This is a genomic window from Burkholderia sp. JKS000303 (genome assembly GCF_002563755.1).
Classification (GTDB): domain Bacteria; phylum Pseudomonadota; class Gammaproteobacteria; order Burkholderiales; family Burkholderiaceae; genus Burkholderia; species Burkholderia anthina_B.
The window spans coordinates 4,162,499-4,220,169 of sequence record NZ_PDBZ01000001.1; the positions used below are offsets into that span (position 1 = coordinate 4,162,499).

Sequence of the window (57,671 nt, forward strand, 5' to 3'; positions counted from 1 at the left end):
ACGCCGTCGATCGCGACGCGCGCTGCCCGGTCGAGGCGATCGAAGCGATGCGCGCCCGCCGCCTGCTGAGCGCCATGGTGCCGACCCATCTCGGCGGTGCCGGCGCGTCGCTCGCCGACGTCGCATCGGCATGCTCGATTCTCGGCCAGGCCTGTGCGTCGTCGGCGATGGTGTTCGCGATGCACCAGATCCAGGTCGCCTGCATCGTCGACCACGCGGCCGACCAGGGCTGGCACAAGCTGTTCCTGCAACAGCTCGTGCGGCACCAGTGGCTGCTCGCGTCGGCGACGTCGGAAGACGGCGTCGGCGGCAACCTGCGCGCGAGCCAGTGCGCAATCGAAAGCACCGGCGGTGAATTCCGCCTGCGCAAGTCCGCACCGACGATCTCGTACGGCGACTACGCGGACGGCATCCTCGCGACCGCGCGACGCGACGCCGATGCGCCCGCATCCGAGCAGGTGCTCGTCACGCTGCTGCGCGACGGCTATACGCTCACGCGCCGCGGCGAATGGGACACGCTCGGCATGCGCGGCACCTGCAGCAACGGCTTCGTGCTCGACGCGCAGGGCGCGACCGTGCAATGCCTGCCGGTGCCGTTCGCGCAGATCGCCGAACAGACCATGGTGCCGGTGTCACACATCCTGTGGGCCGCCGTATGGATCGGTGTCGCCGGCGACGCGTTCCATCGTGCGCACCAGTTCTTCCGCGCGCAGGCACGCCAGACCGACGGCGCGCCGTCGCCCGCATCGCGCCGCATCGCCGAATCGCTGGCGCTAATGCAGGCGATGCAGGCCCGCGTCGACAACGTGCTGCGTCTCTATGCCGGCGCATCGGCCCGCTCGTGGTCGGCCAGCATGGCCTGGGCCGCCGAAATCAACACGCTGAAGACCTATGTGTCGTCGACCGCGCTCGAGGTCGTGCAACAGGCGATGATGATCTGCGGGATGGCCGGCTACAAGCACGGCACGCCGTTCAGCGTCGGTCGTCACCTGCGCGACCTGCACGCGGCGCCGCTGATGATCAGCAACGACCGCATTGCCGTCAACACCTCGAACCTGCTGCTCGCACTGCGTCCCACGACGCTGGAGAAACACTCGTGAACGATCGCCTCTCCGTGCCCTCCGCTTCCGCCGCCGCGCCGTCCGATGCACCGCTCGACCGCGCGGGCGTCAACCCGCTGCGCGACGAACTGATCGACGCCGGCCTGCTCGTATCGACCGGCATCCAGGGCCTGTTCGGCCGCAGCGAACGCTTCGAGCGCGTCGTCGAAGCGCTCGACGCGTTCGTCACGCGCCTCGGCGCCGACCAGCAAGCCGAAGTCCTGCGCTTCCCGCCGGCGATGAGCCGCCCCGAGTTCGAGCGCAGCGAGTACATGAAGAGCTTCCCGCAACTCGCCGGCAGCGTGCATGCGTTCTGCGGCGACGAACAGCGCCACCAGCGGGTACTGCAGTGCCTCGATCGCGGCGAGGACTGGACCGAAAGCCAGAAACCGACCTACGTCGTGATGACGCCGGCCGCGTGCTATCCGGTCTACCCGGTCGTCGCGCGCGAGGGTGCGCTGCCCGAGGACGGCCGGCTCTTCGACCTGTTCTCGTACTGCTTCCGGCACGAACCGTCGCTCGACCCGACCCGCATGCAGCTGTTCCGGATGCGCGAATACGTGCGCGTCGGCACGCCCGAGCAGATCGTCGCGTTCCGCGAAACGTGGATGGAGCGCGGCACGCACATGATCGAGGCGCTGCGCCTGCCGAACACGATCGACCTCGCGAACGATCCGTTCTTCGGACGCGGCGGCAAGATCGTCGCGAGCAGCCAGCGCGAGCAGAACCTGAAGTTCGAGCTGCTGATCCCGATCGAGCACGACGGCCGCCAGACCGCGTGCCTGAGCTTCAACTACCACATGGATCACTTCGGGATGCTGTGGGACATCCGCACCGCGACGAACGACGTCGCGCACACCGGCTGCGTCGGCTTCGGTCTCGAACGGTTGACGCTCGCGCTGTTCCGCCACCACGGCTTCGACATCGACGCGTGGCCGGTCGAAGTGCGCGACGTGCTGTGGGGAACGCGATGAAATTCGTGTCCCGCGACGGCGAGGAAGCGTCGTTCGAGGACGTGCGCCACCGCGCACGCCACTACCGGCCGCACCCGCTGCACAGTCAGGAGATGGTCTGGAAACAGACCAACTGCTACGTCGACATGTGGCTCGAGGTGCTCCGGTGGTGGGGCCTCAATCCGTACGCGGCGCTGCCGTTTACGGTGGCGCTCGATTTCGAGGGCGACCAGTTCACGTTCTTCAAGTTTCCGCACGACGAACTGGAGCGGCTCTACGGGATCGTCGTGCAGGAACACTCGATCTACGAACCGCTCGACCAGCACATCGAGACGCAGGTCGCGCGCGGTCATCTGATGATCGTCGAGGTCGACGCGTGGTTCCTGCCCGACACGCGCGGCAGCGCGTACCGCACTCAGCATACGAAGACGACCATCGGCATCGACGCGATCGACCGCACCCGGCGCCAGATCGGCTACTTCCACAACAGCGGCTATTACGTCGCCGAGGACTTCGACTACAACGGGCTCGTCGGCGGCAGTTCGCCGATGCCGCTGCCGCCGTACGTCGAGTGCGCGAAACGGCGCTTCACGCCGCTCGACGAGCGCTCGCTGTGCGAAGCGTCGCTCGCGTCGCTGCAGCGGCACCTGCGTCGCCTGCCGATCGTCAATCCGATCGCCGCGTTCCGGCGGCAGCTGCAGTTCGATGCGAAATCGCTCGCCGATTCGCCGCTCGAACGCTTCCACGCGTACTCGTTCAATTCGGTGCGCCAGCTCGGCGCGAACTTCGAACTGTTCGGCCACTACGCGCGCTGGCTGCAGGCGAGCGGCTGCGTCGGCCCGTTCGCCGACATCCGTGCCGCGTGCGATCGCATTGCGTCCGAGGCGATGGTGCTGGAGTTCCGGCTTGCGCGCGCCTGCGCGCGCGGCAAGGAGGAGCGCGGCGATGCCACGCTCGACGCGATCGAAGCGGCTTACGCCGATCTCGTCGACGGCGCACGGCAGATCGCCCCGCCGCTGCAGCCGGCTGCGCCCGTTCGCGTCAACGCGGCACCCGTGCCGATGATGCGGTGACGCGCGCGCGCGCCGTGCCCGCGTGGTCGATGGTCGCAACGGCCGCGGGCGTCGCCCACGGCCCGCGCGATCTCCCTGCCGCCGCCGAGTGGATCGCGGCGCCCGTGCCGGGCACGGTCGCGCAGGCGCTCACGCTGGCCGGCCGGCCCGACGACGTGGCATCGCACGACGAACGCGACCACTGGTATCGGCTTGATCTGCGCGGACACGGGCCGCGCGTGCTGCGCTTTCACGGCCTCGCGACGCTGGCGGAAGCATGGCTCGACGACACGCCGATCCTGCGCTCGGACAGCATGTTCGTCACGCACGACGTGCCTGTGTCGCTCGACGGCACGCACCGGCTGCTGGTCTGCTTCCGCGCCCTCGCTCCGCACCTGCGCGACGCTCGCGCGCCGCGCCGCGCGCGCTGGCGCACGCGGCTGGCCGAACCGGCGGCGCTGCGCGCCGTGCGCACGTCGCTGCTCGGCCACATGCCGGGCTGGTTTCCGCGTTGCGTGCCGACCGGCCCGTGGCGTCCTGTCGAAGTGCTGGATCCGGCCCACGGCCCGGTGCTCGTCCATTGCGACCTGCATGCGCGCATCGACGGCGACACCGGCTGGCTCGACGCGGAACTCGCGTTCGCCGCGCCGCTGCCCGACGCGTTCGCGGCCCGGCTGTCGTGCGGCGAACATCACGCGACGCTCGAACGCCGCGGCGCCGACCGGCTGCATGCGACCGTCGCGGTGCCCAACGTGCGCCGCTGGTGGCCGCACACGCACGGCGAACCGGTGCTCTACGACGTCGCGCTGCACATCGGCGCCGAACGGCGGCCGCTCGGCGCGACGGGCTTCCGCACGATCGAGCAGGATGCCGGCGAAGACGGCAAGGGATTCGGATTGCGCGTGAATGGCGTGCCGATCTTCGCGCGCGGCGCATGCTGGAGCAGCGCGGCGCCGCTCGCACTGCATGCGGACGACGCGACCTACGGCCACCTGCTCGGGCTGGCGCGCGACGCGGGCTTCAACATGATTCGCGTCGGCGGCACGATGACCTACGAGGCCGATGCGTTCCATGCGTGGTGCGACCGTCTCGGGTTGCTGGTCTGGCAGGACTTCATGTTCGCGAACTTCGACTATGCGCTGGCCGATCACGCATTCGCCGACGCCGTCGATCACGAAGCCGAACAGTTCCTCACGCGTCACCGGGCATCGCCGTCGCTCGCAGTGCTGTGCGGCGGCAGCGAAATCGCGCAGCAGGCGGCGATGTCGGGCCTCGGCCCCAAGCAGCGCTTCGTCGAACTGACCGCCGAGCGCCTCGCCGGACACGCGGCGGCACGGCGGCCAGACGCAATTTATGTGGCTGACACACCCGACGGCGGCGTACTGCCGTTCATGCCGCGCGAGCGCGTGTCGCACTACTACGGCGTCGGTGCGTATCTGCGCCCGCTCGACGACGCGCGTCGCGCCGACGTGCGCTTCGCAAGCGAATGTCTCGCATTCGCGAACGTGCCGGACAACGCAATGCTCGACAGCCTCGGCTGGCCGGGCATTCACGAGCCGCGCTGGAAGGCGGCCGTGCCGCGCGACCCCGGCACGTCGTGGGATTTCGAGGACATTCGCGATCACTACCTGCAGACGCTGTACGACGTGTCGCCCGACCGCCTGCGGCGCGAGGACCCGTTGCGCTACTTCGAGCTGTCGCGCGCGGCGATCGCGGACGTGATGCGCGACACGTTCTCCGAATGGCGGCGTGCTGGCTCGCGCTGCGCCGGCGCGCTCGTCTGGCAGTTCCAGGACGTGATGGCGGGCGCGGGATGGGGCTTGATCGACGCGACGCATCGGCCGAAATCGGCCTGGTATGCGCTGCGCCAGGTGCTGCAACCGGTGCAGGTGGTGCTCGTCGACGAAGGACTGAACGGACTCGACGTGCACGTGCTCAACGAACGGCCGGCGCCGCTGTCGGCCACCGTCGAGCTGGTCGCGCTGCGCGACGGCCGCACGCCGGTCGCGCGTGCCGGCGGCCCGGTCCGGATCGCCGCGCACGATGCGGTGCGGCTCGGCTCGGCCGAATTGCTCGGCCGCTTCTTCGACTGGACCTACGCGTATCGCTTCGGGCCGTGCGAGCACGACACCGTCGTCGCGACGCTGCGCGCCGAGGACGACACGCTGCTGTCGCAGGCGTTCTACTTCCCGTCCCGCACGCATCCCGCCGTGTTCACACGGCGCGAGCTCGGGATCGAAGCGTGCGTCTCTCGCAGCGGCGATACGTGGCACGTGGATATCGACACGCGTCACGTCGCGCGCCATGTTCAGATCGATGCACCGGGGTTCGTCCCGCGCGACGACTGGTTCCATCTCGCGCCCGGCACGCCGGCACGCGTCGCGCTGGTGGCGCAGGAACATGCCGGTGCCCAGGGAGCGACCGGCGCACCGCCGATCGTCGAGATCCGCGCGCTCAACGCGGCACGCACCGTGCGCGCCGCACCGGCCGACTGACGCGGCCGTCCTGGCCTGTGCGGGTGGCGTGACCCTCACGCACGGCACCCGCGCAGACCCGCGGTCGCGCGGCATGCCCGTCAGTCGGACGAGCCCGTGCCGCGCGGCCGTTCGATTCCGTAGGCTTCCATCCAGCGATACAGCGTCGCGCGCGATACGCCAAGCTCGCGCGCGGAAGCCGCGACGCGCCCGCGGGTGCGCAGCAGGGCCGTCTCGATCGCTTCGCGCTCGATCGACTTGCGGATGTCCGCGACGGACGGCGACGCGGCGTCGAGACAGTATTCGAGTTCGAGATCCTGCGCGGTGATCAGGCGTCCTTCCGTCATCACGACCGCACGGCGCACGCGGTTGATCAGCTCGCGCACATTGCCGGGCCAGTCGTGCTTGTAGAGCGCGGTGATCGCATCCGTCGAGAAGCCGCGCACGCGATGGCGGGCGTCGCCGCGAAAGCGCTCGAGCATGTGATGCGCGAGCAGTTCGATGTCCTTGCCGCGTGCGCGCAGCGGCGGCTGGTCGATGCGCATCACGCAGAGCCGGTGAAACAGGTCCGCGCGGAACCGCCCTTCTTCCATCGCTTCGCGCAGATCGACGTGCGTCGCCGAGACGATCCGCACGTCGACCGGCACCGGATCGCTGCCGCCCAGCCGATGGATCGAGCGCTCCTGCAGAAAGCGCAGCAGGCTCGCCTGGCTCTCGTGCGGGAGATCGCCGATTTCATCGAGCAGCAGCGTGCCGCCGTTCGCGGCCTCGACGTAGCCGATCTTGCGTGCGTTCGCGCCGGTAAAGGCACCGCGCTCGTAGCCGAACAGTTCCGATTGCAGCAGGTGCGACGGGATCGCACCGCAGTTGACCGCGACGAACGGGCCGTTGCGTCGCTCCGAATGTCGGTGGATCGCGACGGCGGTCAGTTCCTTGCCGGTGCCGGTTTCGCCGAACACGAACACCGGTGCATCGGTGCGCGCGAAGCGGCGCACCGTATCGAACAGCCGCAGCATCGCGCTGCAGGTGCCGACGATGCCGTGTTCCTCGGATTCGAGCCGCTCCCGGTCGCGCGCGAACAGACATTCCATTCCGTACGCATGACCGACCGTATCGGCGATCCGCTGGTGCGACGCAGGCAATGTGATGTAGTCGAAGCAGTAGTCGCGCAACAGCGCGCGCACGTTCGGAGAAGCGGTCTGGCCAGCCTCGACGAGCGCGACCCAGACGACGTCGCGCATCGAGGCGCAGGTGGACGCGATACTGCCGATCGCATCGGCGTGGCCGCCACTCAGGTCGAGGATGCCGCAGGTGATTTCACCGGAGGTGTCGCGCAGCTCGCTGGCATGCGCGACGATCGACACCTTCCAGTCGCGTCTCGCCAGTTCCTTGCGAAGCATGACCGACGGTGTCTGCGTCCAGTAAATCAGGGGACGCTGCCCGCTAGTTCTCCCCTCGCCGGCGCTCTTATCGCGCGTTATTGGCATATTCATAACGAACCATCACTTTCTCCACTACGCGAACCGTTCGCGCGCGGTGTCGGCGGGGCATGGCCGCCAATCCGCGCTGCGTTTCTACAGCTTGGGTGAAGATCGAAATTACACACGGCAAAAGCCCCCGGAAATCGAGCCGGACGTCATCCGGTCCCGCATTCATCGAACTCGAAGGGAATGCGCGGCGACTGGCGCCACGGCATTCCGGCTTTGATGCGACGCGCCTTCAAGCCGGCACGTCGGCAAACGCGAATTCCGTCCGCATTTGCGTCGCGTCGTACACGACAGCCGCGCCCGATGCTGAACCGGATGGCCGCCAACCCGTACCCGGATTAGCCGCCTCATTTCTTCCGCTCCTGAACTTACACGTCGTTTCGAGTGGCTCTGTTACCAAAAAGTAAGCCCCGAATCATTCAATTACGCCGCCGCCGAAACTCGCGAAACCGTCCTTTGAAGACTGTCGTTTGATTATCTACGACGATTCCCGTCCGTCGGTGGTAAATCTAACCTTTCCTCACGATTGGCGTCTCTCATTGCCAACATACGTCGCCTAAATATACACAAAACGCCACTGGCCATACGGTTTGGCGGGCAATGGCTGCGGGCCGGTCGCCCGGAGATGGCGCCGGTCGCATCCTTCACTGCACTGCCTGTTACATCGTCGTAACGATCCGGCCGACAGCGACGGCTCAGGTACGCAGCGCGGCAGCGCCACGCCGGTCGTCCCGATGGTCTGCTTCGTCCGCTTCGCCCGCTTCATCCGCATCGACGCCAGGCTCGCCGTCCGCGTCGCCATCCACGGGCAGGCATTCCGCCGGCATCGCCATCTCGTTCTGCAATGCGGCATAACCTTCGGTCACGAAACGCGTGAGCTCGTCGCGAAAGCGCGCGGCGCCGAAGCGCACGGCGTTGCCGCGACACGCATGCGGATCGAAGGTGCCGCGCGGCAGCGCCTCGAAGCGTGCGAGTGCGTCGAGCAACGCGTCTGCCGTCTGCGTGCGGTAGAACAGCCCCGTCGCGCGCTCGCCCGGCCATGCGCGCACCGTCTCGCACACGCCGCCCTTCCCGTACGCGATCACCGGCGTCCCGCATGCCTGCGCTTCGAGCGGCGATATGCCGAAGTCCTCTTCCGCCGCGAACACGAACGCGCGCGCGCGTTGCAGGTGATCGTGCAGCACATCGAACGGTTGATAGCCGAGCAGGCTGACGTTCGGCCCGGCGAGCGCGCGAATCTTCTCCATGTCGGGCCCGTCGCCGATCACGACGAGACGGCGCTCGGGCGTGCGCGAAAACGCGTCGACGATCATGTCGATCCGCTTGTACGGCACGAGCCGCGACGCGGTCAGGTAGAACGGCTCCTTGTCGGTGCGCAGCGACAGGTGCTCGACGTCGACCGGCGGGTAGATCACCGTCGAGTCGCGCCGGTAGACCTTGCGGATGCGTCGCGCGATGAAGCGCGAGTTCGCGATCATGCCGTCGACGCCATTGGCCGAACGCGCATCCCAGTTGCGGATGTAGTGCAGTAGTGCACGCGCGAGCAGCGATTTCGGTCCGCGCGCAAGGCCCGCCTCGTCCAGATACTGATGCTGCAGATCCCACGCATAGCGCACGGGCGAGTGCACGTAGCTCGCATGGAACTGGTCGGGGCCGCTCAACACGCCCTTCGCGACCGCATACGAACTCGACAGCACGACGTCGTAGCCCGACAGGTCGAACTGCTCGATCGCCAGCGGAAAGAGCGGCAGATAGCTGCGGTAGTGCTTGCGCGCGAACGGCAGCTTCTGGATGAAGGAGGTGTGGACGTCGTGACCGCGCAGACACGCGCGATCCTCGAGAAAATCGACAAGACTGTAGACGTCAGCCTGCGGAAAGCAGTCGATCATCTGCGCGAGCACGCGTTCGGCGCCGCCCTGCACGACCAGCCAGTCGTGAACGATCGCAATCTTCAAGTACTGCCTCCCCGGATTTTCATTCACGTTCGCGTCGGGCAGGCCGTGCATCGCGCCGGCTGCTCCAACCCGCCCATTATGAAAAAGCGGTCGCGGCGCCGATGTGTGCTACCACACACTGTCCGGCTCTTGCCTGACGCACGTCGCGCGTGCGGCTGCGGCGCGCGCCTGACCGAAAGCCTGAGTGCGCTTTCGAACAGACCGGCGTGCCGCTTGTAAGCATGATGTCTTCAGCCGTGACGTCCGGAACCAACGCGTCCATGCGACACGGCCTGCTGAGGGCATCACGCGAGGACGGCATCATGGAATGGCATTGTTGTGAATTCGAACATCTGAGCTCGGTCGACCTGTATGCGATCCTGCGCGCGCGCAACGCGGTGCTGGTCGTCGAGGACGCCCACACGCATCTCGACATCGACGGAAAGGACGCCGACGCCCTGCACATCTTTGCGCGCGTACGCGACGGCAATACGGTGGAAATCGCGGCCTACGCGCGCCTCTTGCCGGGCGACGACATCGATCCGGAAGTCGTGATCGACAAGGTGCTCACGAGCGAGGCCTGTCGCGACGACGATACGCTCGAACGGTTGATCGAACGCGCGCTCACCGCCGCGCACGCCGCATGGCCCGACGTCGCCGTGCGCACGCATGTCCCGGCGCCGCGCCATGCGTTCTACAAACGTTTCGGATTCCGCAAGGCATACGGCCCGTATCTGGAACAGGGCACGCCGTTCATCGGCCTGATCCGGCCGGTGGACCGTAGCGCCGGAGCACTGCGCAACCTGCTGTCCCGGGTCGCGTCGGCGCCGCACGCGTCCGACACCGACACCCGCACCGACAGCCGCGTGCACAACCGACTTCCCACCGATACCGGAGTCAATCGATGACCCCCACCCTTCTCCCGGTTCCGGAGCCGGACCTGCCGCGCGTCCTGCCCGTGATCCTCGCCGGTGGTTCGGGCACGCGGCTCTGGCCGCTGTCGCGCGAGTGCCATCCGAAGCAGTTGATCGAACTGATCTCGAACGAATCGCCGCTGTCGGCAACGGCGCGCCGCCTGAACGGCATCAGCAACGCGTCGCTCGGCGATACGCTGCTGCTGGTGTGCGGCGAACAGCATCGCATCATGAGCGCCGCGCAGGTCGTCGGCCGCGCGGCGCCGCCGCGCATCCTGCTCGAACCCGCCGCGCGCAACACCGCGCCGGCGCTCACGCTCGCGGCGCTCGATACGACCGCGCTCGACGAAGATCCGGTGCTCGCAGTGATGCCGGCCGACCACATCATCAGCGATGTCGCGGCCTTCCAGGACGCGATCGGGCGGGCGGCACGCTACGCGCAGGAAGGCGCGATCGTCACGCTCGGCGTGCTGCCGCGTCGCGCGGAAACGGGCTACGGCTACATCCAGGTCGGCGCGCAGCGCACCGGCCGTCTCGGCGGACAAGGCGGCTACTCGATCGGCCGCTTCGTCGAAAAGCCTGACGTCGCGCTCGCCGAGCGCTACCTGCATTCGGGCGACTACTGGTGGAACAGCGGAATCTTCGTCACGCGCGCGTCGGTCTGGCTGAAGGCGATCCGTGCGCTCGCGCCGGCGATCCACACCGCGTGCGAGGCCGCGTGGCGCGCGGGTGTCGCCGAGGAATCGTTCTTCCGGGTCGATGCGGCGGCGTTCGACGCATGCCCGTCCGACTCGATCGACTACGCCGTGATGGAGCGCCTGACCGACCACCCCGAGCTCGGCATCGAGGGCATCGTGGTGCCGCTCGCGGCCGGCTGGTCGGACATCGGCACCTGGGACGCGATCTGGGAAATCATGCCGAAGGACGACCAGGGCAACGTCGCGCGCGGCCCGATCGTGTTCGAGGACACGCAGGACAGTTTCGTCCGCTCCGAAGGCCGGCTCGTCGCCTGCGTCGGCATGAAGGACGTCGTCGTAATCGAGACGGCCGATGCCGTGCTGGTCGCGAACAAGCACGACGTGCAGCGCGTGAAGAACATCGTCGAGCGCCTGAAGATCGACCGGCGCCCGCAGGCCAGCGAACATCGCAAGGTCCAGCGGCCGTGGGGGCATTACGATTCGATCGACCTCGGCGAGCGCTTCCAGGTAAAGCGGATCGTGGTCGAACCCGGCAAGCAGTTGTCGCTGCAGATGCACTATCACCGCGCCGAACACTGGATCGTCGTGAGCGGCACCGCGAAGGTGACGCGCGGCGACGAGACATTCCTGCTCAGCGAGAACGAATCGACGTACATCGCGGTTGGCGAAGTGCATCGACTCGAGAACCCGGGCAAGATTCCGCTCGAAATCATCGAGGTGCAATCGGGCAACTATCTCGGCGAGGACGACATCGTCCGCTTCGACGATCAGTACGGCCGCTCCGTCGTCCAGACGCTGCCGCCGAAACCGGCGACCGCGCGCGCCGCGCGTGAACCGCGCAACGAAGCCGCCGAACGCGAAACCGTCCGGTGAGCGCGCGCCGGGCACGCCCGCGTGCCCGGCATACCGCCGCGCGGCCCGTCACGCACCGGGTCAGTCGACCCCGCGTTGCGACCACTGCGGCCGCCTGAGCGATTCGCGTACACGCGGCAGCAGCGACGCATCCGCGCCGATCGCATCGGCCGCGATCGACAGCGGCTGGCGCGCCGGCGCACACGGTGCACCTTTCGCCTGGTCGGCCGCGCAACCTGGCGCGGGACCGACGCGCACCGGCAATCCGCCGATCTCCGACAGCTGATTGTGCTCGAGCCGGACGTCCGACACGTTTCCCCACAAGCGAATGCCGTCGAATCGCGCGTGCGACACGCGGTTGCCGATCACGGCCACGCGCGTGACCGAACCGGACCACGTGCTGACGTCGATCGCGGCCTGCTGCGTGAGCGGACGCGGATCGACCCGGCCCGTCGCGGTCTGGATGTCCGTAATCACGTTGTTCTCGACCCGGACGTCGGATGCGCCGAAAGTCCGGCTGCTGTCCTCCTGCGCGACGAGAATCCCGGCGCTCACCTGCACGTTGCGCACGATGTTCTTCGAAATGGTGACGTTCTCGCCGCCGACCACCGTGATGCCGCGTCCCCACGGGTTGCCCTCCAGCGAGTTGCCGGTGATCAGCACGTTGCCGCTCGGCACGCCGTCCTGGCGATAGCTCACCACGGCGATCATGTCGTCGCCGGTGCCGCGCACGACATTGCCGCGCACGAGCACGTTGCGCGAGCCGTGCGTGATGTGGATGCCATCGGCAAGCGTCGACATCACCTCGTTGCCGACGATCACGACGTCCGTTGCGCCGAACACGAAGATGCCGCCGCTGGCGCCGCCGTCGATCACGTTGTCGAGCACCTGCACGTCGCGCCCCGTCACCTCGATCTTCGTCGACTCGGGAGTCGTGAGGCGCGTCGTGCCGGTTCCCGTCAGCCGGAATCCGAGGATCGTCGTGCCGTCGCCGCGCATCTCGATCGTCTGGTCGTCCGCAACGGTGGCGTTCAGCCTCGCGCCATAGCCGGATACGATGACGCGAGGCTGTCGCACGATCAGCGAACGGCTGACCGTGTACCGCCCCGGTGCGAACACGAGCCGCTGGCCCGGCTGCAGCGCATCGAGTGCGCGCTGCAATGCGTCGGTCTGGTCGGCCACGTCGGATGCGGGATGAACGTATGCGTCGGGGAGGTTCGCGGAAGGTGCCGCCGGTGCGGGCGTTCCGGACACGGCCGCGGCAATTCCCGGCCAGGACACGCCGCCGGCCGCCAACATGCCGACCAGCACCGCACACGTAGCGGGCAGACATCGCAATCTGTGCATATCGAGTCGTTCCCCCGGATCTGAAGATGGCCGCCGCGCCCCGACACGATTCCCGTGTTGCGCAATTCGACGGCAGCCCCATCACGTCCGCCTGTCCTGGGCAGCTCACGGCCTCGTTGGAACAAGCGAAACGATGCACCTGATTAGAGCATCCGATCCTGCCGGCTTCAGTGCGCCAGCAGACCTGCATCGAACGCGGCGGGCTGTTGCGCCGGGTAAGGCAAGCGAATCCGCGAATGGTAGGTTCGCGAACAGAGCCTGCGCTGCATCGCTCATATCATGAGCCGCCATCTGACGCGATGCGGATGGCGATCGGGCCACGCGCCTGCATGCAGGGCAAATCGCTGCCGGCCGATATCACGCACGTTTCCTGGCGATCCCGCACGCATGCCCCCGCCGGCAGCCGGATCGCCCGAACCCAGCCAGCCCGAAGGTGCTCATGACCGACCTGACCATTGCCATCTGCAACTACAACCACGGTGCCTACCTGCGCACCGCGATCGATTCCGCACTTGGACAAACGGCCTCGGGCATCCACGTCCTGGTGGTCGATGACGGCTCGACCGACGATTCGCGCGACATCATCCGCTCGTACGGCGAGCGCGTCACGGCAATCTTCCAGACGAACGGCGGCCAGGTCGCCGCGTACAACCGCGCGATCGAGCAGGTCATGACGCCGTACGTGCTGCTGCTCGACGCGGACGACCTGCTTTACGCGGATGCGGCCGCCCGCGTACTCGCCGCATTCGCATCCGGCAATTTCGTGAAGGTGCATTTCCGGCTCGACGTGGTGGCGCCGGACGGCGTGCCGACCGGCGCCACCGTGCCGCAATCGGTCGTCGACACGGATTGCGGACGCCTGCTGCGCAAGGGCTGGCTGTATCCGTCGCCGCCGGCGTCCGGCAATGCGTACCGGACCGACGCGCTCAAGCGCATCTTTCCGGTGCCCGTCACGGCGGATAACCTGCATGGCGCCGATTTCTACGCGATCTACGGCATCGCCCTGCTGGGCGACGTGCACATGATCGATGCGACGCTGGGGGGTTACCGCGTGCATCGACCCGCCGCCACGACGGCCGACGACGCGAACCCGGGCGCGTCCGGCCTGGCACTGGCCAATTCGGAAGACGCGGCCACGGGCGCGCTGAAGGCGCGACGTCGCTGGACCACGCTGCGCACGCTCGCCGGCACACGGCTGCACGAATCGCTGCCAATCGCGCCGTTCGACTTCGCGATCGAGAAGGCCCGCTTCGCGAGCACGCTCTATCGCGCGCCGTTCGTGCGCCGCTGGCACTGGTTCCTGTGCGAATCGGGCGGCTACTGGCACACCGTGCTGCGTAATCCGTTCTGGCGTCCGCTGAAAAAAATCGCCGTCGCCGGGCTGTCGCTCGCGTGCCTGCTGCCGTCGACGACACTCAGCGACCGCGCAATCCGCTATCTCGCCAATCCGCTCGCCCGGGTGCGCGTGCAGCCCGGGCGAGGCGCCGCCGCCCGTTGAGCGCCGTCGCGCGGGCCGCTCAGCGCGTCCCGTCGGGCCTGCGACGCCCGTGCGCAATCCGGTCAGACGATCTCGGAATCGGCCCGCACCACAGCGACACGCGTACGCGCCGGTACAGCGGGCCGCGCCCGCTTCGCGAACCACTGGAATATGACGATCAGCAGCACGACCGGCACGAAATTCCGCCCGCTGAACAGATTCGGAATCCGCAGTATCTCCAGAAGCGACACGTAGAGCACCGCATGGGCGCAACACCAGAATCCGTTGCCACTGCGCCAGCCTGCATAGCCGCGGCCGAACGCCCATCCCGCAAACGCCGCATTCAGCAAGCCGAACCAGCCCCACTCGTAGAAGTGGACGAAGATCCCCGACGGGTTGTTGAACTCGGGATCGGCATAGCTGTTCAGGAACAGATCGAGCCGGTCGCCCGAATCGAGCCACGGCTGGACCATCGAGCCGATCACGGGGAAGCGCAACAGCCAGTCGAACGTGAACATCGGATGTCCGCCGCCCCAGCCGAGCACGCTCAGGATCCCCGCGCCGTTGTTCAGCGAGGTCGAGTAATACAGGCCCAGGCGCTCGAGCGCGAAATCGAAGATGTTGTCGTAGATATTGACGTAGTAGGTTTCCCACGACCGGCTGTATTCGTTCGCGATGAACAGCCCGAGCAGCAGCGGAATTGCCGCATACGGCCCGAGCGTCAGCAGCCGCGAGAGCGGGCCCGAGCGGCCGAAGCGAAACCGCACCACCATCAGCGCGAACGGCAACACCACTTCGATGATCGCGAGCCGTTCCGCGAAGATGAAACTGCGCAGCAGCGTCAGCACGGTGAGCACCGCCAGATAGATCTTGTAGCGGTTCAGCCCCTTGACCGGCGTCCTGAACACGTAGAAATAGAGCGCGACGAACGGCGCGGTCGCCTGCGTGAACGTGCTCAGGCCCGTCACGCGCCCTTTCAGTTCGATCAGTTCGAACGTGTTGGCCGTGCCGCGCAGATACGACACCAGGATGGCCGGATGCGCGAGAATCCCGCTCATCATGACGAGGTAGCCGAACAGCGCGAGCGCGAACACGAAATCGAGCACGCGCGGCGACAGTTCGACTGGCTCGTCGGCCGGCCCGCGCGGGACCTGTGCGTCGTTGGACGCAAACCACGCGGTCGCCATCAGCACCAGCAGGAACAGCGCACCGACGATCGCGTAATAGCCGTCGAAATAGATGCGCGCGATCGACTTCTGGTCGCCCAGCAGACCGAGCGACAGCATCCCGTACAACGGCAGGATGAAGATCAGCACGAGCCGCGCGGGATCCTCCCACCAGTAAGCCTGGTACCCGGTCGCACGCACGGCGCGCGCCGCCGCGGCCCGGCGGGCCGGCCCGGGCTGTCGTCGTTGCATGCGCACGCCGGCGGCCGGTCGATCGTTCATGATGCCCGTTCCATCGTTTCGATGCGCGGATCGCGCGAAGGCGCCGGAGCGACGCATGCGCCGCTCAGCGCGCCGGCGGTCGCGCCGCCATCGCATCGGCATAGCCCGACATCGCCTGATGCGTGCTCGCGTCGTTGTACCCGTAGTCGTACCGCCCCGGCACGCCCTTGAAGTCGTTCAGGATCACGCCGCGCACGGCGATATGCGCCTGCTCGAGCCGTCGTGCGCTTTCGTCGAGCTCCGTCGCCGTCGTCACGTCGCTGCGCGCGACGAGGAACACGGTGCCCGCCAGACGCCCGAGCAGCAGCGCATCGGCAACCGGCAGCAGCGGCGGCCCGTCGATCACGACCATGTCGTATTGCGACGCCGCGTGCCCGACCAGCTCCGCGAACGACGGCTGCAGCAGCAGTTCGCCCGGATCCGGAACGACGCTGCCCATCGGCAGGAAATCCAGGCCGGGCGTCACGCCGTGCCGGATCGCCTCGTCGATGCCATGCGTGCCGGCCACCACGTCCGACAGGCCCGGTGCGCGGCTGTAGCGGAACCGGTCGTGCAGCGATCCCTTGCGCAGGTCCGCGTCGATCAGCAACGTCCGTCGGCGCGCCGCCCCCATCAACGATGCAAGGTTGGCGGCAACGAACGACTTGCCGACGCCCGTCGTCGGCCCCGAGATCAGCACGACCGCGTTCGGCGCGTCGCGCATCGACAATTGCAGCTCGGTGCGGAAATGGCGCAGGCTTTCCAGCGCGACGTCCTGCGCCGCGACGGCCGGCACCGGCGTGCGTGTGCCACTCGCACTACTGCTCACACCACTCTTGGCGCGCGCACCGAGTTGCGCGTGCGCCGGGCTGTGCGGCACCGTCGCGAACACGGGCAAGCCGGTCGACCATTCGATTTCGTCCGCGTCGCCCACCGTGCCGGCGAGGCGCTGGCGCGCGACCACGATCGCGGCGCCTGCCAGCAGGCCGACGATCAGCGACGCGACGACGATCATCGCGCGATGCGGCCCGATCGGCACCTCCGCCACCTTCGCGACGTCGACGATCCGCACGGTCCCGGTCTTGCTCGCCCGGGCCAGGATCATCTGCTGGCGCGTGTTGAGCAGGTTCGTGTACAGCGCGGTATCGACGGCTACGTCGCGCTGCAACTGCAGCACGCCCTGCTCGACGGTCGGCAACTGCTGGATCTGCTTGCGCGTCGCGTCGAGCGAACGCTGTGCGTCGGCGAGCTGCGCGTCCACCGCCTCGACCGCCGGATGCTTCGGCATGAAGCGCGTCAGCAATTCCTCGCGGCGCTGCTGCAGCGTCTGCACGCGCGTCTCGATGTCGACCGACTGCTGGCGCAACGCCAGCGCCTCGTCGCTCGTATTGACCGTGCCGTGCGACGCACGGTATGCGTTGAAGCGGCTTTCGGCCGTTTCGAGTTGTGCCTTCAACTGCGGCAACTGGGCATCCATGAAACGGATCAGCTTGTCGGCCGCTTCCGACTTGCGCTGCGTGTTCTGCGCGAGGTAGGCATCGCCGATCGCATTCAGCACGCGGCTGTCGTGCACGGGATCGGTGCCGTCGAGCGTCACGCCGATCATGTTCGACTGCTTGCCGCGCTCGGAGATCAGCGCGTTCTTCTGCAGCCACGTCGTCGCTTCTTCGTCGCCGTAGCGCGTCATGTCGAAACGCGCACCGGGCTTGCCCGCCACGTCGCGCACGAACAGGTCGATCGTCCCCTGCGGCGTTTCGACGTGCAGCGGCTGGCCGACCCGGCCCTGCCACACCGGCCCCGTCCTGCCGAAGAAGCCGGTGCGCTGCAGCGTATACGCGCCGTCATCGCCGAGCGTCAGCGCGAAGCGCTTGTCGAGCAATCGCTTCGATACGTCGAAGGTCGGCACGTCGATGCGCTCGGTGCCATAGACGTACCCGCCCGGCAGCGGCGACGACAACCCGTCGGCCCCGCTCACGAGCCGCCAGCCGACGATCGGCAGGTAGTGCGGCCGGACGTTGACGGGCAGGTTGGTACTGTCGACCGCGCGCGCCATCACCGCGCGGGATTTCAGCACCTCGATTTCCGTCGATGCGTCGGTCTTCAGGTCGAACACCGACGACGGATCGCCGGTCGGCGCCGTCGGTTTCGAATCGGTCGGACTCTGTTCGACCTGGAACAGGATGTCGGACCGGTAGACCGGCGCCGCGCACAGCGCATACACGGCGCCGATGACCGCGCCGGCGAGTGCCGTGCAGAGGATCAGCCGCCGGCTGCCGTACAGCATGCGCCAGTAGCGGCGAACCGGGGAGGACGGGCGCAAGGCGGACCCGTCGAACGGGTCGGGCAAGGTCGTAGAAGTCATACAGCATCAGTCCCGTAGGGCGCGACGCGCGGTCGCGATCACGAATTCGCCGCGAAGGTCACGGCGAAATCGCCTTGGCCGTCAGCGCGCCTTGCGCGGACGACGGAATCAGCAGGTTGACGACACGGCTCCAGCGCACCAGCGACGACGAATCGACGAACACGACGTCGCGCCGCTCGAGCGGGAACTGGTCGGCCAGCGCGAACGACGCCGGCGCGCTGCCGTCGAGGTGGTACACCTGCGGGCGATTGCCCGGGCCGCGACGCACGACGAACACCTGCCGTGCGTCCGACGTGTACTGGCTCACGCCGCCGGTGTCGCCGAGCGCTTCGCCGAGGCTCATCCGGCCGTCGGTCAGTGTCAGCGTCGCCGGACGCGACACCTCGCCGAGCACGAACACCTTCGCTTCGCTCGCCGCGCGCACGCGCACGAGGTCGCCGTCGCGCAGCAGGATGTTGGACGGGTTCACGCCCGCGGCGATCAAGGCCGGCAGGCTCACGTTCACGGTCTTGTCGCCGCGCGTCACCGACACCTGCGAGCGGTCCGCCGTCGCGGTGAAACCGCCCGCGCGGTCGATCGCCTCGGGCAGCGTCATCGGCAGGTCGTTGACGATCTGCAGCCCCGGCGAACGCACTTCGCCGTCGAGATACACACGCTTGCTGCGGTAGGCCTGCACGCGCAGCGAGAGCTGCGGCTTGCGCACGTATTCGCCGAGCCGTCGCGTCACCAGCGCACTCGCCTGTGCCTCGGTGAGCCCGGCCACGTGCACGAGGCCGGCATACGCGAACTGCACGTTGCCGTTTGCGTCGACCGTGTAGCCCGTCGCGACCGAGCTGGCGCCGACGCCATCGCCGCCCGCACCGCCGCCCGTCATCTGCGTCGTGGGCAGGTTCAGTTCCGGGTGATCCCACACGACGATGCCGAGCACGTCGCCGGGGCCGATCGTGTACGGATGCGGCTTGCCGAACAGCTGGCGGATTTCCGCATCGGCGTTGACGCCCTGCGGCGCGCCATGTTGCTGCGCGACGAGTGCCGGCGTGATCTCGATGAGATCCTGGCTCGACACGTTCTGCACGCCGTCGAGGCCGCCGGCGCCCGATGCGTCGGCGCTGACGCGCGCATTCGCATCGCGTTCGGCCGGCTCCCGATACGTCATGCCCGGCGACAACGCGCACGCACTCAATGCGCACGCAGCCGCGATGATCGCCATCCGCGACAGCCACGGCGCGCGACGGATGACGGCCGGCTGCGGCCGCCGCGTCCCGTGCGTCGATCTCTTTTTCGTGGTGGTTGACATTCGTGCCCTTCCGAAACTGTGCGGTAACCCGCCGAACCCGACCGGCTCCCGCATTACGCTTGGCAGCGCGGCTCGCATTGCAGTGCCGCGCCTCCCTTTTCACCGCACGTCATTCCGTACGATTCGTCATGAACAGTCCTTCGCCGCTTTCGTCGCTCGTCTGCATCGTGTCGGCCTGCCTTGCCGGTGCCGCCACTGCGCAGACGCCGCCCGCCGCGCCGGCCGACGCGCCGGTCTCCGCATCGTCTGCGCTGCCCGCGCCGCTCGTGCTGCAACGGTCGGCGCAAACCGCCGCGCCCGGTGCTGCTGCGGAGTCCGACACACCGGCATCCGATGTCGCGGCGCCCGGCTTCGCGTTACCGCTTCCCGCGGCCCGCGCCGCGGCACAACCCGAATCTCGCCCTCGCAGCCCACTGCGTCGACCGCTCGCGGCGGACCGACCGCACCGCACGCAAGCGGCAAGCACACCGGCCGGCGACGCATGGCGCAACGACACGTTGTACGCATCGCCCTACGCGAAATCCCCGTACGAGCAACCCGGCGATCCGGACTGACGCCCGTGGCGGTCATGCCCTCGCATGACCGCACGTGCATCCATACCGGATTGGACACCACCCCGACTCGCACGTTTGTGAGCGACCCCACCGAACGCCCATCTCCGTCGAAATCGGGATCGGGATCGCCCCCGACATCACGGCCGGCCGACCGACACCCCTGCGTACGACTGCCCGGCCGCGTCCGGCGCGGCCTGGTCGGCAACCCGCGCGACTGGCCAGTCCGACTCGCGCGCCAGCGCCTGCACGCACTGATCGATCACGACGTCCGTGCCTACCGCGCCGTACACCGCGTGGTCGACCTGCGCATCCAGGTGCAGGCGCACGTGGCGTGAGCGCCGGAATGCGTGCTCGATCGCGCCGAAGTGACGCCGGACGTCGTCGATGCCGGGATCCAGCGCGCCATACACGAGCATCGTCCACACGTTGCGCTGCGCGAGCTCGCGCATCACGCCGCGCGGCGTGTCGATGCGCGGCTTCCAGCCGACGCGCGCCGCGATCTCCATCACCGGCACGCTGACGCGCGCGACCGCATTCGCAGCCACCGCGCGCACGATCGGTCGCAGGTCGCGCCGCTCCAGCACGAATCGTTTCCACTTCCGCCAGTCGCGTACCGACAGCCAGTAACCACGCACGGAGTTGTTCCGCTGCTTCTGCACTGCCTCGAGCGAGAGCCCCGCCGGCCATACGAAGCGGGCAAGATTGACCGCGATCACGCCGCCAAGCGACGGCGTCTTCACCGCCGCATGCAGCGCCGCGTAGGCACCGGAACAGATGCCCGTCGCGATGACCTCCGGATAACCGAGTGCGCGAAGCCAGTCCGCGGCGGCGGCCACGTCGTCGACCGATTGCGTCGAGTACACGACGCCCGACTGATCGTCCAGCGCAACGCGCCCGCTGTCGCCGACGCCGTGCACGTCGATCCGCAGCGTCGTCACGCCGACGCGCGCGAGCGTGCGGGCGAGGCGCACGCTGAAACGTCCTTCGCCGGTACGCGGATTCGTCGACGTGTTCGCGATCACGACCGCCGGGCCGACCGGCTCAGCCGGCCGCGTGTCGGCGGGACGGCACAGCACGCCGACCAGCCGGTCCGGGCCGACCGCGACGACCTGCTCGGTCATGTCGTTCATGTCGAGCGCGACGGCCGACTCGCCGTTCCACGCCGGATCCGCGTCCGCGCGCGCGGCGTCGGCAGCCGGCGTGCTCAGCGAGCGTTCGACGATCCAGCTCACGACCGTGTCGATCGCGGTCAGCGGCAGGCGCGAGCGGGTGCCGTCGAGCATCGTCGTCGGCCACTCGCGAAACGGTTCGCTCGTCACGTTCACGCCGCGCGCGAGCAGCGCGTCGTGCAATGCCGGCCCGTCGCCCTGCTCGGGCTGGATCAGCAGCATCGCGCCGGGCAGCGTCGGCGCATCGCGCACCACGTCGCACAGATCGACCGCCTTCAGCGCGTCGACCAGATCGTTCGGGAAGCGATGACCGAGCACGTTCATGCACGGTTCGTCGCGGTGCGCGGCACGAATCGCGGGCGACGTGGTGTCGAGCCACTGGCGATGCACGAACGACAGCTCGCGCAGGTAGGCGCGGCCGCGCACGACCGGCGACAGCGCGACCAGCCCGTCGACGCGCGGCGGCGGGCGCGGGCCGACACCCGCGGCGGCCAGCATCGCGAACAGCGCGCCCGCGCGGACGCCGACGAGCGTAAGCCCGGTCACGCCGACTTCGTCGCGCAACAGGTCGATCGCATCGTGAATGCTGTCGAGGGTGGCGGCATGCCGGCCCGCATCGCGGTCGTCGCCCGCCGAGTCGCCGGCACACGGATAGTTGAATCGCATCACCGTGACGCCCTCGCGAGCCAGACGCTCCGCCATCGCCCGCATCAGCTTGTGCGTCCACGCAGCCTCGTGACCCAGCGATTCGCACAGGATCACGCCTTGTCTCGTCTGTCCCTCGTGCAGCCACCCTACGCAGCTGCCGAACGTTATCGGCTTCAATCGGTACTCCTCGGATCGGTATTTGTTATCGGATACGCGTACGCGCTCCGGCTCCATCGAAATGGGCGACACCGCCGCTCATGCGACTGCCGGACGAACGCACGGCAGCACGACGACGGATAGCCGCCGCGCCCCTGCGCGGCCCGCCTGCCCTGCTTCATGCGCTCGCCGTCCTGCTCATGCCGTGCGGAAGCGTCTTGTGTTGCGTGCCGGCTGTAGCACGTCGCCGTGCACGCGTTCCGTCATGAACGAAAACGGTGCGTTGATTAGATCATTCGGCCCGAGCGGGCTTCCGTGCGCCAGCTTACAAATGCATTCCCCACTCTCGCGACACAACGACGTATTGGCGACCGGGATTGCCTCCGCGCGCGTAGGCGGAATCGACGAACGGTAGGCTCGCGAACAAAGGCGCATCCGGCGGCCCGTATCATGGCCGCCAGACGATGTGGCCGTGCCCGGCATCGCCGGACGACAACCGGCGCCCGCCGGCGCGGGCCGCGAACCCACGCAGCCGCGTCAGGCCGGCCGGCCGCGCGAGCGCACGGCGGCCCCGATCCGCCGCCATGCGACCCCCACGGCGCCGACCGAGCGAATGTCAAACCTCAAGAAGAACTTCCTGCTGCTGCTGACGCTGCAGATTTCGATGTATGCGGTGCCGCTGCTGATCGCGCCGCTGCTCACGCACGCGCTGGGTCCGGAAGGCTACGGGCAGCTCGCGTTCTCGCTTGCCGTCATCGCGTATCTCACCAACTGCACGAGCTACAGCTTCGACCTGACCGCCACGCCGCGCATCGCGCTCGCCCGCGACAACCGCACCGAACGCTCGCGCATCTTCTGGGCGACGCTGTACGCGCAGATCGGCATCGCGACGCTCTGTTTCATCGTGCTGGTCGTGCTGACGCTCGTGGTCCGGCGCTTCGGCGACGATCGCGACCTGCTGCTGATCGGTTTCGGCATGGTGGCCGGCGGCGCGCTCACGCCCGGCTGGTATTTCCAGGGGATGGAGAAGCTGCGCGCGCTGAGCGTGATCCTGTTCGTCGGCCGCATCCTGAGCCTGCCCGCGATGTTCGCGCTCGTGCACAGCCCGGCCGACATCGACCGGGCGATGATCGTCAACGCCGCGGTGCCGACGCTGTCCGCGCTCGCGCTGGCCCTCTACCTGTTTTTCCATCGGGAAATCGACTTCGTTCGCGTCGGCTTCGACGACATCGCCGAATCGTTGAAGGGCGGCTGGCAGGTGTTTCTCGCCTCGACGTCGATCGCGTTCTACGCGTCGACCAACACCGTGCTGCTCGGTTTCGTGTCGGGCAACGTCGCGGCCGGCTATTTCGCCGCCGGCGACAAGCTGATCCGCGCGGCGCTCAGCATGCTTCAGCCGCTGAAGGCCGCCACCTATCCGCGCATCAACTATCTGATGCGGCACGCGCGCAACGACGCGTTCTCGTTCCTGCGCAAGCTGTTCGTCGTGCAGGTCGTGATGGTGCTCGGCATCTCGCTCGCGATCTTCTTCGGTGCGCCGCTCGCCGTGCGCATCCTGTACGGCCCGTCGTACGAACCGACGGTCCAGGTGCTGCGCTGGATGGCGTTCATCCCGTTCATGGCCGGCATGACCGACCTGTTCGGCGTGCAGACGATGCTGCCGCTCGGAATGAAGTCCGCGTTCACGCGCATCCTGATGTCGTCCGGCGTCGTGAACATCGTGCTGGTGCCGGTGCTCGCCAAGTACTTCGCCGAACTGGGCGCGGCGGCCGCCGTGCTGCTGGCCGAAGCCACGGTCGCCGCCGCGCTCGCGACCGTCGTCTATCGCGCCGGCATTCCGCTGCCCGGCAGTCCCGCCGCACGGCGCGCGTAGCGCCGGCAGGCTGCCCGGGTCCAGCCTGCCCGCATTCGATGCGCGCGCAACGAGCGCGGCATGCGGATGCGCTTGCCCGTTGCCGGCCGCTCCTCGCGCCACCCTCCTCCGAACGCTCGCACGCAGGTACTTCTTACTCTGCTGCGCACACCCATCGGGAACGATGACCGCGTTTTTTCCCGCGTCGCGCCACCCCGTCGAATAAAGATCGTACGTATCAGTAGAAACACCGATGCTGTAGTCAGACTACATTCATACGATTAGTCACTGCAGAGAATCGCTACATCCGATTCGGCAGTGTCGGACGGTCCGCGTCGCCGTCCGCATGGTTCGATCGGGCCCAACCGGCCGTCACGATTCCCCGCCTGGCCTGGCATGCCGACGCGCAACCACCCTGCATCGCCAGCCGAATGCGTTCGATGCGAATCCATCGGACCAGCGCAGCTCCAGACACCATTCGAACAACCGGCAATACGATCATGGAGAGCAACATGCGGGACACACTCTGGCCGGCCGCCGTGCTGGCGGCAACCCTCTGCACCAGCGTCTATGCGGGCAACGCCGATTTCAATTCACAGGGCGATGCCGCCGACGCGTTCGCGTCGTCCGCCGCGCAGCGTCGCGCCGACCTGCTCGTGCGCAAGATGACGCTCGACGAGAAGCTTCAGTTCATCCATTCGCAATACGAAATGTCTCAAGTGCCGGGCGGTGGCGCCGGCTATATACAGGGCGTGCCGCGGCTCGGCATTCCCGACCTGAACATGGCCGACTCGTCGACCGGCTCCGGCAGCACGTCGCTCGCGAGCACGACCTTCCCGGCGACGATCGCGGTGGCCGCGAGCTGGGATCGCCGGCTGTCGTACGACTACGGCAAGCAGATCGCGATCCAGTTGCGCGCGCAAGGGTTCGGCATGGGCCTGGGCGGCGGCACCAACCTCGCGCGCGAGCCGCGCGGCGGCCGGCTGTTCGAGTATCTCGGCGAGGATCCGCTGCTCGCCGGCGACCTGCTCGCCGAACGCACGCTCGGCACGCAGCGGCAGAAAGTCATCGCGACCATCAAGCACTACGCGGGCAACGAGCAGGAGCATGGCCGGATGGGCGGTAACAGCCAGATCGACGAACGCACGCTGCGCGAGCTCTACCTGCTGCCGTTCGAGATCGCCGCGAAGCGCGGGCAGCCCGGCAGCGTGATGTGCAGCTACAACCGCCTGAACGGCGCGTATGCCTGCGAGAACCCTCACCTGCTCAACGACGTGCTGAAGAACGACTGGGGCTTCCAGGGCCAGGTGCAGTCCGACTGGGGGGCGACGCACAGCACCGCCGCCGCGATCAACGCGGGACTCGACGAGGAAGAGGACGTCGGCCCGACCGTCTACCTGACGCCGGCCGCCGTCAAGCAGGCAATTGCGAACGGCTCGGTGTCGACTGCCCGCCTCGACGACATGGTGCGTCGCAAGCTGGCCGTGATGATCCGCGTCGGCGTGATGGACGATCCGGCCAAGGGCGGCGGCACGATCGATTTCGCGGCCGCGAACCGGTTCGCGCAGGGCGTCGCCGAGCAGTCGATCGTGCTGCTGAAGAACGACGGCAACCAGTTGCCGCTCGCGGCGTCGGCGCTGTCGCGCATCGCGGTGATCGGCGGTCATGCCGATGCGGCCGTGCTGTCCGGCGGCGGCTCGGGCAATACGCGCGATCCGGTCACCGGTTCGTTCGCGGGCTGCGGCGGTCTCACGTTCGGATCGTCGACGGGCTGCAGCTGGTGGCGCAATCCATGGCTCAAGGTCGACGTGCCGATCGTCGCGGCGATCCGCGCGCTCGCACCGGCAGCACAAGTCACGTTCGCCGGCAACAGCGATCAGCAGTCGCCGTTCCGCGCGTACACGCAGCAGGAGATCGACCAGGCAGCGGCGCTGGCGGGCCGCTCGGACGTCGCGATCGTCGTGGTCGCGCAGCCGGCCGGCGAGGATTTCGGCGACCTGCAGAGCCTGAGCCTCGCGAATCCGTCGAACCAGGATGCACTCGTCGAAGCCGTGGCGCGTGCGAACCCGCACACGGTCGTCGTCGTCGAAAGCGGCAATCCGGTGTTGATGCCGTGGAAGGACAACGTATCGGCGATCGTCGACGCGTGGTATCCGGGCGAAGCCGGCGGCAAGGCGATCGCGAACGTGCTGTTCGGCGCGGTCAATCCGTCCGGCAAGCTGCCCGTCACGTTCCCGGCGCGCGACCAGGATACGCCGACGTGGGGGCAAAACGGCACGTTCGAGAACGATCCCGTCTACGCGGAGAAGCTCGACATGGGGTATCGCTGGTACGACGCGCACAACCTCAAGCCGATGTTCGAATTCGGCTACGGGCTGTCGTACACGCACTTCGCGTATTCGGGGCTGTCGGTGTCGCGGCAACGGGACGGCTCGCTGAGCGTCGCGTTTACCGTGCGCAATGACGGCCGTGTCGCCGGCGCGGAAACGCCACAGGTCTATCTCGGCGTGCCGTACAAGGATGAACCGCCGAAGCGGCTGGTCGGCTGGGACAAGCTCCGGCTGAATCCGGGCGAGGCGCGGCACGTGCACGTGACCGTGTCGCCGCGGATGCAGAGCGTGTGGGACACGTCGCGCAACGGCTGGAAGGTCGTGCCGGGCGGGACGGTGTATGTCGGTGCGTCGTCGCGCGATATCCGGCTGCAGGGCAGCTGAGCAAGCGGTGACGGGATGTCGGGCGTCGGGCGGAACATCGTTCGGCGCCTGGCCCCGCGCCACTATGCGATTTCCGTGACGAATGGTGCACCCGGCGGACGACACGACGTTCGCCGGGTGTTTCCGGATGGCGAACGCAATGTTCGCGCATCGCATCGAGCCGGCTCACTATGATTTCATCGACCGATGGCGACGGTGTCGCTTTATCGAAAAAGCGACACCGTACTTTGGTCAGTCGGCTTCCGCGAGATACGGCGACGTGAACGCGCGCGGCGGGAACGGCGGCATGCCGCCTTGCGGCGTGAAGCTGTAGCGAAGGTAGACGGCTGCCGTCCACTCGCGATACTGATACGCATTGCCGAACGATGCAGTCCCGCCGACGGCGAGCTGCGGGGCCACCTGGTATTCGCCGCGCGCGGCGAGTGAATAGGCGATGCCGGTCTTGCTGCGTGCGGGATATACGGCTCCCGAGTCGAGCCCCACCGCTTGACTGGCGGCTGCGTTCGCCGCCGCTTGCGCCTGCATACCGGAATCGAGCGGGAAATACGGCACCGCGTTCTGCCGGTAATGCTGCACCCCGAACGAACCGTTCAGATCGTAGGCGAACGCACCCGTTCGCCCCGCATACTCGACCGGGATGTTCAGGATCACATACTGCTGCGGACTGAAATAGCCGCCCTGGCCGTACGTAAAATACGACTGGTTCTTGCCGAAGCGCATCCACGTCGCATTGACGCCCACGGTGAGCGTACGGTCGGCGTCGCGAAACAGCCGCGTATAGGCGCCACCGCTCCCCTTGCCTGCGAAGTTCCGCTCCACGTGATGGCCGTCGTAGTAGTCGAACGCACCCGCGACATACGTGCCGCTGGTGCCGTCGTCCCAGCTCAGCGCGCCGCGCGCGCCGCTGCGCGTCACGCCGCCCCACTTGAGGCCGGCACTCGCATCGCGCGCGCCGGCGAACGAAAGCAGGCTGTCGGTCACCGCGCGACGCGTGACGGCCAGCGAGTACGCGGCGCGATCGGTTATGGCGCCGTTGTAGCGCACGCCGCCAACCACATCCTGGTACGGGAACCCGACCGGCGTCGCGCCGATATCGACCTTCAGTTGCTTGCCTTCGTAGCCGACGGCGAGACCGACGCCGCTCGCCGTTTGAGAACCCGGCGAGCCTCCGCCAGCCGACATCGCAAGCCCCGCGCCGAAACGCGCAAGAGTCGGCACATCGGTGCCCGAGCTTCCGCCGTCGAGCATCACCGGGGTGGCCGTCACGACGACGTGACCGTTACCCGCCTTGATACGCCCTTCCAGGGGCGCCTCGATATCGGTGAGGCCCGATAGCCCCGCTTCGCCCGTGCGGTTCCGGAACACGAGGCCGCCGGTCGCCGCGCTGGCCTGCTCGCGGTTCACCTGGGCAAGCTCCGACGCGACATCGAGCATCTGTCCGCTGGCGTCCGTGCCCGCATCCGGCAGCCCCGACCGGGCCGCAACCGTGCTTTTCGCATAGCCTGGCGGTGGCTGCGGGATATAGCGAGACGATGCATCGGGCTGCCCGTACGCCTGCGCAGGAACGGACGATCGCGCGACGGGGACCGTTGCGCCACCGCGCGGCGTCCGGCTCGCTCTGGCGGGGGGCGTGGAGGCCATCGGCGATGCGCTCGCCGCCGCGGCGCGCGACGCCGGCGACATCGGCCATGGCGTGGCGACGTAGCCGACACAGCCGTCGCCCGAATCGGCCGGCGACACGCACTCGGCAGACACTCCAGCCGACGGTACGCCAGCGGCAGGCTCTCGATACGGCAGATACCGCCGTGCGGATGCGGCACGCCCCGCCTCCCCCGCGCCAACGCTCTCCTGGCCATAACCGCCGGGATCGCTCATTGCTGCCCGCGGCGATACGGCGGTCGGCGCCGTGCGTGCTTCCGGCATGGTGGACGGTGTAACGTAGGTCGCGGGCGGTGCGGGCGGCATCGTCGGATAGGGCACGGTAGGAGCAGAAGAAGACGGGGTGGACCACGAAGGCATGCCAGGCAGCGGAAGTGCCGCGCCTGAGCCGGTCGACGGGCGCACGACATCGACGGCGGTCTTGCCTTCGAACGGATTGGTTCCGGGCAGCGGGTTCGCGCCGATGCGCTGCATCGCGTCTTCCCAGCCACGCGGAACATTCGACCGCGCCGGCTTGCTGCTCGGGGGCGGCGTATTGGCGGCCAACAGTGCACGCTGCAGATACTTTGCGGCGAGCGAAAGATTCCCCTCCGCGCGGTACAGACGGCCCGTCGCGGCAAGCAGCCCAGCGTCATCGGGCGCAATGCGCAGCGCGGCGGCTGCGAACGCTTCGCCGTCGCGCCATGCCTTCGCGCTGCTCGCCGCATAGATCGCCGCAGCCAGCAATCCCGTATCGTCGGGCTGGCGGGCCAACGCGACCCGATAGCATTTCAGCGCGTTCGGCGCGTCGCCCGCCGACGTATACAGCCTCGCGAGCGCGGCCTGGAGCTCCGGACTTTCGGGCATCGCGGCCAGCCAGGGCGCGATGACGGCGTAACCACCGGCAAGGTCGCCGTCCTGACGTACCGCATCGGCTCGACGCACGACGATCTCGAGGTTCAGGCGTTCGACGTCGCTGCGCTGCGCGGGCGAGAGTGGCATTGCGGCGAGCCGGCGCATCGTGTCGCCCAGAAGCGCATCGTTGCGGACGGTCAGCAGAATCCGCGCGTATTGCAGCAGCACGCCGGCGTTGTCCGGTTCCCGGGCGAGCGCATGTTGCACGATCCAGAGCGCACGCGACATGTCGCCGGCTTGCACATAGCCCGCCGACAGCTGTGCCGCGAGCGCCGGCATCGACAGGCCGATTCCCTCCGCGTCGTGCAGCACGCCGAGCGCCTGTGCGCGCCGGCCCTCGCGCGCCATCCGCGTCGCGAGCGCAACCTGCTGGCCAACCCAGAGACGGTGTTGCAACGTAGTCATCGCCGCCGTGCGTTGCGCGGGCGCGATGCGCTCGAGGCGCTGCAGCCCGACGCTCCAGTCCTGCGTCTGCTCGGCAAGCAGCGCACCGGCATAGAGCGCGTCGGGCATGTCGGGCCGCTCGGCCAGCAATCCGTCCATCACGCTGCGTGCTGACGCGATCGCACCTTGCCGCACATACACGCGTGCCAGATCCAGCCGCAGCCACGGATCGTCCGGACTGCCCGCGAGCGCATCCTCGAACAAGCTGCGCGCCGCGCCCAGGTCGCCCCGCGCTTCGGCCTGCCGCGCCTGCGCCGCCTCGGCCGTACGACGCAGCCGGTCGAGGCCGCCGGCCTTCGATTGCTGCTCGGCGCTCAGTTGCGTCGCGAACTGCAACGCTTCGTCGCCGCGTCCCTGAGCGGCAAGCGCGCCGACCAGGCCGCGTATCGCGTCAGGATTGTCGGATTGACGCCGCAACGCCATCCGGTACGCCTGCTCCGCGCCACGCGCATCGCGATTCTCCAGCAGCGCGTCGCCGAGCAGCACCTGCGCGGTGGCGTTCGACGGATCAGCGAGAATCGCGCGCTCGAACAGCGCTTTCGCCCGCCCGAAGTCGCCGTTGCTTTGCGCGCCCAGCGCCTCGCTCGTGTAGGACCAGTACGTCGCACTGTCCAGCGCAGCACGCCAGCGCGCCGCATTTCCGCCTCGCGACGCACGCTCCAGATCGCTTCGAGCCTGCGCAAAGCGCTCCTGCTTCAGCTCGACGATACCGCGACCGCCCAGCGCATCGCTGTCGTTCGGCAATTTGCCGAGCACGGCATCGAAGCGGGCCCGCGCCGCATCAAGATCGCCATGATCGAGTGCCGCAAAGCCATCCTCGATCGCACGGCCGCGGGCTTCGTTCGACACATCTTGCTGTTCGTGCCCGCGACCGGCTTGATCCTGTCGCACCATGCTGTCGTAGCGTGCCTTGACCGGCGGATCGTCGGGCACCGCCTTCAGGTACGCGAGATAACGCGCCTGATCCGACGGCCTTGCCGCCAGCCAGAGCAGCGCCTGGCGCCAGCTCTGGCGCGCTTCTTTCCCGACTTTCTCGTCGGCGGACAACTGCTCGAGCCGTGCGATGCCGTCGCGGCGCGTCGCGTCGCGATAGGTCAGGTGTTGCGCATACGCGAGCGCGTAGCGCGGATCGTCGGGGTTGTCGCGGGCGAGACGTTCCAGGCCACGCCGCGCTTCGCCCCATCCGCTCGGCGTGGACGCGAGCGCCTGAAAGTACTCGAGCTGCAATGCCGGTGACGACGGCGCGCCTTGCAGCGCGTGCTGATACTGCTGCGCGGCCTGCGCGCTCTGCCCTATCTGCGCGAGCCGCCGGGCCTCGCTGATCTCGCCGTCCCGCGCGCTCACGTCGCCCAGGCGCCGGCCAAGCTCGTCGATCCGCGCAAAGCCGGGCGCGATACGGCGCAACTGCTCCAGATAGCGGCGCGCACCGTCGACGTCTTTGCGATCGGCGAGCACCATGCCCATGCCGAACAGCGCGTCGGGCTGATCCGGATCGACACCCAGCACCTTGTTCCAGGCCTGTGCCGCGAGATCGCCTCGACCGTGCGCCTGCCAGTATCGCCCCTGATCGACGAGCACTTTCAGCGGATCGCTGCCGGCGCTGGCCGCGTGCGGCAGCGCAAGCGCGAACAAAAGACTCGCGACACCACCCGCGCGAGCACCAAGCCCGCGTAACCGTCGGTCTCGCATGTCACTCCTTCAGCCGGCGCGCCGCCCGCGCACGCAGCAAACGGTAGAAGATCGCCGCCGCCGCGATCGCGGCCAGCACACTGAACAGCGCAAGCAGCAGCGGACGGGTCGACAGGATCCAGCGCAGGTACGTGATCGGCGGCAACGCGCCGACGTGGTACGACGTTTCGTCCGACGTCACCGAGACGGAACGATCACGAATCACGACCATCGCCCCCTGGATCGACGTGAGCATGTCGTCGTCGAGTAGCGCGTGGCCGAGCACCTCGTCCGCATGCCCGGTCGCGCTGATCAACGCGACGGCGCTGCGCGTCTTGCGCAACGGCGACTCGAAGCCCACCATCAGCGCGCTCGCGCCGTCCGAGACAATCGAGAGGCCGGCTCGCACGCGCTCTCGCCCGGCCCGGCCGATGATGCCGCCGTCGCGATCCGTGTCGAACGGCATGCGCGCCGCCCAGCGGGTCAGCAGAGGCTGTGTATCCGGCGCACCAAGAATCAGCAGGTCCTTGGACGCAAACGCGCCGATACCACCGGCGTCCGTCACCGTTACCCCGCTCACCGGATAGCCCGTCGACGCACCCATGCGACCCATCGCGAGCAGGTAAAGCCCGTAGACGTCCGCGGATGGTTCGGCCGGAAGCACGACGGCCGTGTCCGACAGGTCTGCCATCCGCGTGAACGGAAATCCGCTGTTTGCGAACGCGGCGAGGTCGGGCAACGCCTTGTAATGCGGAAACGACGACACGTCGATCGTCGAGTCCGGATCGATCGAACCCGCGACGTTCTGCAGCGGCCGCCCCGTGCATTCGCCCTTGTCCGGTATCTCGTAGAAGAAGTGCAACTGCAATTGCGTGCGCGGCGTGAGCAGCAACGGCGGCACGTGCAGCGTCGCGCGGTCGATACCGCTGGCGACGAATGGCAGGTAGCGATCCAGGCTCCAGCGGGACGATCCCCGCGACGGGATAGGCAGCGCCTTCACGAACGTATCGCCGACGCTCAGGTTGAGCGACGACTGGTCTGCGCGCAGCGTCGGCGTGTAGCGATAACGCAGGTCGATCGGCGCGCCGCGCGTATTCCACGTGAACAGGTCGGGGGCCACGCGCAGGTCGATCCGAACGGAGCCCGCGTCGTATCCGGACACGCTGAGCGCGCGTCCCTCGACCAGTTCACCGATCCGCACCGGGCGGGCCGACGACAGCCAGGCAGGCGCGTCATACGGCACGCGCGGCGCAACGTTCGCGAGTCGGCTCACCGTGGCGTGCGTACCCGCAAGCGTCTTGCTGCCGAGCGCGAGTGCAAGCGCGGCAACCTTCACTTCTCCCGGCGTTCGGCCGAGCACCAGCAATAGCCGGCCATGGGCGGGCGCCGGCCGCTCCGCGATGGCGAGCGTCGGTCCGTCGATCGACGGCAGCGTCACCCCGTCCAGACGATCGCCGGCCGTCGCGAACACCACGGCATTGCCCGATTCGGGCAGGCCGCCGGGCGTGGCCGGAAACCGCGCGCCGCGATAGGCGGCCAGCGCGCCGAACCACGAGGCGACGACCCCCGCCGCTTCCAGCGTCTCCCGCGGCGGTCGCGCGGAGAATACGAACGGCAGTTCGAGCCGCCGTACGTCCCGGGAATCGAAGAACGGCGCAGGCAAGACGCCAAGCTCCGGCCGGTCAGGCAGCGCCGCATAGGTCAGGTCGAGCCGGCTGGCATTGCTCACCGTCGCCCAAAGCGAAGAGCTGGCCGGATTCTCGCAACCATTCGTGTAATGACCGATCAGCTGGACATTGAGATGGTTGTATTCGGTAACGAAGCGCGGATCGATCAACACGTCGCGAGCAACCGTCATCCCGGCCTGATCGGCCGGCAATGGCAGCGTCGCCGCCACTTCGCCGTTGACGAGCACCTTGAGCTGCGACAGGTCCGGCAGCAGCGCGGGCGAGTAGCTGTAGATCAGGTGCAGTGTCGCGCCCGTGACGACCTCGTCGCGGCGAACCGAGAACGCAATGCCGTTCTGGCCGTCCGTGCCCCGCAACTGCAGCGGGTCGCGCGCGCCGAGATCCGCGAACGTCAGTACCTGGCGCCGGCCGCCGGGCACGAGCGTACCGGGCTCGGCCGTGGTCGGCACCGCGCCGGAGCGACGGCGCTCGACGCCAGCCGCCGGAACGGGCTCGGCGAGCAGCGGCGGCCGCGCCGTGGCGGGCCCGACGGGTATGGCCGGCGATGGCGGAGCAACGTCGCCCGACGACATCGCGCCATCCGCCGCCCGGGCCGCACCATGCGCCTGCATCTCGGCGGCCGATGCACCGTTGCCCGATGCGATGCCGCCTGCCATTGCCAAGAATACGATCGACAGCATCCCGCGCGACACACGCGCATACCAGCCGACACGAGCAGAAACTGCGGCGGCCGCGCCTTGCGAATTGCACGCCTTGCGGCGCGTGCTGCCGCGCTGTCGCGACGCCCAGGTCATCCTTTCCACCTTCATTTTATTTTTTGTCGTTGTTTCGATCGCCGCGGCCGAGCGTACGCATGTCCGCGTACAGGCGCGCGCTCACCCGAAGAACACCACGCACGCCGACCTTAGCAAGATGCAGGAACGCACGAGGCGGCGAATCGGGCCGGCGGCCGTCCGTCCAGTCGACCCATGCGTCCGCGCGGGCAAAGGTCAAACTAACGAGATCGAACTCCTGCTGTTGCGACAGGCTCTCGAACCGGATGCCGACACGTCCCGGTTCGACATATTCGATCACCCCGGGAAACGCGCATTCGTCGACGCCGCGAAACAGCGAAACCGAGACCGCTTCGCCGCTCGCGATGCGCGCATCGTCGGGGACCACCAGGCCAATGCCACCCTCCGAGTAGTCACGCGTTTCGCATGCCAGCGTCCGGCCATTGGCGAAGCGCAGCATGACCGGAATCCGCGCTGCGACGCGATGAGAAACGCGTACCTGCCGGCGTTCGTTCGCCGCTGCGACAGCGAGACCCAGAATCAGGATGTTGTAGGTCGTCCACGCCAGGTTGAACGCCGTCGTGTGGACTTCGCTGCCGACATGGCGATTGAGCGACAGGTTCAGGACACCCATCGCGACGCCCAGCACGTTCAGGATTACCAGGCTCAGGTACGGTTTCGAAACGGCCCAATCGAAGTAGCCGCGGTCGATTTTCCCGCCCTTGGCCGTCACGTTGAACTTGCCCAGCCGCGGATTGATCAGCGCGAGCAACGTCGGCAACGCGATGTACGACGCAAGAACGGCCTCGTACACTTCCGCCCAGAACGAATGCCGGAACCGGCTCTGCATCCGTGAGTTCGTCGCGGTCGCATGCACGACGTGCGGCAACGCGTAGAGCGCAAGCATCGTCGCGGAAGCATGGATCACGTGCGCGTTGAAGAACAGGAACGACAACGGTGCAGTCAGGAACACGAGCCGCGGGATGCCGTAGAAAAAATGCATCATCGCGTTCAGATAGCACAGCCGCTGGCTCACCGTCAGTCCGCGCCCGAACAACGGGTTGTCGACGCGAAAGATCTGCGTCATGCCGCGTGCCCAGCGGATCCGCTGACCGATGTGTCCGGTCAGGTTCTCGGTGGCGAGCCCCGCCGCCTGCGGTATCGCAAGATACGCAGTCGTATAGCCGCGGCGATGCAGCTTGAGGGCGGTATGCGCGTCCTCGGTGACGGTCTCCGTCGCGATACCGCCGATCTCTTCCACCATCGAGCGGCGCAGCAGTGCACACGATCCGCAAAAAAACGTCGCGTTCCAGAGATCGTTGCCGTCCTGCACGAGCCCGTAGAACAATTCGCCTTCGTTCGGTACTTCCCTGAAAATGCCGAGGTTTCGCTCGAACGGATCCGGCGAAAAGAAATGATGCGGCGTCTGGAGCATGGACAGCTTCGGATCCTGAATGAACCAGCCGAGACCAATCTGCAGGAACGAACGGGTCGGCACATGGTCGCAATCGAAGATCGCAATGTAATCCCCGTCGGTGATCGTCAACGCTTCGTTGAGGTTACCGGCCTTCGCATGGCGATTGTGATCGCGGGTCGTCCAGCGCACCCCCACTGATTCGCAAAACGCGCGGAATTCCGGGCGACGTCCGTCGTCCAGCACGTGGATCGACAGCTTGTCGGCCGGGTAATCCAGCGCGAGCGCGGCATAGATGGTCGGTTTGACGACGCTCAACGGTTCGTTGTACGTCGGGATGAACACATCGACGCTCGGCCAATGCGCGCGCGACGCGGGCAACGGAAGCGGCTTGCGCCCGAGCGGCCACGCGGTCTGGAAGTAGCCGAGCAGCAGCACCGCCGCCGCATAGACTTCGGCCACCACGAGCAACGTGCCCCACACCGCGTCGAGCGGATGCAGCCACACCAGCGTCTCGGACAGTCTCCAGTACATGTACCGGCCGGTGGCCGCCACCGACAGCACGATCATGACGAGCGTCGCGTAGCGGCCGTCCAGGCGCCGGACCACCAACGAACAGGCGATGCAGCATGTCGCAAACACGAGTTGCCCGACATTGTCGAGCGGCACCGTACACACGAAATACAGCGCCAGCAGCGCGCATACCGCCACCGGCAGCGTAACGAACCAACTGCTTCCGGGCAACGCATCGACGAACCGATCGACCGCCGACGGCTGCGAGACATCCCCGCCGGCGCTCAAGCGACGCTCCGCGTGGTGTCACGCCGCTCGAGCGCCCGCTCGAGCCATGCACAGCACGCATTCAAATCGGCAGCCGCCTGCGAACGCGGGTCGTAGCGGCTCACGGTCGTTCGGCACGCGAGAGATTCCGCGACCGCTTCATCCGTGTGAATCACGCCACCGAACCGTGTCGCCCCGAGACTGTCGTACAACACCCGCAGCACATCGCGGCCCAGCTCGCGTGACTGGTCGACCTGATTGACCACATAGCCGTCGCCCACGAAATCCGCGCGGGTCATGGCGTAGGCGTCGAGCATCCGCCGCATCTGCGGGATCGACGCGTACGATGCCGCGTCGGCAAGCACGACATTGAGCACGAAATGCGCAGTCGTCAGGGCGGCGCGCATGTAAACCGAGGAGCCCGGCGGCGTATCGACGATCACGATGTCGTCGTCGCCGAGCCCGAGCGCCGCGAGCCCCCGCGCGAGCCACAACGGATCGCGGTCCAGCAGTCGCTCGAAGCGACGCTGATCCGCTTCGCTCAACACGCCGAACGGCATGACCGTCATCCCGTCGATGACCATGGCCGGCCAGCTCAGTCCGTTCAGCGCGGCGTCGGCAATCCCTTCCTTCATCTCAAGCGGCACGCAAAAATGCAGCTTCAGCGCGTTCTGCGGATCGAGATCCACCACGCTCACGCGCCGCCGCCGCGACGCGGCCATGACGGCGGCGAGATTCGCTGCCAGCGTCGTCTTTCCGACGCCGCCCTTTGCCGAAGCGATCGCGACGATCTTCATGAGCGGCTCGTCCACGCCGATGGCATCTTCGGCCGTTCGCCCCTCTCCTCGGTGCGCAGCCGCTCGAACATCCGAACCAGCGGATCCGAAGAACCTTGCGGGCCCTGACTGTCGGTTGTCGCCGGCCCTCCGACCAGTTTCTTCAACAGGCACACGGTTTGATCCCGGTTGTCGGCGTCCGGCATCACCGCCACGGGTGTGTCCGTCATCACGATATTGCCCGGGCTCTGCCCGTTTTCCGACGATCCCGGATCCGGCTGCCCATGTGGTTCGCTCTCGCGCAACTCGACACCGCCGAGCAAGGGCCAACGCACACGCGCCTTCTCGGCATCCGCTTCGGCACGTACTTCGTGATAGCGTCCGGCATCACCGCCAAAACGATTGAACAACGATTCGATATCCCGTGAAGTCGACATAGCGTGCCCATTTTTTCTCGCTGAAATTCCGTTCGACCAGGCCGCTCAGTTCCTTGCCCGCGCAACGCGCAGTTCGATCCGTACGCCGTCCGGCGGCGCAATGTCCTGCACGACGCGCAGGCCGGTCCCGCCGACGCTGTCGACCCACCCCTGATACGCACCTTGCAAAAAGGCCGGGGACCACGTGAGATGGTCATTGCCGAGCGCGCGCAACGGCGCGGCGTAATGGACGATGCGCAGGAATTCGTGTTCGTCGGACAGTTCTGCGTAACCCCACTGCATGTCGCGCCAGCGCGCGTTCAATGCATCCGTGAGGTCGTCCGTCGATTCGCAGGAGCCGAGCGGATGGGCAGCCGCGAAGCGCATGCCGACGCGTGCCATGAACTGTCTCAACTCGTCTCGATCGAGCTGATCGGTGAATTCGCCGACCAGTGCCTCCAGGAATCCGCGCCATTGGGGCGACACCTGGCGCTCAAGAAGATGCTCCAAAATTCCCTGCATGGACAACGGATCCCCGGCAAAAAAGCAATGATCGGCGTGCCGGCATCGCGCGCTTCGTGTGCGGGCATCGTGGCAACAGCGTTTTTGCGCATCGTATCGAATCCGGGCAGGCGTACGGGGTTCGATATCTAGCCGAAAAACGCCAAAATGACGGACATAACCGACAATAGGCGGGAGCGGCTCCGGCGGTGCCCCTGACCCACGAAATCGCCCGGCCCAAAAGCAGAGAAATCCGGACGATGTGTCCAAGCGGACACGAAGGCCGTGCCATGAAGACGAGCAAGTTCACGGAAGATCAGACCGCATCTGCACTGAAGCAAGCCGAGTAAATTCGGAATCAGCGAGGCGACGTTTTACAACTGGAAGAAGAAATTCGAAGGGCTATGGCCTTCCGGGTTGCGCCGATTGCGCCGGCTCGAGAAGGAAAACGCGCAGTTGAACGGCGCATGTTGATCGATGAATTGCGCGATCGCTATCGAACAAGCCTGACGAAGACCTGCGCCTTGTTTGTCATGTCCCGCTCGCGGTATCAATACCAGTCAGTCGCGCGCGATTCGCCGGCCCTACTCATGCATGTCAAGAAGATCGCCGCCGTGCGCGCGCATTGCGGGTATCGACGCGTTCACGCGGTCCTGCAACGGGAATGTCTGAACGCGCATTGGTTCTTGTCATTGGCCGACGCACAGAGCAAAATTGACGGTTGCCGGACGTACTATCACGAGATTCCTCCCCGCTCCGCATTGCCGTGGATGACGCTTGCCGAATTCGCCCGTCGGGCAAGGGAGTCCACCTTCCCTGACATCGCAACCGGGCCGGAAATATCCTCTTCCGGCCGAGACGCATTGCGGTTCAGGGTCAATTCCGTTCCATCCATGTAGGCGCCCTGTAGGCAAACCATGCCCGCACCGGTCGACATCGATCAGCCCGGAATCAAACAACAGACAAAATAAGCTGCTGATTTTTCAAGACTTTCAATCACCCGGAACATGACTTACTCGCTCGCCACCACCTATACCCGGGAACTTGAAATCCGCAAGAGCCGCTTCATCGCGCACGCGATTCCCGTCGAGGACCGCGACGCCGCGATGCACGCGCTGCAACGCCTGCGCGACGAGCACCCGGCAGCCACCCACGTGTGCTGGGCGCTGCTTGCGGGCGGTCAGTCGGGCATGTCGGACGACGGCGAACCGTCGGGCACCGCCGGCCGACCGATCCTCGAAGTGCTGCGCCATCACGATCTGGACGGCGTGCTCGGCGCAGTCGTCCGCTACTACGGCGGCGTAAAGCTCGGCGCCGGTGGCCTGGTGCGTGCCTATACCGACGCGATCGCATCGGCGCTGCTCGATGCCGAACGGGTCGAGCGCATTCGCTACACGCGATTCGCGATCGAAATCGGCTACCCCGACGAAGCGCGGGTGCGCCGCTGGATGGAACAGGCGGGTTACGAACTGGTGGACAGTGCTTACGGGATGACGGTGAAGCTGGTAATCAAGCTGCCTGAAACGGCCGAGGCGGCCGCGAAAGCCGAGCTGTTCGACCTGACGCAGGGGCGCTCGGGCTTCCCCGATCTGTAATCCGGCGCGGCCGGGCGCCGGACTGCATCGCCGGCTGCCTCCGCACCGCGCGCCCGATCCGCGATCGACGCGCGCCGCGTTGCACGGCACGCATCTCCGGCCGGCCCGGCCGGCCTCATCCGCTCAATAGAAGTCCGGCACGATCATGTCGTCCGGCACCGGACGACGGATGTAGTCCTCATGGTGCTCACGCATCGGCAGATCGATGGTCGGACGCGGCACCTCGTGATACGGCACCTGCTCCAGCAAATGGCGAATGCAGTTCAGCCGCGCGCGCTTCTTGTCGACAGCCTGCACGACCCACCACGGCGCCTCGGGGATATGCGTGCGCTGCAGCATTTCTTCCTTCGCAGCCGTATAGGCCTCCCAGCGGCGGCGGCTCTCGAGGTCCATCGGGCTCAGTTTCCATTGCTTCAGCGGATCCTCGATCCGGCTCTGGAAACGCAGTTCCTGTTCATGGTCGGTGATCGAAAACCAGTACTTGACGATCTGGATCCCGCTGCGCGCGAGCATTTTCTCGAACTCCGGCGCCGAGCGGAAAAACTCCTCGTATTCGTCATCGGTACAGAAATTCATCACGCGCTCGACGCCCGCGCGGTTGTACCAGCTGCGGTCGAACAGCACGATCTCGCCGCCGGCCGGCAGATGCGCGACGTAGCGCTGGAAATACCATTGCGTGCGCTCGCGGTTGCTCGGCGCGGGCAGCGCCGCCACACGGCACACGCGCGGGTTCAGCCGCTGCGTGATGCGCTTGATCGCGCCGCCCTTGCCTGCCGCGTCGCGCCCCTCGAAAATGACGACGAGCCGGTGCCCCGTGGCCACGACCCAGTCCTGCAGCTTCACGAGTTCGCCCTGCAGCCGGAACAGCTCGCGAAAATACTGCTTGCGCGCTTCGCGGCGCTCCTGCGAGAACAGCAGGTCGTCGCCGTCGTCGAAACGGCGGTCGTCGAGCTCCATCTCGAGCTCTTCGTCGTACGCGTCGACGAGATCCTCCTCGAAGCGGCGCTGTCGCGCTTCGAGCGATGCCATATCGGTGAGGTTGTCGGTCTCGGTGCGGGTAGCGTTGTCGCCCATGGGGCCTCCTTCCTTCAGTTGACGCAGCCAAACTCCGCCATTATCTCAGTGTCGCGCGTCAAATTGATGAAACGGCCGGGGAACCCCCGTCGGAGGCGTAACCGGCGCCGGCGTGACGACGGTATCGCGGCTGGGACGGCCGCTCGGGCGCGATGCCCGTACCGTCATGACATCGTCCGTCGGACAACGTCAAACCGAACCCCGACTTTGACGCGCCCCGAACCTCCCACCGACTTGACTGACTCGCGTACACCTTGTCGACCGTCTCGCCTCCACACGCTGACTACTGCACGGCGATCGACAGGCCGAATCAGCAGCGCAACGTCTCTCGCATCCGGAAAAAGCTGTCTGCAGCGGCATGGCGATACTCGCAATCCGCGCTCGACGAGAAGCCTCTGAACGAGACATGAAATTTCGTCGAAAACAGCCTGCCGACCGACCACGATCGAGCGTCACACACCACTCGCGAACACGCTCATTTTTAGTTGCACACACAACCTTCTACCAAAACACCTTCTCACGTATCGCACATCTCGCGGCTTCGAAGCAACGCACCTGTCACCGCATCACACCCAACCAAACTCACCCTCACCTTGCGCCATTGCGCCGCGCAATTCGCATACCCGGCCACGCGCCGCCCGCTCCCACGGCCTTCATGCCGTGCAGGGGTATACGTGGTGTTGCATCCAAAAAGAACTTTGCATAGAGTGCATCCCATCGATTCCGGTGGACAAAGACGTCCCACGATCGTGCGCAGCCCGGGTCCGCTAGCCCGCGCCGTGCCGGCCGCCGCAAGCGGCCACCCTATCCGCATTCCCGTTATCCGACAGCGTTGTCGGGTGAACGGACCGGCAAAGAAGCCCTTGCCTCGCTCGTCGAGGCAAGGGCTTTTTTTTGTCCTTCGAAAACGCACTTCGTCACCCGAACCAGGAGCACACCATGCGTCATGGCGATATTTCCAGCAGCAACGACGCCGTCGGCGTCGCCGTCGTCCAGTACAAGATGCCGCGCCTGCACACACGCGCCGAGGTCATCGCAAACGCACGCGAGATCGCCGAGCGCGTGGTCGGCATCAAGCGCGGCCTGCCCGGCATGGACCTCATCGTGTTCCCCGAGTATTCGACGCACGGGATCATGTACGACGCGCAGGAGATGTACGACACGGCGTCGACCGTGCCCGGCGAGGAAACCGACATCTTCGCGGCCGCGTGCCGCAAGGCGAACGTGTGGGGCGTGTTCTCGCTGACCGGCGAGCGTCACGAGGAGCATCCGAACAAGGCGCCGTACAACACGCTCGTGCTGATCAACAACCAGGGCGAGATCGTGCAGAAGTACCGCAAGATCATGCCGTGGGTGCCGGTCGAAGGCTGGTATCCGGGCAACTGCACGTATGTCGCCGATGGCCCGAAGGGGCTCAAGATCAGCCTGATCATCTGCGACGACGGCAACTACCCGGAAATCTGGCGCGATTGCGCGATGCGTGGCGCCGAGCTGGTCGTGCGCTGCCAGGGCTACATGTACCCGGCGAAGGATCAGCAGGTGCTGGTGTCGAAGGCGATGGCGTTCATGAACAACTGCTACGTCGCGGTCGCGAATGCATCGGGTTTCGACGGCGTGTATTCGTATTTCGGCCACTCGGCGATCGTCGGCTTCGACGGCCGCACGCTCGGCGAATGTGGCGAAGAGGAAAACGGCGTGCAGTACGCGGAGCTGTCGGTGAGCCTGATCCGCGACGCGCGCCGCAACATGCAGTCGCAGAACCACCTGTACAAGCTGCTGCATCGCGGCTACACCGGCAAGATCGGTTCCGGCGAATCGCCGAACGGCGTCGCGCAATGCCCGTTCGAGTTCTATGCGAACTGGGTGAACGACCCGGACGGCACGCGCCAGGCCGTCGAACGCCTCACGCGCGCTACACCCGGCACGCCGGAATGCCCGATCGAGGGCATCCCGGCCGAAGCGCCCGCGCACCGCTGAGCACGCAGCCCCTGCCCGGCCGTTCGCGCCATGTGCGCGAACGGCTCCGCCTCATTCTGGAGCCCTCATCATGCTCGGTGTCGCTCTCTTTTTCATCGGCGCGGTGCTGGTCGTCAACGGCGTCGCGCTCACCGGCCGCATCGAACCGCGCGATGCGGCCGGCCTGAATCTGCTCGTCGGACTGCTCGCGCTGCTGATCAACCTCGCCGGCCTCGTGCAGGCATCCGCGCCGCCGCAGTATTTCTCGAGCGCGGGCGGCCTGCTGTTCGCGTTCACGTACCTGTATCTCGCCGCCGTCCAGTGGCGCGGGCTGCAAGGCGCGGGCCTCGGCTGGTATTGCCTGTTCGTCGCGATCAGCGCGCTCGTCTATGCGGGCACGTCGCACGACCTGCGTTTCGGTGCGATGTGGCTGCTGTGGTCGAGCCTGTGGTTCCTGTTCTTCGTCGCGCTGGGGCTCAAGCGTCGCGTGCGTTTCCTGCCCGGCTACACGATCGCGATCGGCGTCGGCACGTGCTGGCTGCCCGGGATGCTGATGATGACGGGGAGGTGGTGATGAGCGCACGCGATACGCCGCTCGCCGCGGATCCGCTCGCCGGCCACCGCATCGCCGATGCCCCGTTCTACCAGCCGGCCGGCGCCGAAGCCGACTGGTTCGAGACGGCCTGCCGCCATCATCTGCCGGTGCTGCTGAAAGGGCCGACCGGCTGCGGCAAGACGCGCTTCGTCGAATACATGGCGTGGCGCATGGGCCTGCCGCTGATCCAGGTCGCGTGCAACGACGACACGTCGGCGGCCGACCTGACCGGCCGGCACCTGCTCGACGCCGACGGCACCTACTGGGCCGACGGGCCGCTCACGCTCGCGGCACGGCATGGCGCGATCTGCTATCTCGACGAGATCGTCGAGGCACGCCCGGACGCGACCGTCGTGATCCATCCGCTGACCGACTCGCGGCGCGTGCTGCCGCTCGACCGGCTCGGCGAGGTGGTGCACGCGCATCCGGATTTCCATCTGGTGATCTCGTACAACCCCGGCTATCACGGCGACCACCGGCGGCTGAAACCGTCGACGCGGCAGCGCTTCGTCGCGCTCGACTTCGGCTACCCGGATGCCGGACACGAAGCCGACGTCGTGATGCGCGAAAGCGGCGCCGACCGGGAAACCGCGCGCCGGCTCGTCGATCTCGCGCAGCGCACGCGTGCGCTCGCCGGCGACGGGCTCGACGAAGGCGCATCGACGCGCCTGCTCGTGCATGCGGCCCGGCTGATCGTCGCGGGGCTCGCGCCGCTCGATGCGTGCCGGATCGCGATCAGCGACGCGGCGACCGACGACGCCGACACGCGCGCCGCGTTGCAGACGATGGCCGCCGCTCACTTCGCGACATGAGCGCCGACCTGAACGCGCTGCAGCTCGCCCGCTTCCTGCACGGGATGACCGCGCGCGAAACCGGCGTGCAGCTCGACGATGCCGCGCCGCGCACGACGCTCGGCGAAGCGACGCTGCGCGTGCCGCGCGCGTTGCCGCCGGATGCGCGTGTCGCCGCGGCGGCACACGCCCTCGCGCACTGGCGGCACTCGCCGCCGGGCGAACCGGTCGGCACGCTCACGCCGATCGGCATCGCGATCGCCGGCCTGATCGAGGATGCCCGCGTCGAAACGCTGCTCGCCTGCGAATGGCCGGGGCTCGCGACCTTCTGGGCGCCGGCGTTCGCGCCGATCGACCGCGAAGGGCTCACGTTCGGCCGCCTGTGCGCGCGACTCGCGAAAGCGCTGTTCGATCGTTCGTATCGCGACGGCAATCCGTGGGTCGACACCGGCGCGCGCCTGTTCGACGCGCTGCGCGACCGGCTCGACGACTACCGCGCATTTCGGACGATCGCGTCGCGGCTCGCGAACGATCTCGGCCAGATGCGCGTGCGTTTCGAACCGGACGACGGCACGTGGCTGCGCTATCGCGACGACAACGCGTGGCTGTGGACACAGCCGGCCGCCGCGTCGGAACGCGCGGGCAGCGAAGGCATCGACACGTCGGCCGCGACCGGCGGCCACAGCAACGAGCCGGACGACACCCCGGCGCCGCCCGCCGATGCGCCGCGCTATCCCGAGTGGAATTGCCATACGCGACGCGAACGGCGCGACTGGGCGACGATCATCGAACGCGCGCCGCTCACGTCCGCGCCAGCGCCGTCGCTCGCGGCGCTGGTGGACGCGGACCGGCGCGCCGCCCGGCACATGCGCCCGGCACGCGCGGCGGAATTGCTGCGACGCGTCGGCCGCCAGCTCGACGGTGACGCGCTCGACGTCGATGCGGCGATCGCCGCACGCATCGCACGGCGCGCCGGGCACACGCCGGATCCGCGCGTATTCCGCCGCCGCGTCCCGCACGATGCGTGCGGGCCCGTGCTGATCCTGCTCGACCTGTCCGCGTCGACAGCCGCGCAGGTCGCCGCGCTCGAGAAACGCGCCGCGTTCGTGCTCGGCGACCTGTTCGACCGGCAGCGGCGGCGCTGGGCCGTGCACGGCTACACGTCGGACGGCCGGCACCGCGTGTACTACGCGCGCTTCAAGGATTTCGACGATGCGTTCGACGCGTCGCGCCGCACGGCGCTGCTCGCGGCCGACGCCGGGATGAGCACGCGTACCGGCGCCGCGCTGCGCCACGCGCTTGCGCTGCTGCGTCGCGAGACCGCATCCGCGCGCGCCGCCGTGCTGATGATCGGCGACGGCGAAGCGGCCGACATCGACGTGTTCGACCCGCGCTATCTCGTCGAGGATGCGCGCCATGCCGCACGCCACGGCCGGCGGCGCGGCGTCGCGATCGCGGGTTTGTCGTTCGGCACGCCGCCCGGCTTGTCTACAATACTTGGCGTCGGCCCGAGCTGCGTTCACGCGGCGAACGGCGACGCCCTGCCCGCCGTCGTCGCACAGGCGGCCGGGCGGCTGACCGCCTGACGGCCCTATCCGGAAGAGACAGGAAAGACCGAATGAACAGTGTGAAGGTTGGCGTTTTGTTCTCGCAGAGCGGATGCACGTCGCACCTCGGTCAGAGCCAGTTGCGCGGCACGCTGCAGGCGATCGCCGAGATCAACGAAGCCGGCGGCGCGAACGGCTGCGAGATCGTGCCGGTCGTGCGTGACGCATGCTCGGATCCGGCCGTCTACGCGCGCCTTGCCGAAGACCTGATCGCCACCGAACGCGTGAACGTGCTGTTCGGCGCGTACATGTCGAGCAGCCGCAAGGCGCTGATTCCGATCGTCGAGAAGTGGGACAAGCTGCTGTTCTACCCGACGCTGTACGAAGGCTTCGAATTCTCGCCGAACGTGATCTACACGGGCGCCGCGCCGAACCAGAACAGCGTGCAGCTCGCCGCGTTCATGACCGCGCAGTTCGGCGCGCGCGTGTACCTCGTCGGGTCCGACTACATCTACCCGTACGAGTCGAACCGCATCATGATCGACCTCGTCACGCAGCATCCGGAAGGCCAGATCCTCGGCGAGGTCTACATGCCGCTCGTCGCGTCCGAGCAGGATTTCGCGGCGGTGGTCGCCGACATCCGCGCAAAGGCGCCCGACTTCGTGTTCAGCACACTGGTCGGCGACAGCACGGCCGCGTTCTACCGCGCGTATGCGCAAGCCGGGCTCGACGCGCGCAAGATGCCGATCGCGAGCCTGACGACGTCCGAGATCGAGCTCGGCCAGATGGGTGCCGCCGCAGCCGGCCACTACACGTCGTCGCCCTATTTCCAGACCGTCGACTCGGACGTGAACCGGCGCTGCATCGCGCAATTGAAGGCGCGCTTCGGCGACGATGCGAATGCGTCCGCACCGTGGGAAGCCGCGTATTTCCAGGTCCACCTGTTCGCGAACGCGCTCGCGCGTGCCGGCACCGACCAGCGCGACCGGCTCGTCGAGCATCTCGCCGAATCGGAATTCGACGCGCCGCAGGGGCGCGTGAAGATCGACCGGCTCACGCAGCACACGTGCCTGTATCCGCGCATCGGCTGCGCGACGGCGGACGGCAATTTCACGATCGTGCGCGAAGCGACGCGGCGTGTGCATCCCGATCCGTATCTCGTCACGCATTCGCTCGGCGACCGCGTGCACACGCCCGACGAACTGAAGGCCTAGCCGACGATGCGCGCCCGCACCCCGATCCGCTCGACGCCGCGCCTGCTCGCCGAACTCCGTTCGCTTCGCGTGATGGTGTACTACCCGGACGACGACAACGGCCTGCTGATCGTCGAACAACTGTCGCGTATCGGCTGCCCGAGCGAGCAGCGCTGGCCGCCGCCCGCCGAGTTGCCGGAGAGCGTCGATCTCGTGATTCTCGCCGTGCGGCCCGATCTGCTGCACCTGTCGATCCCGTGGCTCGAGGACGATGCGCGGCCGCCGGTGATCGCCGTCACGACCTATGAAAGCCCGACCATCCTCGAACTGATGCTGCGCATCGACGCGCAAAGCGCGGTGACGACGCCCGTGCGTTCGTTCGGGCTGTTGAGCGCGATGGCGCTCGCGTGTCACCAGAGCCGCCGGCACGACGAATACCGGCGCCGCATCGCGCAGCTCGAACAGCGCGTGATGTCCGCGCGCACGCTGCAGGAAGCGAAGGCACTGCTGATGCAGCACAACAGCATCAGCGAGGAAGAGGCGTATCAGCAGATCCGCTCGCAGGCGATGGAGCGGCGCATCTCGATCAACCAGCTTGCCGAACAGATCGTGCATGCGCATGCGCTGCTGAAGCGGTAACGCGGCGGAAAATGCTCCGCCGTCGGTCCTCCACGCCTTATCCCGGGACTTTCACGCGAGATTCTTAGCCGGTAGACCTCGCGCCGTAGTGTTCGCCAGATGTACCCGATCGTTGTCTTGCAGATCGTCCATACTGACAAAGAATTCCGGGTCCGCGTCGACCTTACCCTCCAGAATTCGATGGCAGTGGACAGGTGCTTTCCTTCCATTTGCCAAAACATAATCGTATGCAATGCGATGCCCTGCAATGAGTTGGGCATCGACACGCTTTGCGTCAGGGTTTTTAGTTAGAAAGCGAACAACTACCGCCAGATCAATGTCGCTGAAATATACGACATCCCTGAATTCAATCAGCTTCCCATCTGGAACCTTGAATTTCTCAATAATTCCTTCAACACACTCGCCAACCTTCCTCTTCATGAGGCGGTCATAGAACTCATCAAAAACCTTCTTCGCAAAACATGTTGCTGTGAAAGCCATCACTGCACCAACAACCTCCATTCCAGAAAATGCAGTTATCTTCTGCGTTATACGAAGAACGGGATTTTCCCTGAAATACTGCGGAGCAGCTTCCCACCCTCCCTCGTTCATCGTAGTTTCGAGTGTTCCTATCGCATCGATCGCCACACCCATAAAATGCGATTGACCGACCATCCCCAATGTATATTTGTAGCCTTCTTCCATATTAATTTTTACCCCGCAAATCATTAAATAATACGACAGCAATCTTAAAAAATCGATTCATTAAAAAAGCCGCCTGATATCTTGGCGGCTTCTATTTCGATCGGCACGTCGACTGCAACCGATCTTACGCTTGTCAGTGAATGATCCGCGTGACGCCACGCCCGCGCGGATCGGCCATCGCCTCAGGCGTCTTGCCGTCGATCTTGATCACCTGGATGTCGCCGCTGAAGTCCTGCCTCTTCAGCGTGTAGCCGCGCGCTTCGAGCTGCTTCGCGAGCTCGCCTTCGATCGGGTGGTACGGCTCCCAGAAGATCGTGTTCGGCGGCAGCAGCTGATGGTGGAAACGCATCGCGCCGACGGCCGCCTTCAACGGCATCTTGAAGTCGTAGATGTTGTTGATCACCTGGAAGATCGACGTGAAAATCCGCGAGCCGCCCGGCGTGCCGATCACGAGCGACACCTTGCCGTCCTTCGTCATGATCGTCGGCGACATCGACGACAGCGGACGCTTCTTCGGTTCGATCGCGTTCGCATCGCTGCCGACCACGCCGAACATGTTCGCGACGCCCGGCTTCGCGGAGAAGTCGTCCATCTCGTCGTTCAGCACGATGCCGGTGCCGTCGGCGATCACGCCCGAGCCGAAATAGCCGTTGATCGTGTATGTGTTCGACACCGCGTTGCCCCACTTGTCGACGACCGAGAAGTGCGTCGTCTCCGCCTTCTCCGGCATCGTCGTGCCGAGGCCCGGCTGCACGCTCTTGGTGTCCGACGGCTCCTTCGGGTTGACCTCGGCCGCGCGCTTCGCGATGTACGCGTCGTCGGTCAGCTGTGCGATCGGCACCTTGTAGAAGTCGGGGTCGCCCAGGTATTGCGCACGGTCGGCGAACACGCGCTTCTCGATTTCGGCGACCAGGTGGATGTACTGCGGCGAGTTGAGCGGCACGCCCTCGAAGTCCTTCTTGAGGTCGGCCTTCATCTTCAGCAGCTGCACGAGACCGATGCCGCCGGAGCTCGGAGGCGGCGCGGTGATCACGTCGTAGCCGTTCCACTTCGCCTGCACCGGCTCACGCCACACCGCGCGATACTGCGCGAGATCCTCGGTCGTGATCAGCCCGTTGCCGTCGCCCGTCTTCATCGATGCGGCGATCAGCTCGGCCGTCTTGCCCTTGTAGAACCCTTCCGCGCCGTCGTTGGAGATCCGCGTGAGCACGTCGGCGAGATCGGGCTGCTTGAAGTTCACACCGGCCTTCAGGCCGGAGAAATACTTGTCGAAGTTGGTCTTGCCGCCGAACTCCTTCGATGCGTCGACGCCGCGCTGCGCCAGTTGTTCGTCGACGACGAAGCCGTCGCGCGCATAGTGGATCGCCGGTGCGAGCACCTGCTTCCACTTCAGCTTGCCGAAACGCTTCTGCGCTTCCCACATGCCCGCGACCGTGCCAGGCACGCCGACCGCGCGCGGACCGTACAGGCTCATGCCCTTGATGACGTTGCCGTCCTTGTCGAGGTACATGTCCTTCGTCGCGGCGAGCGGCGCGCGTTCGCGATAGTCGACGAAGTACGGCTTGCCGTCCTTGTAGATCGTCATGAAGCCGCCGCCGCCAATGTTGCCTGCTTCCGGATACGTGACGGCGAGCGTGAACGCGATGGCAACGGCCGCGTCGATCGCGTTGCCGCCTTCCTTGAAGATCCGCTCCGCGGCATCCGCGCTGTACTTGTCGGCCACCGCGACCGCCGAGCTCGTCAGGACCGCCGGCTGCGGGCCCTTCGCATAGACGGGCGCGTTCGGCAGGAAACCGACGCCGGCCACCGTCGCGAGCACGACGGCGGATGTTTTGAAGCGATTCAGCGTAGTCATTGCATGTCCCCCATATGGATCTCCTTCAGGCAGGAAAGGCACCTGATCCGCTTACGGCCGCTGGCGCGCCGACGGCCACGTGCGGTTTCGTAGTATAGGGGGACAAAAAGGGTCGAACACGCGGTGCGCGACGAAAGCGCGCAAATTGTGTGCGGCCCCACATGCCGACCGTGTAAAAACCGCCGCACGGACCGGTCGAAATTTCATGCGTCGCGCACGATCGCGCAGTGCACAAAAACCGAAAGTTGCGTCGTGCGCGCCCAACGCGCGGCGCACGCAAAAAAACCTGCAATCGAGCGCCCGCGGCACACGCGTATCTGCGAAGATAGCGCCCCGATTTCGCGCCGCATCATCTGTTGCGTTCACGCGCCGCTTCACGCTTTCTCGTTTCGCTTCGTATGGCCTCACACAATGCACATCATGCGACCGGCATCGCAGCCGGCGTCGCCGCCGCCGTCCTCGTCGCACAAACCGGCGCAACGGGCCTCTGGCACACCGGCATGCTCGCCGCATTCGTGGCAGGCGTCGCGGGCGGCACCGCGCCCGACTGGCTCGAACTCGCATGGTGGTCGCGCAAGCGCCGCTTGTGGATCACACACCGCACCCTCACGCACTGGGGCATCGGCTGGATCGCGCTGCTCGCGTTCGGATGGCACGGGCTCACCCATCATCCGTATCCGCTGTGGGCCGCACCGCTGTTCGGCTTCGCATGCGGCGGCGTGATGCACCTGCTCGCCGACTGGCCGAATCCGCTCGGCGTGCCGTGGATCTGGCGGCGTCATTCGCTCAACCTGTGGAACAGCGGCCATTGCGACCTGATCGTGGTGGCTGCCGCATGGGGCGGTACGCTGTGGCTCGCGCAATCGCTGTGCACGCGCGCACCGCTGCTCGAATCGTGGCTCGGCTGGCTGCATCGCGTGTAATCGTGCGGTGTCGCGCGATGATGCGTGATGTCGTGCGGCGAACCGTTCGCTCATGCCGTGATGCGCGTCGCCAGCCGCCCCTTTCTTCCTCACCCCTCCATCTGAACCGGCACCCGCCATGCGCGAGGGTCGTGTCCGCGCACGTCTATTGAAACGCCGGCGTCGTGCCTCATCTTCATGGGTATCGACGACGCGCGCGTGCACGCCGCGTGCAAGGCCCGGCACGTACACGCGTCGTCTGGCACACTGACGATTCACGCGCGGCCGCCCACGCGCTCGCACCCCATTTCAACGCTCCGATGGACGTCACCGCCACCCGCCCCGCCGCCAGTGCGCTCGACGTGTTCCACCCGGCCGTCGCCGCGTGGTTCCGCCGCACGTTCGCCGCACCGACCGGTGCGCAGGCGCTCGCGTGGCCGCACATCAAGGCCGGCCGCTCGACGCTCGTCGCCGCGCCGACCGGCTCCGGCAAGACGCTCACCGCATTCCTGTGCGCACTCGACGATCTCGTGCGCGATGCGCTCGCGCACGACGGCGCGTTGCCCGATGCGACGCTCGTCGTGTACGTGTCGCCGCTGAAGGCGCTGTCGAACGACATCCACGTGAACCTCGACGCGCCGCTCGCCGGCATCGCCGAATCGCTCGCGCAACTCGGCCTGCCGGTGCCGGCGATCCGCACCGCCGTGCGCACCGGCGACACCACGCAGGCCGAACGTGCCGCGCTGCGCAAGCGCGCGCCGCACATTCTCGTGACGACGCCCGAGTCGCTGTACGTGCTGCTGTCGTCGACCTCGGGGCGGCAGATGCTGTCGGGCGTGCGCTCGGTCATCGTCGACGAAATCCACGCGCTCGCATCGTCCAAGCGCGGCAGCCATCTCGCGCTGTCGCTCGAACGCCTCGACGCGCTGACCGGCAGTACGCTGCCGCGCATCGGGCTGTCGGCCACGCAAAAGCCGATCGACGCGGTCGCACGCTTTCTCGTCGGCGGCCCGGCCGACTCGCCGCGCGACTGCACGATCGTCGACACCGGTCACACGCGCGAACGCGACCTCGCGCTCGAACTGCCGAACGTGCCGCTCGAACCGGTGATGGCGACCGACGTGTGGGAACAGGTGTACGACCGGATCGCCGCGCTCGCGGCCGCGCATCGCACGACGCTCGTGTTCGTGAACACGCGGCGCACCGCGGAGCGCATGGCGCGCCATCTCGCCGACCGCCTCGGCAAGGACGCGATCGCCGCGCACCACGGCAGTCTCGCGAAAGAACATCGCTTCGAGGCGGAACAGCGGTTGAAGCGCGGCGAACTGAAGCTGCTCGTCGCGACCGCGTCGCTCGAGCTCGGCATCGACATCGGCGACGTCGATCTCGTCTGCCAGGTCGGTTCGCCGCGCGGTATCGCGCCGTTCCTGCAGCGCGTCGGCCGCTCCGGCCACCATGTCGGCGGCGTGCCGAAGGGACGCCTCTTCCCGCTGTCGCGCGACGAGCTCGTCGAATGCGCGGCGCTGCTCGACTGCGTGCAACGCGGCGAACTCGATGCGTTGCGGATCCCCGAGGCGCCGCTCGACGTGCTCGCGCAGCAGATCGTCGCCGAAGTCGCGTGCGCGGAGTGGCAAGAAGACGCGCTGTATGCAAGCTTCACGCGCGCGGCGCCGTACGCGCAGCTGTCGCGCGAACGCTTCGACGATGTGATGAAGATGCTCGCCGAAGGCTTCACGAGCCGCCGCGGCGTGCGCGGCGCGTATCTGCATCGCGACGTGGTCGGCGGCACGGTGCGCGGGCGCCGCAACGCGATGATGACCGCGACGACGTCCGGCGGCACGATCCCCGACATGGCCGACTATGCGGTGCTGCTCGAACCGCAGGGCATCCAGGTCGGCACCGTCAACGAGGATTTCGCGATCGAGAGCCTGGCCGGCGACGTGTTCCAGCTCGGCAACCAGTCGTACCGGATCATTCGTGTCGAGACGGGCCGCGTGCGTGTCGAGGACGCGCAGGGCCAGTCGCCGAGCATCCCGTTCTGGATTGGCGAGGCGCCGGGGCGCAGCGACGAGCTGTCGGCGGCCGTCGGCAGGTTGCGCGCACGTCTCGACGGCTTGTTCGCCGACGGCGACCGGCTGGCGGATACCGGTGCCGGTGCGCGCAAACGTGCGAGCGGCGACGGAAACGGCAACAGCGACAGCAACGCACCCGGAAAACCCGGCACGCGCCGCAGCGCAAAGAAACGTGCGGATGCCGACACAATCACCACCGCCTCGCAAAGCGACGCCGACGCCGACGTCCCCGCCGCCGTAGCGGGCACCGTCGAAAGCCGTCTCGCGCCGGCGCTGCGCTGGCTCGCCGACGATCTGCACCTGTCGCCGGACGCGGCACGCCAGATCGCCGATTACCTCGCGCGCACACGCGCGGCGCTCGGCGCGCTGCCGACGCAGGACACGCTCGTGATGGAGCGCTTCTTCGACGAATCGGGCGGCATGCAACTGGTGATCCACTCGCCGTTCGGCAGCCGCATCAACCGCGCGTGGGGGCTCGCGCTGCGCAAGCGCTTCTGCCGGAATTTCAACTTCGAGCTGCAGGCGGCCGCGACCGACGACGCGATCATTCTGTCGCTGTCGCTCGCGCACAGCTTCGCGCTCGACGAAGTGTGGCGCTACCTGCGCTCGGCCAGCGCCGAGCACGTGCTGATCCAGGCGCTGCTCGACGCGCCGATGTTCGGCGTGCGCTGGCGCTGGAACGCGACGACCGCGCTCGCGCTGCCGCGCTTCACCGGCGGCCGGCGCACCGCGCCGCAACTGCAGCGGATGAAGAGCGAGGATCTGCTCGCGACGGTGTTCCCGGATCAGGTCGCGTGCCTCGAGAATGTCGTCGGCGAACGCGAGATCCCGCACCACCCGCTCGTCGACCAGACGCTCGACGATTGCCTGCACGACGCGATGGATACCGACGGCTGGCTCGCGCTGCTGCGCCGGATCGAAAGCGGTGCGATCGAGCTGGTCGCACGCGACCTGCCTGCGCCATCGCCGCTCGCCGCCGAAATCCTGAACGCGAAACCGTATGCGTTCCTCGACGACGCACCGCTCGAAGAGCGCCGCACGCAGGCCGTGCAGTCGCGCCGCTGGAGCGACCCGGAATCGGCGGACGATCTCGGCGCGCTCGACGCCGACGCGATCGACGCGGTGCGCGACGAAGCGTGGCCGCTCGTGCGCGACGCCGACGAAATGCACGACGCGCTGCTCACGCTCGCCTGCGTCGCCGATCACGAAGCGCGCGCGCACGAAGGCTGGCCCGAGCGCCTCGCGGAACTGGCCGAACGCCGCCGTGCGACGAAACTCGTCACGCCGGATGGCGCGGCGCTATGGGTGCCGGTCGAGCGGCTGGTCTGCCTTCGCGCGCTGCACCCCGACGCGCGCACGGCGCCCGCGCTGAAAGTGCCGGCCGCGTGCGCGCAGCCGTGGGAAGCCGATGCCGCGCTCGTCGACGTGATCCGCGCGCGACTGACCGGCTTCGGGCCGCTTGCGCTCGATGCGATCGCGCAGCCGCTCGGCCTGCCGCCTGCTGCGATCGCAACCGCGCTCGCGGCGCTCGAACGGGAAGGCTACGTGATGCGCGGCCGCTTCACGCCGGGCGCGACGATCGACGAATGGTGCGAACGCCACCTGCTCGCGCGCATTCATCGCTATACGGTGAAGCGGCTGCGCCGCGAGATCGAACCGGTCGAGCGCGCCGATTTCATGCGCTTCCTGTTGCACTGGCAGCACCTGACGCCCGACACGCGCGGCTCGGGCCGCGACGCACTCGCGGCCGTCGTCGAGCAGCTCGAAGGGTACGAAGCCGCGGCCGGCGCATGGGAAGACGCGCTGCTGCCCGCCCGGCTGACCGACTACACGGCCGGCGGCCTCGACGAGCTGTGCCGCTCGGGCAAGCTCGTGTGGACCCGCATCGGCGCGCCGGCGCGCGCCGCCGGCACGCCCGTGAAGACGACGCCGGTCGTGCTGCTGCCGCGCCGCCACCTCGGCGCATGGCAGGCGCTGCGCGACCCCGCTGCGCAACCGGCACTGTCCGCACGCGCGACGCAGGTACGCGACGCGCTCGCCGCACACGGCGCGATGTTCTTCGATGCGCTGCTCGACGAGTTGCATCTGCTGCCCGTCGAACTCGAACAGGCGCTCGGCGAACTCGTGTCGGCTGGCCTCGTGAACGCCGATAGCTTCGCCGGCTTGCGTGCGCTGCTGAGGCCGGCCGTCAAGCGCAGCGCGACCTATGCGCCGCGCACGCGACGCGGCGGCGCCCTGATCGGCGGGATGGACGATGCGGGCCGCTGGGCGCTCGTGCAGCGTGTGACGCCGCCGGACGATGCGCCTGCACCGAAACGCGGCACGGCCGTGACCGACCCCGATGCGCTCGAACACGTCGTATGGACGCTGCTGCGCCGCTATGGGGTCGTGTTCTGGCGGCTGCTCGAACGCGAAGCCGACTGGCTGCCGAGCTGGCGCGAACTCGTGCGCGCGCTGCAGCGCCTCGAAGCGCGCGGCGAGATTCGCGGCGGGCGCTTCGTTGCCGGGCTCGCGGGCGAGCAGTTCGCGCTGCCCGAAGCGATCCCGATCCTGCGCGAACTGCGCCGGCAATCGGGCGACGGCCAGTACGTGTGCGTGACCGGCGCCGATCCGCTGAACCTCGCCGGCACGCTGCTGCCCGGCGACAAGGTGCCGGCACTCGCGGGCAATCGCGTGCTGTTCCGCGACGGCATGCCCGTCGCGTCGCTCGTGTCGGGCACGTTCCACTACGCGCCCGACCTGACGCCCGCCGCGCGCGAAGAGGCGCGCCTGCGGCTCGCACGCCGCTACTGACAGCGCCTGACAAGCGACACGTCGCGGACTACTGAACGCCGGGCTGCAGCGTCGCGCGCGTTCGGATAGCATCGAACGATTCGACGTACGGGCCTGCCGGCCCGACACACGCCTTCCGGAGATTTCCCTTCATGCCGTCGCATGCCGATTCGCCCGCCGTTCATCACGCGGGCTCGCTGACCATTTTCCAGGGCGCTGCGTTGTATATCGGCGCGGTGCTCGGCACCGGCGTCATTGCACTGCCCGCGCTCGCCGCCGAAGTCGCGGGCCCGGCTTCGCTGCTCGCGTGGGCCGCGCTCGTCGTGCTGTCGGGGCCGCTCGCGGCCACCTTCGCCGCACTCGGCGCGCGCTACCCCGACGCCGGCGGCGTCTCGACCTATGCGCGGCGCGCGTTCGGGCCGAAGGCCGCGGCGATCGTCGGCTGGTGCTTCTATTTCGCGGTGCCGGCCGGCGCGCCCGCCGCCGCGATGTTCGGCGGCGCCTACGTCGCGGCCGTCACGGGCGGCGGCCACACGACGGTCATCGTCACGGCCGCCGCGCTGATCGCCGCGGTCTCGGCCGCCAATGCGTTCGGCGTCACCGTATCGGGTCGCATGCAGCTCGTGTTGTCGGCGCTGCTCGTCACGCTGCTGCTCGCCGCCGTGCTCGCGTCCGCGCCGCATGCGCGCGCGGCGAACCTGCATCCGTTCGCGCCGCACGGCTGGCTCGCGGTCGGCCAGGCCGCCGCGTTGCTCGTGTGGAGCTTCGCGGGCTGGGAAGCGATCACACACCTCGCCGCGGAATTTCGCCGGCCCGCGCACGACATGCCGCGCTCGGCCGGCATCGCGGTCGTGGTCGTCGGCCTGCTGTATCTGTCGGTCGCCGTCGCGAGTGTCGCGGTGCTCGGGCCATCGGCCGGCGCATCGGGTGCGCCGCTCGCGGAACTGATCGCGGGCGGCATCGGCGGTCACGCGCAGGTGCTGGCGGCCGCGGCCGCGCTGCTGCTCACGCTCGGCACGATGAATGCGTATTTCGCGGGCGCGGCCAAGCTCGGCGCAGCGCTCGGCCGCGACGGCGCGCTGCCCGCGTGGCTCGCGCACGGCAGCCAGGTCGGTGGCGTGCCGCGTCACAGCCTCGGCGTGATTGCGTTGCTCGCGGCCGTCGCACTGGCCGCGACGACGATCTCGGACGTCGGGCCGAAACCGCTCGTGCTGGTCACGTCCGGGTGCTTCGTGATGGTGTACGGGCTCGGTGCGGCCGCCGCGCTGAAGCTGTTACCTCGCGGCAGCATCGCATATCGCTGCGCGTGGGTGTCGCTGGTCGCCGTGGCCGGGCTGTTCCTGACGACGGGATGGTATTTGCTGTGCCCGCTGCTGCTCGCGGGCGGTGCGCTGCTTTATCTGCGGATGGCCGGCCGGCGCAATTGACGGCACCGGCGCCCCCGCCCGCCGGCGATCGTGCGTGCGATCGCGACGACGCGCCGGTCAAGCGCTCGCGCGTTCATCGCGCGCCGGCTGCGCAGCGGTGCGGCGTGCACGTGACGTGGTGCATCAGGCTGGCACCAGTTCGAAGCTGAGCCGCTTGCCGAGTGCGGTGGCCGCGCTCGCGAGCGTCGCGAGCGTAAGACTCGTATCGGTTTCGTCGAGCAGCCGGTTGAGCGCGGCGCGGCTGGTTTTCATCCGCGCGGCCATGGCCGTTTTCGTGATGTGCTGCGCCTTCATTTCCTGCGCGATCTGCCACGCGATCACGCGCTTGATCGCGGTGGCGGTGGCGGCTTCGAGATGGCCGTCCTCGTCGAGGAAGGTATCGAAATCGCTGCCGATATGCGGATGGTTCGTGGTCGTCATGAGGTACTCCAATGCATCGCGTGGCCGGCTGACGGCGGCGACGGTACGCGCCGGCACAAGCCGTGAATTCAGATGGCGCGCGTCAGCGCTTTCAGCCGGGCGACGGTCACGTCGAGATCGTCGGACGGTGTTGCCTGCGACTGCTTGAAGAACGCGTGCAGCAGGACCATCGTGTCGCCGACGACCGTGAACAGCACGCGCGCGCTTCGTTGCGGCAACGTCACGCGGATCTCCCATAGATCCCTCGACATTTTCCGCACCAACGGCATGCCGAGCGGCCAGCCGAGTTGAACGGTCTTGATCTCTTCACCGATCACCCTGCGCTCGATTTGCCCGAGCCGCTTGAGCCATTCACGCACCGGCTCGTTGCCGCACGCCGTGCGAAAGAAGTGCACGCCGAGCGTGACCTGAATCTGCTGTCTCGTCATCGTCTTGACAGAAATCGTACCAAAAACGATACGGTATGCCAAGCACGACGCGGCCCGCTACTGACCGAATGGCCAGCAAAAAGCCGTGAGCAGCATGCTGCCGGCCCACGCGTGGCGGGCCGGCCCGGCGCCGGACATCACCGCGTCTCAACGCGCGCGGCGAGCCGGCTTGCGCACACCGCGCGGCGTGCGCGGCGCGCGCGCATCGCCGAACCGCGCCTGTGCGATTTCACGCACGGCG

General features: G+C 67.5%; 40 protein-coding genes and 1 pseudogene (2 of these 41 running past the window's edge). 22 read left to right on the forward strand and 19 right to left on the reverse strand.

Annotation, left to right across the window (positions count from 1 at the left end):
• The 4 genes in view from BX604_RS19580 to BX604_RS19595 are tightly spaced (at most 29 nt apart) and all read left to right on the forward strand, a layout consistent with a single transcriptional unit that may run on beyond the window.
• Positions 1–1,100: the 3' portion of an acyl-CoA dehydrogenase family protein gene (locus tag BX604_RS19580; RefSeq protein WP_098552258.1), read on the forward strand. It extends 97 nt beyond the left edge of the window; the window shows 1,100 of its 1,197 coding nt (coding positions 98–1,197); its start codon lies off the left edge, out of view; its stop codon occupies positions 1,098–1,100.
• Positions 1,097–2,074: an amino acid--[acyl-carrier-protein] ligase gene (locus BX604_RS19585; RefSeq protein WP_098552259.1), complete on the forward strand. Its 978-nt coding sequence runs from the start codon at positions 1,097–1,099 to the stop codon at positions 2,072–2,074. The genes BX604_RS19580 and BX604_RS19585 overlap by 4 nt, the downstream gene beginning before the upstream one ends.
• Positions 2,071–3,126, forward strand: a complete 1,056-nt coding sequence (locus tag BX604_RS19590) for a DUF1839 family protein (RefSeq protein WP_098552966.1) — start codon at positions 2,071–2,073, stop codon at positions 3,124–3,126. Before BX604_RS19585 ends, BX604_RS19590 begins: the two co-directional genes overlap by 4 nt.
• Positions 3,127–3,155: 29 nt before the next feature.
• Positions 3,156–5,600 (forward strand): glycosyl hydrolase 2 galactose-binding domain-containing protein, encoded by a 2,445-nt coding sequence (locus tag BX604_RS19595; protein ID WP_373562426.1) that lies wholly within the window; start codon positions 3,156–3,158, stop codon positions 5,598–5,600.
• Positions 5,601–5,680: 80 nt separating this feature from the next.
• Here the strand turns inward: BX604_RS19595 and BX604_RS19600 are convergent, their stop codons facing one another.
• Positions 5,681–7,072 carry a sigma-54 dependent transcriptional regulator gene (locus BX604_RS19600; RefSeq protein WP_162826177.1) on the reverse strand — a complete coding sequence of 464 codons (1,392 nt, stop codon included), beginning with the start codon at positions 7,070–7,072 and terminating at the stop codon, positions 5,681–5,683.
• Positions 7,073–7,761: 689 nt separating this feature from the next.
• Positions 7,762–9,021, reverse strand: a complete 1,260-nt coding sequence (locus BX604_RS19610) for a glycosyltransferase family 4 protein (protein ID WP_098552967.1) — start codon at positions 9,019–9,021, stop codon at positions 7,762–7,764.
• 224 nt (positions 9,022–9,245) lie between these two features.
• On the opposite strand from BX604_RS19610, the gene BX604_RS19615 reads away from it, so the two are divergent.
• Together BX604_RS19615 and BX604_RS19620 are read left to right on the forward strand one after the other, a co-directional pair.
• On the forward strand, positions 9,246–9,908 hold the full coding sequence (locus BX604_RS19615; RefSeq protein WP_373562427.1) for a drug:proton antiporter: 663 nt from the start codon (positions 9,246–9,248) through the stop codon (positions 9,906–9,908).
• Complete coding sequence (locus BX604_RS19620; protein ID WP_098552262.1) at positions 9,905–11,485, forward strand: mannose-1-phosphate guanylyltransferase/mannose-6-phosphate isomerase; 1,581 nt, start codon at positions 9,905–9,907, stop codon at positions 11,483–11,485. Before BX604_RS19615 ends, BX604_RS19620 begins: the two co-directional genes overlap by 4 nt.
• Positions 11,486–11,545: 60 nt before the next feature.
• On the opposite strand, the gene BX604_RS19625 is transcribed toward BX604_RS19620, so the two are convergent.
• The gene (locus BX604_RS19625; RefSeq protein WP_098552263.1) at positions 11,546–12,811 is read right to left on the reverse strand and encodes a right-handed parallel beta-helix repeat-containing protein; all 1,266 of its coding nucleotides are present in this window, start codon (positions 12,809–12,811) and stop codon (positions 11,546–11,548) included.
• Between the two features lie 439 nt (positions 12,812–13,250).
• On the opposite strand from BX604_RS19625, the gene BX604_RS19630 reads away from it, so the two are divergent.
• Entirely contained in the window at positions 13,251–14,309 is a 1,059-nt protein-coding gene (locus BX604_RS19630) for a glycosyltransferase family 2 protein (protein ID WP_098552264.1), read from the forward strand.
• Between the two features lie 62 nt (positions 14,310–14,371).
• On the opposite strand, the gene BX604_RS19635 is transcribed toward BX604_RS19630, so the two are convergent.
• From BX604_RS19635 to BX604_RS19645, 3 genes are all read right to left on the reverse strand, one after another.
• The gene (locus BX604_RS19635; RefSeq protein WP_257146360.1) at positions 14,372–15,736 is read right to left on the reverse strand and encodes an oligosaccharide repeat unit polymerase; all 1,365 of its coding nucleotides are present in this window, start codon (positions 15,734–15,736) and stop codon (positions 14,372–14,374) included.
• A gap of 64 nt (positions 15,737–15,800) precedes the next feature.
• Entirely contained in the window at positions 15,801–18,077 is a 2,277-nt protein-coding gene (locus BX604_RS19640) for a polysaccharide biosynthesis tyrosine autokinase (RefSeq protein ID WP_098552265.1), read from the reverse strand.
• A gap of 58 nt (positions 18,078–18,135) precedes the next feature.
• The gene (locus tag BX604_RS19645) at positions 18,136–19,374 is read right to left on the reverse strand and encodes a polysaccharide biosynthesis/export family protein (protein ID WP_098552266.1); all 1,239 of its coding nucleotides are present in this window, start codon (positions 19,372–19,374) and stop codon (positions 18,136–18,138) included.
• Positions 19,375–19,433: 59 nt separating this feature from the next.
• Here BX604_RS19645 and BX604_RS19650 point away from each other — a divergent pair, with 59 nt between their 5' ends.
• Positions 19,434–19,928 (forward strand): hypothetical protein, encoded by a 495-nt coding sequence (locus BX604_RS19650; protein WP_257146361.1) that lies wholly within the window; start codon positions 19,434–19,436, stop codon positions 19,926–19,928.
• 137 nt (positions 19,929–20,065) lie between these two features.
• On the opposite strand, the gene BX604_RS19655 is transcribed toward BX604_RS19650, so the two are convergent.
• The gene (locus tag BX604_RS19655; RefSeq protein ID WP_098552268.1) at positions 20,066–21,922 is read right to left on the reverse strand and encodes an alpha/beta hydrolase; all 1,857 of its coding nucleotides are present in this window, start codon (positions 21,920–21,922) and stop codon (positions 20,066–20,068) included.
• Between the two features lie 592 nt (positions 21,923–22,514).
• Here BX604_RS19655 and BX604_RS19660 point away from each other — a divergent pair.
• Both BX604_RS19660 and BX604_RS19665 read left to right on the forward strand, forming a co-directional pair.
• On the forward strand, positions 22,515–23,774 hold the full coding sequence (locus tag BX604_RS19660; RefSeq protein WP_098552968.1) for an oligosaccharide flippase family protein: 1,260 nt from the start codon (positions 22,515–22,517) through the stop codon (positions 23,772–23,774).
• A 491-nt stretch (positions 23,775–24,265) separates the two neighbouring features.
• Positions 24,266–26,467, forward strand: a complete 2,202-nt coding sequence (locus BX604_RS19665) for a glycoside hydrolase family 3 C-terminal domain-containing protein (protein ID WP_098552969.1) — start codon at positions 24,266–24,268, stop codon at positions 26,465–26,467.
• Positions 26,468–26,698: 231 nt separating this feature from the next.
• Here BX604_RS19665 and BX604_RS19670 read toward each other — a convergent pair whose 3' ends face one another.
• Genes BX604_RS19670 through bcsD form a run of 6 tightly spaced genes read right to left on the reverse strand, consistent with a single transcriptional unit; the run spans position 26,699 to position 37,501 of the window.
• A complete protein-coding gene (locus BX604_RS19670; RefSeq protein WP_098552269.1) occupies positions 26,699–31,153 on the reverse strand; it encodes a cellulose biosynthesis protein BcsC in 4,455 nt (1,484 codons plus the stop codon).
• Between the two features lies 1 nt (position 31,154).
• Positions 31,155–33,614: a cellulose biosynthesis cyclic di-GMP-binding regulatory protein BcsB gene (gene bcsB, locus BX604_RS19675; protein WP_098552970.1), complete on the reverse strand. Its 2,460-nt coding sequence runs from the start codon at positions 33,612–33,614 to the stop codon at positions 31,155–31,157.
• A 16-nt stretch (positions 33,615–33,630) separates the two neighbouring features.
• Positions 33,631–35,808 (reverse strand): UDP-forming cellulose synthase catalytic subunit, encoded by a 2,178-nt coding sequence (bcsA, locus tag BX604_RS19680; RefSeq protein WP_098552270.1) that lies wholly within the window; start codon positions 35,806–35,808, stop codon positions 33,631–33,633.
• Positions 35,805–36,584 carry a cellulose biosynthesis protein BcsQ gene (gene bcsQ, locus BX604_RS19685; protein ID WP_098552971.1) on the reverse strand — a complete coding sequence of 260 codons (780 nt, stop codon included), beginning with the start codon at positions 36,582–36,584 and terminating at the stop codon, positions 35,805–35,807. Before bcsQ ends, bcsA begins: the two co-directional genes overlap by 4 nt.
• Positions 36,581–37,000, reverse strand: coding sequence for a cellulose biosynthesis protein BcsP (bcsP, locus tag BX604_RS19690; RefSeq protein ID WP_098552271.1), 420 nt, complete (start codon positions 36,998–37,000; stop codon positions 36,581–36,583). Before bcsP ends, bcsQ begins: the two co-directional genes overlap by 4 nt.
• Positions 37,001–37,045: 45 nt before the next feature.
• The gene (bcsD, locus tag BX604_RS19695) at positions 37,046–37,501 is read right to left on the reverse strand and encodes a cellulose biosynthesis protein BcsD (protein WP_098552272.1); all 456 of its coding nucleotides are present in this window, start codon (positions 37,499–37,501) and stop codon (positions 37,046–37,048) included.
• A gap of 269 nt (positions 37,502–37,770) precedes the next feature.
• Here bcsD and BX604_RS40075 point away from each other — a divergent pair.
• The 3 genes and pseudogenes from BX604_RS40075 to BX604_RS19705 form a co-directional block, all read left to right on the forward strand.
• A pseudogene (locus tag BX604_RS40075) lies at positions 37,771–37,939 on the forward strand (transposase); the annotation flags it as partial.
• A gap of 8 nt (positions 37,940–37,947) precedes the next feature.
• A complete protein-coding gene (locus BX604_RS39675) occupies positions 37,948–38,379 on the forward strand; it encodes an integrase core domain-containing protein (protein WP_257146363.1) in 432 nt (143 codons plus the stop codon).
• Positions 38,380–38,487: 108 nt separating this feature from the next.
• The gene (locus BX604_RS19705) at positions 38,488–39,075 is read left to right on the forward strand and encodes an IMPACT family protein (protein ID WP_098552273.1); all 588 of its coding nucleotides are present in this window, start codon (positions 38,488–38,490) and stop codon (positions 39,073–39,075) included.
• Positions 39,076–39,198: 123 nt separating this feature from the next.
• Here BX604_RS19705 and ppk2 read toward each other — a convergent pair whose 3' ends face one another.
• Entirely contained in the window at positions 39,199–40,149 is a 951-nt protein-coding gene (gene ppk2, locus BX604_RS19710; protein ID WP_098552274.1) for a polyphosphate kinase 2, read from the reverse strand.
• Positions 40,150–41,088: 939 nt separating this feature from the next.
• Here ppk2 and BX604_RS19715 point away from each other — a divergent pair.
• The 6 genes from BX604_RS19715 (at position 41,089) to BX604_RS19740 (ending at position 46,870) form a co-directional block, all read left to right on the forward strand.
• On the forward strand, positions 41,089–42,126 hold the full coding sequence (locus BX604_RS19715) for an aliphatic amidase (protein WP_098552275.1): 1,038 nt from the start codon (positions 41,089–41,091) through the stop codon (positions 42,124–42,126).
• A gap of 70 nt (positions 42,127–42,196) precedes the next feature.
• Positions 42,197–42,679, forward strand: a complete 483-nt coding sequence (locus tag BX604_RS19720; RefSeq protein WP_096499012.1) for an AmiS/UreI family transporter — start codon at positions 42,197–42,199, stop codon at positions 42,677–42,679.
• Positions 42,679–43,512, forward strand: a complete 834-nt coding sequence (locus BX604_RS19725) for a CbbQ/NirQ/NorQ/GpvN family protein (RefSeq protein ID WP_098552276.1) — start codon at positions 42,679–42,681, stop codon at positions 43,510–43,512. Before BX604_RS19720 ends, BX604_RS19725 begins: the two co-directional genes overlap by 1 nt.
• Entirely contained in the window at positions 43,509–45,077 is a 1,569-nt protein-coding gene (locus tag BX604_RS19730; protein ID WP_257146364.1) for a nitric oxide reductase activation protein, read from the forward strand. Before BX604_RS19725 ends, BX604_RS19730 begins: the two co-directional genes overlap by 4 nt.
• A 32-nt stretch (positions 45,078–45,109) precedes the next feature.
• Positions 45,110–46,252: a transporter substrate-binding domain-containing protein gene (locus BX604_RS19735; RefSeq protein ID WP_098552277.1), complete on the forward strand. Its 1,143-nt coding sequence runs from the start codon at positions 45,110–45,112 to the stop codon at positions 46,250–46,252.
• Between the two features lie 6 nt (positions 46,253–46,258).
• The gene (locus tag BX604_RS19740; RefSeq protein WP_098552278.1) at positions 46,259–46,870 is read left to right on the forward strand and encodes an ANTAR domain-containing response regulator; all 612 of its coding nucleotides are present in this window, start codon (positions 46,259–46,261) and stop codon (positions 46,868–46,870) included.
• Positions 46,871–46,921: 51 nt separating this feature from the next.
• Here BX604_RS19740 and BX604_RS19745 read toward each other — a convergent pair whose 3' ends face one another.
• Positions 46,922–47,554 (reverse strand): hypothetical protein, encoded by a 633-nt coding sequence (locus BX604_RS19745; protein ID WP_143748062.1) that lies wholly within the window; start codon positions 47,552–47,554, stop codon positions 46,922–46,924.
• A 133-nt stretch (positions 47,555–47,687) separates the two neighbouring features.
• Positions 47,688–49,409, reverse strand: a complete 1,722-nt coding sequence (gene ggt, locus BX604_RS19750; protein WP_098552280.1) for a gamma-glutamyltransferase — start codon at positions 49,407–49,409, stop codon at positions 47,688–47,690.
• 398 nt (positions 49,410–49,807) lie between these two features.
• Here ggt and BX604_RS19755 point away from each other — a divergent pair, with 398 nt between their 5' ends.
• The 3 genes from BX604_RS19755 (at position 49,808) to BX604_RS19765 (ending at position 56,582) form a co-directional block, all read left to right on the forward strand.
• Positions 49,808–50,332, forward strand: a complete 525-nt coding sequence (locus tag BX604_RS19755; protein ID WP_098552281.1) for a metal-dependent hydrolase — start codon at positions 49,808–49,810, stop codon at positions 50,330–50,332.
• Between the two features lie 299 nt (positions 50,333–50,631).
• Positions 50,632–55,176, forward strand: coding sequence for a DEAD/DEAH box helicase (locus tag BX604_RS19760; protein ID WP_098552282.1), 4,545 nt, complete (start codon positions 50,632–50,634; stop codon positions 55,174–55,176).
• A gap of 131 nt (positions 55,177–55,307) precedes the next feature.
• Positions 55,308–56,582, forward strand: coding sequence for an APC family permease (locus BX604_RS19765; RefSeq protein ID WP_098552283.1), 1,275 nt, complete (start codon positions 55,308–55,310; stop codon positions 56,580–56,582).
• A 123-nt stretch (positions 56,583–56,705) separates the two neighbouring features.
• Here BX604_RS19765 and BX604_RS19770 read toward each other — a convergent pair whose 3' ends face one another.
• The 3 genes from BX604_RS19770 to pcaQ form a co-directional block, all read right to left on the reverse strand.
• A complete protein-coding gene (locus BX604_RS19770; protein WP_098552973.1) occupies positions 56,706–57,002 on the reverse strand; it encodes an XRE family transcriptional regulator in 297 nt (98 codons plus the stop codon).
• Positions 57,003–57,070: 68 nt separating this feature from the next.
• A complete protein-coding gene (locus BX604_RS19775) occupies positions 57,071–57,430 on the reverse strand; it encodes a type II toxin-antitoxin system RelE/ParE family toxin (RefSeq protein ID WP_098552284.1) in 360 nt (119 codons plus the stop codon).
• A 147-nt stretch (positions 57,431–57,577) separates the two neighbouring features.
• A protein-coding gene (gene pcaQ, locus BX604_RS19780) for a pca operon transcription factor PcaQ (protein WP_098552285.1) crosses the window boundary here: on the reverse strand, positions 57,578–57,671 show its final stretch. Its footprint extends 893 nt past the window's final position; the window shows 94 of its 987 coding nt (coding positions 894–987); its start codon lies beyond the right edge, outside the window; its stop codon occupies positions 57,578–57,580.

Coding starts and splice junctions, on each gene's coding strand:
- BX604_RS19715 (WP_098552275.1), top strand. CDS start 41,089: ATGCGTCATGGCGATATTTCCAGCAGCAACGACGCCGTCGGCGTCGCC.
- BX604_RS19705 (WP_098552273.1), top strand. CDS start 38,488: ATGACTTACTCGCTCGCCACCACCTATACCCGGGAACTTGAAATCCGC.
- BX604_RS19765 (WP_098552283.1), top strand. CDS start 55,308: ATGCCGTCGCATGCCGATTCGCCCGCCGTTCATCACGCGGGCTCGCTG.
- BX604_RS19725 (WP_098552276.1), top strand. CDS start 42,679: ATGAGCGCACGCGATACGCCGCTCGCCGCGGATCCGCTCGCCGGCCAC.
- BX604_RS19775 (WP_098552284.1), bottom strand. CDS start 57,430: ATGACGAGACAGCAGATTCAGGTCACGCTCGGCGTGCACTTCTTTCGC.
- BX604_RS19625 (WP_098552263.1), bottom strand. CDS start 12,811: ATGCACAGATTGCGATGTCTGCCCGCTACGTGTGCGGTGCTGGTCGGC.
- bcsD (WP_098552272.1), bottom strand. CDS start 37,501: ATGCAGGGAATTTTGGAGCATCTTCTTGAGCGCCAGGTGTCGCCCCAA.
- BX604_RS19620 (WP_098552262.1), top strand. CDS start 9,905: ATGACCCCCACCCTTCTCCCGGTTCCGGAGCCGGACCTGCCGCGCGTC.
- bcsB (WP_098552970.1), bottom strand. CDS start 33,614: ATGACCTGGGCGTCGCGACAGCGCGGCAGCACGCGCCGCAAGGCGTGC.
- BX604_RS19640 (WP_098552265.1), bottom strand. CDS start 18,077: ATGACTTCTACGACCTTGCCCGACCCGTTCGACGGGTCCGCCTTGCGC.
- BX604_RS19665 (WP_098552969.1), top strand. CDS start 24,266: ATGCGGGACACACTCTGGCCGGCCGCCGTGCTGGCGGCAACCCTCTGC.
- BX604_RS19595 (WP_373562426.1), top strand. CDS start 3,156: ATGGTCGCAACGGCCGCGGGCGTCGCCCACGGCCCGCGCGATCTCCCT.
- BX604_RS39675 (WP_257146363.1), top strand. CDS start 37,948: ATGTTGATCGATGAATTGCGCGATCGCTATCGAACAAGCCTGACGAAG.
- BX604_RS19590 (WP_098552966.1), top strand. CDS start 2,071: ATGAAATTCGTGTCCCGCGACGGCGAGGAAGCGTCGTTCGAGGACGTG.
- ppk2 (WP_098552274.1), bottom strand. CDS start 40,149: ATGGGCGACAACGCTACCCGCACCGAGACCGACAACCTCACCGATATG.
- BX604_RS19670 (WP_098552269.1), bottom strand. CDS start 31,153: ATGCGAGACCGACGGTTACGCGGGCTTGGTGCTCGCGCGGGTGGTGTC.
- BX604_RS19635 (WP_257146360.1), bottom strand. CDS start 15,736: ATGAACGATCGACCGGCCGCCGGCGTGCGCATGCAACGACGACAGCCC.
- BX604_RS19720 (WP_096499012.1), top strand. CDS start 42,197: ATGCTCGGTGTCGCTCTCTTTTTCATCGGCGCGGTGCTGGTCGTCAAC.
- BX604_RS19645 (WP_098552266.1), bottom strand. CDS start 19,374: ATGTCAACCACCACGAAAAAGAGATCGACGCACGGGACGCGGCGGCCG.
- BX604_RS19730 (WP_257146364.1), top strand. CDS start 43,509: ATGAGCGCCGACCTGAACGCGCTGCAGCTCGCCCGCTTCCTGCACGGG.
- BX604_RS19760 (WP_098552282.1), top strand. CDS start 50,632: ATGGACGTCACCGCCACCCGCCCCGCCGCCAGTGCGCTCGACGTGTTC.
- BX604_RS19630 (WP_098552264.1), top strand. CDS start 13,251: ATGACCGACCTGACCATTGCCATCTGCAACTACAACCACGGTGCCTAC.
- BX604_RS19740 (WP_098552278.1), top strand. CDS start 46,259: ATGCGCGCCCGCACCCCGATCCGCTCGACGCCGCGCCTGCTCGCCGAA.
- bcsQ (WP_098552971.1), bottom strand. CDS start 36,584: ATGAAGATCGTCGCGATCGCTTCGGCAAAGGGCGGCGTCGGAAAGACG.
- ggt (WP_098552280.1), bottom strand. CDS start 49,409: ATGACTACGCTGAATCGCTTCAAAACATCCGCCGTCGTGCTCGCGACG.
- BX604_RS19660 (WP_098552968.1), top strand. CDS start 22,515: ATGTCAAACCTCAAGAAGAACTTCCTGCTGCTGCTGACGCTGCAGATT.
- BX604_RS19735 (WP_098552277.1), top strand. CDS start 45,110: ATGAACAGTGTGAAGGTTGGCGTTTTGTTCTCGCAGAGCGGATGCACG.
- BX604_RS19770 (WP_098552973.1), bottom strand. CDS start 57,002: ATGACGACCACGAACCATCCGCATATCGGCAGCGATTTCGATACCTTC.
- BX604_RS19755 (WP_098552281.1), top strand. CDS start 49,808: ATGGCCTCACACAATGCACATCATGCGACCGGCATCGCAGCCGGCGTC.
- BX604_RS19600 (WP_162826177.1), bottom strand. CDS start 7,072: ATGAATATGCCAATAACGCGCGATAAGAGCGCCGGCGAGGGGAGAACT.
- BX604_RS19615 (WP_373562427.1), top strand. CDS start 9,246: ATGTCTTCAGCCGTGACGTCCGGAACCAACGCGTCCATGCGACACGGC.
- bcsP (WP_098552271.1), bottom strand. CDS start 37,000: ATGTCGACTTCACGGGATATCGAATCGTTGTTCAATCGTTTTGGCGGT.
- BX604_RS19745 (WP_143748062.1), bottom strand. CDS start 47,554: ATGGAAGAAGGCTACAAATATACATTGGGGATGGTCGGTCAATCGCAT.